General features: G+C 62.8%; 53 protein-coding genes, 1 tRNA gene and 1 pseudogene (1 of these 55 only partly in view). 23 read left to right on the top strand and 32 right to left on the bottom strand.

Going from position 1 to position 56,778, the window contains the following annotated elements; all coding sequences use genetic code 11:
- Nucleotides 1-98: 98 nt before the first annotated feature.
- The 4 genes from groL to GC119_RS06950 all read right to left on the bottom strand — a co-directional run bounded on the left by groL (nt 99) and on the right by GC119_RS06950 (nt 3,216).
- Nucleotides 99-1,730, bottom strand: a complete 1,632-nt coding sequence (gene groL, locus GC119_RS06965) for a chaperonin GroEL (protein WP_070574769.1) — start codon at nt 1,728-1,730, stop codon at nt 99-101.
- Nucleotides 1,731-2,022: 292 nt separating this feature from the next.
- The gene (locus GC119_RS06960; RefSeq protein ID WP_070574771.1) at nt 2,023-2,229 is read right to left on the bottom strand and encodes a cold-shock protein; all 207 of its coding nucleotides are present in this window, start codon (nt 2,227-2,229) and stop codon (nt 2,023-2,025) included.
- Nucleotides 2,230-2,311: 82 nt separating this feature from the next.
- The gene (locus GC119_RS06955; protein WP_070574773.1) at nt 2,312-2,965 is read right to left on the bottom strand and encodes a LytR C-terminal domain-containing protein; all 654 of its coding nucleotides are present in this window, start codon (nt 2,963-2,965) and stop codon (nt 2,312-2,314) included.
- Entirely contained in the window at nt 2,965-3,216 is a 252-nt protein-coding gene (locus tag GC119_RS06950; protein WP_070574775.1) for a DUF3263 domain-containing protein, read from the bottom strand. Before GC119_RS06950 ends, GC119_RS06955 begins: the two co-directional genes overlap by 1 nt.
- A 216-nt stretch (nt 3,217-3,432) precedes the next feature.
- Between GC119_RS06950 and GC119_RS06945 the strand changes: the two genes are divergently transcribed.
- A complete protein-coding gene (locus GC119_RS06945; protein ID WP_070574777.1) occupies nt 3,433-3,714 on the top strand; it encodes a hypothetical protein in 282 nt (93 codons plus the stop codon).
- 156 nt (nt 3,715-3,870) lie between these two features.
- Here the strand turns inward: GC119_RS06945 and GC119_RS06940 are convergent, their stop codons facing one another.
- On the bottom strand, nt 3,871-5,346 hold the full coding sequence (locus GC119_RS06940; RefSeq protein WP_070574780.1) for an aldehyde dehydrogenase family protein: 1,476 nt from the start codon (nt 5,344-5,346) through the stop codon (nt 3,871-3,873).
- A gap of 164 nt (nt 5,347-5,510) precedes the next feature.
- On the opposite strand from GC119_RS06940, the gene GC119_RS06935 reads away from it, so the two are divergent.
- On the top strand, nt 5,511-6,182 hold the full coding sequence (locus GC119_RS06935) for a uracil-DNA glycosylase (protein WP_070574781.1): 672 nt from the start codon (nt 5,511-5,513) through the stop codon (nt 6,180-6,182).
- Between the two features lie 14 nt (nt 6,183-6,196).
- On the opposite strand, the gene GC119_RS06930 is transcribed toward GC119_RS06935, so the two are convergent.
- On the bottom strand, nt 6,197-8,266 hold the full coding sequence (locus tag GC119_RS06930) for a threonine/serine exporter family protein (protein ID WP_070574784.1): 2,070 nt from the start codon (nt 8,264-8,266) through the stop codon (nt 6,197-6,199).
- Between the two features lie 22 nt (nt 8,267-8,288).
- On the opposite strand from GC119_RS06930, the gene GC119_RS06925 reads away from it, so the two are divergent.
- Together GC119_RS06925 and GC119_RS06920 are read left to right on the top strand one after the other, a co-directional pair.
- Nucleotides 8,289-9,359 (top strand): ketopantoate reductase family protein, encoded by a 1,071-nt coding sequence (locus tag GC119_RS06925; protein ID WP_070574786.1) that lies wholly within the window; start codon nt 8,289-8,291, stop codon nt 9,357-9,359.
- Nucleotides 9,356-10,321, top strand: coding sequence for an SGNH/GDSL hydrolase family protein (locus GC119_RS06920; protein ID WP_070574788.1), 966 nt, complete (start codon nt 9,356-9,358; stop codon nt 10,319-10,321). The genes GC119_RS06925 and GC119_RS06920 overlap by 4 nt, the downstream gene beginning before the upstream one ends.
- 122 nt (nt 10,322-10,443) lie before the next feature.
- Here the strand turns inward: GC119_RS06920 and GC119_RS06915 are convergent, their stop codons facing one another.
- The 4 genes and pseudogenes from GC119_RS06915 to GC119_RS06900 all read right to left on the bottom strand — a co-directional run.
- Nucleotides 10,444-11,394 (bottom strand): SPFH domain-containing protein, encoded by a 951-nt coding sequence (locus GC119_RS06915; protein WP_151952769.1) that lies wholly within the window; start codon nt 11,392-11,394, stop codon nt 10,444-10,446.
- Nucleotides 11,395-11,563: 169 nt separating this feature from the next.
- Entirely contained in the window at nt 11,564-13,033 is a 1,470-nt protein-coding gene (locus GC119_RS06910) for an NCS2 family permease (protein WP_062020561.1), read from the bottom strand.
- 72 nt (nt 13,034-13,105) lie between these two features.
- Nucleotides 13,106-13,178: transfer RNA gene (locus GC119_RS06905), tRNA-Thr, on the bottom strand.
- 98 nt (nt 13,179-13,276) lie between these two features.
- Nucleotides 13,277-13,656, bottom strand: a pseudogene (locus GC119_RS06900) (helix-turn-helix domain-containing protein); the annotation flags it as partial.
- Nucleotides 13,657-14,518: 862 nt separating this feature from the next.
- Here GC119_RS06900 and GC119_RS06895 point away from each other — a divergent pair.
- From GC119_RS06895 to GC119_RS06880, 4 genes are all read left to right on the top strand, one after another.
- Nucleotides 14,519-15,475: an iron-siderophore ABC transporter substrate-binding protein gene (locus GC119_RS06895; RefSeq protein WP_016421885.1), complete on the top strand. Its 957-nt coding sequence runs from the start codon at nt 14,519-14,521 to the stop codon at nt 15,473-15,475.
- A gap of 78 nt (nt 15,476-15,553) precedes the next feature.
- Nucleotides 15,554-16,543 carry a FecCD family ABC transporter permease gene (locus GC119_RS06890; RefSeq protein ID WP_226829336.1) on the top strand — a complete coding sequence of 330 codons (990 nt, stop codon included), beginning with the start codon at nt 15,554-15,556 and terminating at the stop codon, nt 16,541-16,543.
- A complete protein-coding gene (locus tag GC119_RS06885; protein WP_319643752.1) occupies nt 16,540-17,592 on the top strand; it encodes an iron ABC transporter permease in 1,053 nt (350 codons plus the stop codon). The genes GC119_RS06890 and GC119_RS06885 overlap by 4 nt, the downstream gene beginning before the upstream one ends.
- Entirely contained in the window at nt 17,589-18,383 is a 795-nt protein-coding gene (locus GC119_RS06880) for an ABC transporter ATP-binding protein (protein WP_070574802.1), read from the top strand. The genes GC119_RS06885 and GC119_RS06880 overlap by 4 nt, the downstream gene beginning before the upstream one ends.
- Here the strand turns inward: GC119_RS06880 and GC119_RS06875 are convergent.
- Nucleotides 18,380-19,303 (bottom strand): siderophore-interacting protein, encoded by a 924-nt coding sequence (locus tag GC119_RS06875; protein WP_070574804.1) that lies wholly within the window; start codon nt 19,301-19,303, stop codon nt 18,380-18,382. The two genes, GC119_RS06880 and GC119_RS06875, sit on opposite strands and share 4 nt — an antisense overlap.
- Before the next feature lie 211 nt (nt 19,304-19,514).
- Between GC119_RS06875 and GC119_RS06870 the strand changes: the two genes are divergently transcribed.
- Nucleotides 19,515-20,731 (top strand): IS3 family transposase gene (locus GC119_RS06870; protein WP_141750220.1). Its coding sequence is split into 2 segments (ribosomal slippage): nt 19,515-19,776 and nt 19,776-20,731, totalling 1,218 coding nucleotides; the frame shifts between segments, so codons are not numbered across the junction.
- Nucleotides 20,732-20,956: 225 nt separating this feature from the next.
- Here GC119_RS06870 and GC119_RS06865 read toward each other — a convergent pair.
- Together GC119_RS06865 and GC119_RS06860 are read right to left on the bottom strand one after the other, a co-directional pair.
- Nucleotides 20,957-21,790 carry a DsbA family protein gene (locus GC119_RS06865; protein WP_070574806.1) on the bottom strand — a complete coding sequence of 278 codons (834 nt, stop codon included), beginning with the start codon at nt 21,788-21,790 and terminating at the stop codon, nt 20,957-20,959.
- A 99-nt stretch (nt 21,791-21,889) separates the two neighbouring features.
- The gene (locus GC119_RS06860; protein WP_070574808.1) at nt 21,890-23,596 is read right to left on the bottom strand and encodes a serine/threonine-protein kinase; all 1,707 of its coding nucleotides are present in this window, start codon (nt 23,594-23,596) and stop codon (nt 21,890-21,892) included.
- Nucleotides 23,597-23,724: 128 nt separating this feature from the next.
- On the opposite strand from GC119_RS06860, the gene GC119_RS06855 reads away from it, so the two are divergent.
- Nucleotides 23,725-25,290: an alpha,alpha-trehalose-phosphate synthase (UDP-forming) gene (locus GC119_RS06855; protein ID WP_151952768.1), complete on the top strand. Its 1,566-nt coding sequence runs from the start codon at nt 23,725-23,727 to the stop codon at nt 25,288-25,290.
- Nucleotides 25,287-26,111: a trehalose-phosphatase gene (gene otsB / locus GC119_RS06850; RefSeq protein ID WP_070574813.1), complete on the top strand. Its 825-nt coding sequence runs from the start codon at nt 25,287-25,289 to the stop codon at nt 26,109-26,111. The genes GC119_RS06855 and otsB overlap by 4 nt, the downstream gene beginning before the upstream one ends.
- 48 nt (nt 26,112-26,159) lie before the next feature.
- On the opposite strand, the gene GC119_RS06845 is transcribed toward otsB, so the two are convergent.
- Together GC119_RS06845 and GC119_RS06840 are read right to left on the bottom strand one after the other, a co-directional pair.
- Nucleotides 26,160-27,164, bottom strand: a complete 1,005-nt coding sequence (locus GC119_RS06845; protein ID WP_070574815.1) for a LacI family DNA-binding transcriptional regulator — start codon at nt 27,162-27,164, stop codon at nt 26,160-26,162.
- Nucleotides 27,165-27,166: 2 nt separating this feature from the next.
- Nucleotides 27,167-28,159, bottom strand: a complete 993-nt coding sequence (locus tag GC119_RS06840; RefSeq protein ID WP_070574816.1) for a LacI family DNA-binding transcriptional regulator — start codon at nt 28,157-28,159, stop codon at nt 27,167-27,169.
- A gap of 115 nt (nt 28,160-28,274) precedes the next feature.
- Here GC119_RS06840 and GC119_RS06835 point away from each other — a divergent pair, with 115 nt between their 5' ends.
- Nucleotides 28,275-28,958, top strand: a complete 684-nt coding sequence (locus GC119_RS06835; RefSeq protein ID WP_151952767.1) for an ABC transporter ATP-binding protein — start codon at nt 28,275-28,277, stop codon at nt 28,956-28,958.
- 23 nt (nt 28,959-28,981) lie between these two features.
- Nucleotides 28,982-29,680, top strand: coding sequence for a lipopolysaccharide kinase InaA family protein (locus GC119_RS06830; RefSeq protein ID WP_070574819.1), 699 nt, complete (start codon nt 28,982-28,984; stop codon nt 29,678-29,680).
- Between the two features lie 3 nt (nt 29,681-29,683).
- On the opposite strand, the gene rlmB is transcribed toward GC119_RS06830, so the two are convergent.
- Nucleotides 29,684-30,631 (bottom strand): 23S rRNA (guanosine(2251)-2'-O)-methyltransferase RlmB, encoded by a 948-nt coding sequence (gene rlmB / locus GC119_RS06825; protein WP_070574821.1) that lies wholly within the window; start codon nt 30,629-30,631, stop codon nt 29,684-29,686.
- A gap of 2 nt (nt 30,632-30,633) precedes the next feature.
- Entirely contained in the window at nt 30,634-32,064 is a 1,431-nt protein-coding gene (gene cysS, locus GC119_RS06820) for a cysteine--tRNA ligase (protein WP_070574822.1), read from the bottom strand.
- Between the two features lie 216 nt (nt 32,065-32,280).
- Here cysS and GC119_RS06815 point away from each other — a divergent pair, with 216 nt between their 5' ends.
- The 5 genes from GC119_RS06815 (at nt 32,281) to GC119_RS06795 (ending at nt 37,462) form a co-directional block, all read left to right on the top strand.
- Nucleotides 32,281-33,894 carry a sodium-dependent transporter gene (locus GC119_RS06815; RefSeq protein WP_070574824.1) on the top strand — a complete coding sequence of 538 codons (1,614 nt, stop codon included), beginning with the start codon at nt 32,281-32,283 and terminating at the stop codon, nt 33,892-33,894.
- The gene (locus tag GC119_RS06810; RefSeq protein ID WP_019175780.1) at nt 33,891-34,010 is read left to right on the top strand and encodes a methionine/alanine import family NSS transporter small subunit; all 120 of its coding nucleotides are present in this window, start codon (nt 33,891-33,893) and stop codon (nt 34,008-34,010) included. The genes GC119_RS06815 and GC119_RS06810 overlap by 4 nt, the downstream gene beginning before the upstream one ends.
- Nucleotides 34,011-34,134: 124 nt before the next feature.
- Entirely contained in the window at nt 34,135-35,229 is a 1,095-nt protein-coding gene (locus GC119_RS06805; RefSeq protein ID WP_151952766.1) for an S-(hydroxymethyl)mycothiol dehydrogenase, read from the top strand.
- Nucleotides 35,226-35,927: an MBL fold metallo-hydrolase gene (locus GC119_RS06800; RefSeq protein ID WP_151952765.1), complete on the top strand. Its 702-nt coding sequence runs from the start codon at nt 35,226-35,228 to the stop codon at nt 35,925-35,927. The genes GC119_RS06805 and GC119_RS06800 overlap by 4 nt, the downstream gene beginning before the upstream one ends.
- Nucleotides 35,928-36,064: 137 nt before the next feature.
- On the top strand, nt 36,065-37,462 hold the full coding sequence (locus GC119_RS06795) for an amino acid permease (RefSeq protein WP_070574830.1): 1,398 nt from the start codon (nt 36,065-36,067) through the stop codon (nt 37,460-37,462).
- Here GC119_RS06795 and ispF read toward each other — a convergent pair.
- The 3 genes from ispF to GC119_RS06780 form a co-directional block, all read right to left on the bottom strand.
- Complete coding sequence (ispF, locus tag GC119_RS06790) at nt 37,450-37,929, bottom strand: 2-C-methyl-D-erythritol 2,4-cyclodiphosphate synthase (RefSeq protein ID WP_070574833.1); 480 nt, start codon at nt 37,927-37,929, stop codon at nt 37,450-37,452. The genes GC119_RS06795 and ispF overlap by 13 nt on opposite strands.
- A complete protein-coding gene (gene ispD / locus GC119_RS06785) occupies nt 37,926-38,639 on the bottom strand; it encodes a 2-C-methyl-D-erythritol 4-phosphate cytidylyltransferase (protein WP_226829334.1) in 714 nt (237 codons plus the stop codon). The genes ispF and ispD overlap by 4 nt, the downstream gene beginning before the upstream one ends.
- 78 nt (nt 38,640-38,717) lie before the next feature.
- Entirely contained in the window at nt 38,718-39,200 is a 483-nt protein-coding gene (locus GC119_RS06780) for a CarD family transcriptional regulator (protein WP_019175786.1), read from the bottom strand.
- Between the two features lie 214 nt (nt 39,201-39,414).
- On the opposite strand from GC119_RS06780, the gene GC119_RS06775 reads away from it, so the two are divergent.
- Nucleotides 39,415-39,960 (top strand): hypothetical protein, encoded by a 546-nt coding sequence (locus tag GC119_RS06775; protein ID WP_070574839.1) that lies wholly within the window; start codon nt 39,415-39,417, stop codon nt 39,958-39,960.
- Between the two features lie 98 nt (nt 39,961-40,058).
- On the opposite strand, the gene GC119_RS06770 is transcribed toward GC119_RS06775, so the two are convergent.
- The gene (locus tag GC119_RS06770; protein ID WP_070776511.1) at nt 40,059-40,742 is read right to left on the bottom strand and encodes a response regulator transcription factor; all 684 of its coding nucleotides are present in this window, start codon (nt 40,740-40,742) and stop codon (nt 40,059-40,061) included.
- A gap of 1 nt (nt 40,743) precedes the next feature.
- Complete coding sequence (locus tag GC119_RS06765; protein ID WP_070574845.1) at nt 40,744-41,946, bottom strand: sensor histidine kinase; 1,203 nt, start codon at nt 41,944-41,946, stop codon at nt 40,744-40,746.
- 174 nt (nt 41,947-42,120) lie between these two features.
- Between GC119_RS06765 and phoU the strand changes: the two genes are divergently transcribed.
- Nucleotides 42,121-42,849 (top strand): phosphate signaling complex protein PhoU, encoded by a 729-nt coding sequence (gene phoU / locus GC119_RS06760; RefSeq protein ID WP_070574848.1) that lies wholly within the window; start codon nt 42,121-42,123, stop codon nt 42,847-42,849.
- A gap of 94 nt (nt 42,850-42,943) precedes the next feature.
- Here phoU and GC119_RS06755 read toward each other — a convergent pair whose 3' ends face one another.
- The 6 genes from GC119_RS06755 to GC119_RS06730 form a co-directional block, all read right to left on the bottom strand.
- Complete coding sequence (locus GC119_RS06755; RefSeq protein WP_070574851.1) at nt 42,944-43,690, bottom strand: phosphoglyceromutase; 747 nt, start codon at nt 43,688-43,690, stop codon at nt 42,944-42,946.
- A gap of 65 nt (nt 43,691-43,755) precedes the next feature.
- Complete coding sequence (locus tag GC119_RS06750; protein ID WP_070574852.1) at nt 43,756-44,292, bottom strand: YbjN domain-containing protein; 537 nt, start codon at nt 44,290-44,292, stop codon at nt 43,756-43,758.
- Entirely contained in the window at nt 44,289-45,530 is a 1,242-nt protein-coding gene (locus tag GC119_RS06745; protein WP_070574853.1) for a glycosyltransferase, read from the bottom strand. The genes GC119_RS06750 and GC119_RS06745 overlap by 4 nt, the downstream gene beginning before the upstream one ends.
- A gap of 7 nt (nt 45,531-45,537) precedes the next feature.
- A complete protein-coding gene (locus tag GC119_RS06740) occupies nt 45,538-46,335 on the bottom strand; it encodes an alpha/beta fold hydrolase (RefSeq protein WP_070574856.1) in 798 nt (265 codons plus the stop codon).
- The gene (locus GC119_RS06735) at nt 46,332-46,649 is read right to left on the bottom strand and encodes a DUF2516 family protein (protein WP_070574859.1); all 318 of its coding nucleotides are present in this window, start codon (nt 46,647-46,649) and stop codon (nt 46,332-46,334) included. Before GC119_RS06735 ends, GC119_RS06740 begins: the two co-directional genes overlap by 4 nt.
- Before the next feature lie 93 nt (nt 46,650-46,742).
- On the bottom strand, nt 46,743-47,870 hold the full coding sequence (locus GC119_RS06730) for an FUSC family protein (RefSeq protein ID WP_226829332.1): 1,128 nt from the start codon (nt 47,868-47,870) through the stop codon (nt 46,743-46,745).
- Between the two features lie 71 nt (nt 47,871-47,941).
- Between GC119_RS06730 and pepN the strand changes: the two genes are divergently transcribed.
- On the top strand, nt 47,942-50,704 hold the full coding sequence (gene pepN, locus GC119_RS06725; RefSeq protein ID WP_083318958.1) for an aminopeptidase N: 2,763 nt from the start codon (nt 47,942-47,944) through the stop codon (nt 50,702-50,704).
- Here the strand turns inward: pepN and GC119_RS06720 are convergent.
- Nucleotides 50,629-51,717 (bottom strand): LLM class flavin-dependent oxidoreductase, encoded by a 1,089-nt coding sequence (locus GC119_RS06720; protein ID WP_218079086.1) that lies wholly within the window; start codon nt 51,715-51,717, stop codon nt 50,629-50,631. The genes pepN and GC119_RS06720 overlap by 76 nt on opposite strands.
- Nucleotides 51,718-51,824: 107 nt before the next feature.
- Nucleotides 51,825-52,523, bottom strand: a complete 699-nt coding sequence (locus GC119_RS06715) for a helix-turn-helix transcriptional regulator (protein ID WP_083304177.1) — start codon at nt 52,521-52,523, stop codon at nt 51,825-51,827.
- Between the two features lie 73 nt (nt 52,524-52,596).
- Between GC119_RS06715 and GC119_RS06710 the strand changes: the two genes are divergently transcribed.
- Entirely contained in the window at nt 52,597-53,325 is a 729-nt protein-coding gene (locus GC119_RS06710; protein ID WP_070574869.1) for an alpha/beta fold hydrolase, read from the top strand.
- 151 nt (nt 53,326-53,476) lie between these two features.
- Nucleotides 53,477-54,493 (top strand): bile acid:sodium symporter family protein, encoded by a 1,017-nt coding sequence (locus GC119_RS06705; RefSeq protein WP_070574871.1) that lies wholly within the window; start codon nt 53,477-53,479, stop codon nt 54,491-54,493.
- Between the two features lie 104 nt (nt 54,494-54,597).
- On the opposite strand, the gene gabT is transcribed toward GC119_RS06705, so the two are convergent.
- Both gabT and GC119_RS06695 read right to left on the bottom strand, forming a co-directional pair.
- Nucleotides 54,598-55,965 (bottom strand): 4-aminobutyrate--2-oxoglutarate transaminase, encoded by a 1,368-nt coding sequence (gene gabT, locus GC119_RS06700; protein ID WP_070777559.1) that lies wholly within the window; start codon nt 55,963-55,965, stop codon nt 54,598-54,600.
- Nucleotides 55,966-56,007: 42 nt separating this feature from the next.
- Nucleotides 56,008-56,778: the 3' portion of a YgfZ/GcvT domain-containing protein gene (locus GC119_RS06695; RefSeq protein ID WP_070574877.1), read on the bottom strand. 348 nt of this gene lie beyond the right edge of the window; the window shows 771 of its 1,119 coding nt (coding positions 349-1,119); its start codon lies off the right edge, out of view; its stop codon occupies nt 56,008-56,010.

The raw sequence follows: 56,778 nt of genomic DNA, 5'->3' as shown, positions 1-56,778 counted from the left end.
AAAGCCAGCCACCCCAGACACAGAAAAACCGCGGGCGCAGACAGTTCGTCTGCGCCCGCGGCCTGTGCCCTAGGAGGGCGTGTTCACGGTTGGCCGGATCAGAAGCCCATGCCGCCCATGTCGCCCATTCCGCCGGTGGGATCACCCGCGGGAGCGGGTTCCGGCTTGTCGGCCACGACGGCTTCCGTCGTGAGGAACAGGCCGGCGATCGAGGCGGCGTTCTGCAGAGCAGAGCGGGTCACCTTGACCGGGTCGTTGACACCGGCTGCCAGGAGGTCTTCGTATTCGCCGGTTGCGGCGTTGAGACCGTGGCCGGTTTCGAGTCCGCGCACCTTTTCGGCCACAACTCCGGGTTCGAGGCCGGCGTTGATGGCGATCTGCTTGAGCGGAGCTTCGATGGCCACCTTGACGATGGCAGCACCGGTGGCTTCGTCACCTTCGAGGTTGAGGTTTTCGAAGGCCTTGTCGCTTGCCTGGATGAGGGCCACACCACCGCCGGCGACGATGCCTTCGTCCACAGCCGCCTTGGCATTGCGGACGGCATCTTCGATGCGGTGTTTGGTTTCCTTGAGTTCGACTTCGGTTGCGGCTCCGGCCTTGATGACTGCAACACCGCCGGCCAGCTTGGCCAGGCGCTCCTGCAGCTTCTCGCGGTCGTAGTCCGAGTCCGAGTTTTCGATCTCGGTGCGGATCTGCTGCACGCGGCCGGCGATTTCGTCGGCGTCGCCTGCACCTTCGACGATGGTGGTTTCGTCCTTGGTGACAACGACCTTGCGGGCGGTGCCCAGCAGGTCCAGCGATGCGTTCTCCAGCTTCAGCCCGACCTCTTCGGCGATGACCTGGCCGCCGGTGAGGATCGCGATGTCTGCAAGCTGGGCCTTGCGGCGGTCGCCGAAGCCGGGGGCCTTGACGGCAACCGACTTGAAGGTTCCGCGGATCTTGTTGACCACGAGGACGGCGAGGGCTTCGCCTTCGACGTCTTCGGCAATGATCAGCAACGGCTTGCCGGACTGCTGGATCTTCTCAAGAACCGGCAGGAGGTCCTTCACGTTCGAGATCTTCGAGTTGACGATGAGGATGTAGGGGTCCTCGAGCACTGTTTCCTGGCGCTCTGCGTCAGACACGAAGTAACCGGAGATGTAGCCCTTGTCGAAGCGCATGCCTTCGGTCAGTTCGAGTTCGAGTCCGAAGGTGTTGGACTCTTCGACGGTGACGACGCCTTCCTTGCCGACCTTGTCGATGGCCTGGGCAATGAGTTCGCCGATTGCCGGGTCGCCAGCGGAAATGCCGGCGGTGGCAGCGATCTGTTCCTTGGTTTCGATTTCCTTAGCGGAGTCGAGCAGAACTTCGGTCAGGGACTCAACGGCCTTTTCGATGCCGCGCTTGAGGCTGAGCGGGTCTGCACCGGCTGCGACGTTGCGCAGACCTTCGGACACGAGAGCCTGTGCCAGAACGGTAGCGGTGGTCGTACCGTCACCTGCGACGTCGTCGGTCTTCTTGGCGACTTCCTTGACGAGTTCGGCGCCGATCTTTTCGTAGGCGTCTTCGAGCTCGATTTCCTTGGCGATGGACACGCCGTCGTTCGTGATGGTGGGTGCGCCCCACTTCTTTTCGAGAACAACATTGCGTCCGCGGGGACCGAGCGTCACCTTGACTGCATCAGCCAGGGTGTTCAGGCCGGTCTCCAGGCCGCGACGAGCTTCTTCGTCGAATGCAATGAGCTTTGCCATAGTGGCTGGCTTCCTCCCTGTAAGGGGTGGCAGTTGACTAGCACTGCCAGGTGCCCGCGACGGCAGGAAGCAGAGCCTGAATCCCTTCTTCAGGCCCGGCGTCCTCTGCCTGGGCAGTGCGTTTCACCACCACTAGATTTAGCACTCTCGACCTGAGAGTGCAAATACCAATCCCCTGCCGCTGGCACCTCGCAGGGCCCACTGGGCTCCCGTCTAAGGAACACGACGAGGGGGAGGGACAGAAGACCTGTTCCTCCCCCTCGTGAGCAGTTCAGTTCGGCTGCGGCGGCTGTCAGTCGAGCGGTTCGACGTTCTCAGCCTGCGCGCCCTTATCCCCCTGCACAATGTCGAACTGCACGCGACCGCCTTCGGCCAACGACCGGTAGCCCTGCATCTGAATTGCCGAATGGTGGACGAAGATTTCGTCGGAAGAGTCGTCTACGGCGATGAAGCCGTAGCCCTTTTCCGCGTTGAACCATTTGACGGTTCCCTGTGTCATGTCATCTCCCAAGTGTGGAACGAAACTTCAGTCTACCGCCCGCAGGGAGCTTCACCGGCCCGGTTTCCAGGCCAGCTCTCGGTCAGCCCTCGGCGGGATCGCTGTCGGCGACATCCGGGCCCATGAGGATTGTCACGCCCACCTGGTAGCGACGGGACTGTTCGACGCTCACACCGCCAAGCCCCTCGGCCACGCGCTCAGCAGCATCGCTGTACTCCGAGGACGAATAGTAGACGGTCGTAGATGACACCCGGGTGCCCGCGTTGCTCACGCGCCCCATCTTCCAGCCCTGTGCTTCATACTGGTCGGCGAACTTCCTGGCCGCACCGTTGACGCCGGATGCGTTGAGGATCGACAGATTGGGATCGCCGCTTTCAGCTTCGACGGTCGTCACTCCCCCGCCGGTTGATTCGCCGTCACTCGGGGTGCTTTCACTCTGCGTGCTCTCACCGGGCTCGCCTGACTGTGACGATTTGTCCTTGGCATCGTCGCCTGCTCCAGGTTCCTTCTGCTGCTGTTCTTCGACTTTGGCTTCCGGGTCTGAGCCTGCGGAGCGGATGATGTTGACCGCACCGACGATCAGGAGAACAGCCACCAGCGCAAGAACGATGACAACAGCGGTCGCCGCTTTATGGCTGCCTGCCGATGAGACGGCCCGGTGGGCTCCGCCTCGGCGGTTTGCAGCGTCTGCTGCACGGCGTTCTGCACGGGTTTCGTACTGGTGTTTGTCTGCCATCAGCGCGGGATCCTCGCCTGTGCTCCGGTTTCCTGTCGTGAGTCGCGGATTCTGCGAAGCCGTTTGATGAGAACGGGATCTTCAGCATGGGCCGCGGGGCTGTCGAGGAGTCTGCCGAGCACCTGGAAGTACTGGGCGGCGGACATGTCGAACTGTTCGCGGATCGCGTGGTCCTTGGCACCCCCGTAGGTGTGCCACTGTCCTTCGAAGCGCAGAATCTGCGCTTCGAGTTCCGAAAGCTCCTGTGACATTCGTCCTCCTCTGCACCCGCAATAATACCGGCGGCAGACCTTCCCGCCAGGCCTCGTCCGAGACTATGGGACCGGGCAGTTCACTTTCCCCGCCGTTTAGGGGCAACCACAAGGGCAAGAAAAAAACTGGAGGCGAACGACAATGTCCCGTTCCCGCAATGTAGTGTCACGGCAATGCTGGCAGCGAGGCCAGCAGCCGACTGAATGGAGGCTCAAATGCTGGCCAAGACCATGATGCCGAAGACACAGGGTGCACGCACCGTCTTCATTATTCTGCTCTGCGCGGCAGGCGCATTTCTGCTCATCAGCATCGGCGCAACCGTGTGGTCGCAGGCCGGGGACGAGGGCTGGGTTGCGAAGGCCGTCATCGCGTTTGTTTCGTGGGCGATGACAATTCCGCTGATCCTGGCCTCCGCGGTGTGGGCCCTCGTCAACTTCTTTTCTTCACCGGCCGGAGGCTCACAAGGTCGGAACACTGCCACACCGCGGGCACACTGACGAACCCCGATCAGGCATGCACAGCAACCAGAGCGGTCCGAAAGACAAAAGCACATAAGCGGCAGCCGAACTGAACAGCAGCCGAATGGCGGCACAGAATAGTGCCCCGGCACTTCGTGTGAGGCGCCGGGGCACTTACTGTCTCAGCGAGTCAGATCAGTTGATCTTGACGTTGATCTGCTTGATCTGGGTGAAGCCCTCGAGCATGCCCTCAAGCGATGCTTCGCGGCCGAAGCCGGAAGTCTTCATACCGCCGTAGGACTGGCCTGCAACCTGGCCGCCACCCTGGTTGACCTGCACCCAGCCGGATTCGATCTTGTCAGCCACCCGCAGCGCGCGGTCGACGTCCTTGGTGAAGACATAGGCGGCCAGACCGTAGTCGGAGTCGTTGGCCATTTCGACGACCTCTTCTTCCGTCTTGAACTTGATGACGGTGAGAACGGGGCCGAAGATCTCTTCGCGCGAGGTCTGCCATTCGTTCTTGGCGTTGGCGAAGATGATCGGCGCGTGGTAGAAGCCGGATTCGCCGACCTCGAGCCTGTCAGCGCCGTCATAGGCGATTTCGACGCCCTCGTTGGACTTGCCCATCTCAATGTAGTTCGCGATCTGGTCGTACTGTTTTTTGTTGATGACGCAGCCGATGTCGCTGTCTTCATCGCGCGGATCGCCGACCTTCATCTGGGCCACGCCGTCAACGAGCTTGGCCAGGAAGTCGTCGTAGATGTCTTCGTGCAGGAACAGGCGCGAACCCATGGTGCACGACTGCCCCTGGCGGGCAAAGCGAGTCGACAGCAGCACCTGCTGGAGCGTGTAGTCGTCATTGGCATCCGGGAACACGATGTTGGGGCTCTTGCCGCCCAGCTCCATCGAGGAATGAGCCAGACGAGAACCCGCAACCTCGGCCACGTGGCGGCCCACACCGGTCGAACCGGTGAACGAAACCTTGTCGACATCGTTGTGCTGAGTAAGAGCCTCACCGATGACCGAGCCCTTGCCGGTCACCACGTTGAGAACACCGGCGGGCAGGAACTCCTGGATGATTTCGGCCATTTTGAGAATGGTCAGCGGAGCGTCCTCGGCAGTCTTGAGCACAATCGTGTTGCCTGCTGCCAACGCTGCCGGGGTCTTGAACGCAGCAATCATCAGCGGCGAGTTCCACGGCAGAATGCCGGCCACAACGCCCAGCGGAACACGGCGGGTGAACTGCAGCTGCGCATCGCCTGCCGGGAGCGTGTTGCCCTTCACTTCACCGGCCACACCGGCCATGTAGCGGAACAGGTCGACCAGGGTCTGCGCTTCGGGGCGAGCCTGCGTGCGCAGGGCATTGCCGGTGTCGATTGCCGTCAGCTGGGCAAGCTCTTCCGCCTGAGCTTCCAGCGCATCCGCGCACTGTCCAAGCGCCTTCTGGCGCTCCTTGAAGTGCAGAGCAGACCACGCGGGGAAAGCAGCCCGGGCGGCCTTGACCGCACGGTCGGCGTCTTCTTCTTTGCCGTCGGGAACGCGGGCGATCACGCGGTCGCGGTCAATCGGGGTGATGACGTCAGCCCGCGAACCGTCAGCGGCATCAACCCATTCGCCGCCGATGAGCATCTTCCAGTCTTTGACCCCGGGGAAGTCCCGTACCTGTGCCATAGTCGTCGTTGTCCTTTCGGCATCCGTGCATTAGCGCTGTGTCCCGCCGAAAATGTGGGAGGGAACACTCTCGGACTCAGCATAGCCGTGCGCACGCGGTCCACGCAGGCCGCGGTCTGCCCGATTGCGCACAGCCCGTGTGCGTCCGCGCTAGGGTCGTGTGCATGACGATCAACCTGTTGGAAAACGTCAGCCCCGACTGGCTGGAAGCGCTGGGTCCCGCCGTTGCCAAAGTGCGCGAACTCCAGCAGACGGTCCAGCGCGATGCCCAGCACCACCTCGTGCTCCCCCGGCCCGAACAGGTCATGCGCGCATTCTTCGAACCGCTTGCGAACGTGCGAGTGCTCATCGTGGGCCAAGACCCCTACCCCACACCCGGGCACCCCATCGGGCTGTCTTTTGCTGCCGAGCGCCACGTCAGGCCGCTGCCGCGCTCGCTGGCCAATATCTACCGCGAACTCGCAGACGACCTCGGCATACCCCCGGCCGAGCACGGCGACCTTTCGGCCTGGCAGCGCCAGGGAGTCATGCTGCTCAACCGAGTGCTCACAGTCCGCGCTGGTAACGCCGGGTCGCACCGCGGCATGGGCTGGGAGGCCGTCACCGAACAGGCTGTGCGCGCACTCGCCGGCCGGGGCGGGCCGCTGGTGGCGATCCTGTGGGGCCGTCCCGCGCAGACGCTGACTCCCCTGCTGGGCAGCGTGCCGATCATCGCCTCACCCCACCCGTCACCGCTGTCCGCCCACCGCGGCTTCTTCGGTTCGAAGCCGTTCAGCCGCTGCAATTCGCTGCTGGAACAACAGGGTGCAGCACCCATCAACTGGCAACTGGACTGAAGCAGCTGGACTGATCAGGCGGAACTCGGCTGAATTCCAGCATCCTCTCGCAGGGCTTCGAGTTTCTCTTCGGCTTTTGCGCGAGCCCGCGCGGCACGGCGGGACTTCGCGTAGCGCGACATGGGCCGCGACAGGAAATCACCGAGCACAGCACCGGCGGCAATGGCCGAGTTCGCAGTGATCGCCGCAAACAGAGCGCCCAGTCCAACGGCCAGGGGAACTTCTTCGCCCGGCACCGGGATCATCCGGTAGACGGACGCGAAGATCGACAGGCCCTGCAGCAGCGGGAAGATGGCAGGGACAATGAGCACAATCGCCGGTGATCCCAGCCGCGAGGCCACCGGTCGGCAGAACAGACCGACAACCGTCGAAGCGATGAGCAGAGCGAGGATGTTCTCAATGCCCAACAGCGTGGCGCCCACGTAGACGAGGAATCCCACCAGGCCGATGAGCGCAGCCGGTATCACCAGCCTGCGGGCACAGTAGAACCCAATGGCGCCGCAGGCCCCGACGAGGAAAGCGGCGATGACGGCGATGATGGTGGTCAGAACGCTCACACCGCTGCTCTGCACTGTGATTTCAATGGGTTTGAGTTCGAGTGTGTTGCCGATGACAACGGCGCAGGCAATACCGGAGACGATCCCGGCGAAGCCCATGCCCGTTTCAACCATGCGGCCGGCCGCGGTCAGCGGGAAGTTCGACAGCGCGTCCTGCACAGCTGAGACCAGCCCGAGGGTCGGCAGCAGCAGAACGATGCCTGCGGCGACGGAGTACTGCGGCGAGGAAATGAGCTCGAAGTGATGGGCGAGCATCGCTGCCAGCGTGGCGACCGCCGATTGGGCCATGACGAGGAAGAACGTCGGCAGGCCCGTCTTGCCGATCACCCGGCCCACCCAGTCGATGAAGATAGCCAGGCCGAAGCCCAGAACAGCTGACGGCAGGCGACCGCCGATGAGCGTGACAAAGCACCCTACAAGAACACCCCACGCGAGTGTCACAAGCCACTGTGGGAAGGGCCTGCGCTGGGCGCGAATGGCGTCCAGTCTGCTGCGCGCCTGTGCGTAGTCGACTTTGCCTGCAACCATGTCCGATACCAGTCGGTGCAGGGAAGAGACTTTGGCGAAGTGCGGGGAGAGTTCGCGCACAACCCGCACCACCGTCATCTGCTTGCCGTCCGGGTCCGCGTAGTGGATGGTCAGCGCCGTGGCGGTGAGGTCGACTTCTGCGTTCGGCAGACCCATCGAGGTGCACGCGGCAATGACGCTGACCTCGACATCCGAACTTCCCCCACCGGCGCGCAGCACCATGGCCCCGATGTCGACGGCCAGGTCCAAGATCATCCGGGCCTCGGCATCGTTCTTCGCCTTCGCCTGCACCGGCGCCTGGTACGGGGTGCCCTCGAGAACTTTGACGATCGGCACCGGCTGGGTGGTCGGGGCCGGGTCAGAAGCGAAGCGCGCCACCGTGCGCTGTGCAATGCGCTGCGCGGCCCGACGCTTTGAACGTGAGCTGCGGTGTGTCTGCTGCCCGGCACTCTTCTTGGTGCCCTTGGACTTCGCGGTGGCAGCACTGCCGGTGGGCCGTGGGGCAGCCCCATGAGGGCGCCGAGGTGCCTGCCCGGCTGCCGTCGGCTGTTCCGGCACTGCGGGCTGTGCGGAAGGCACGCTGGCGGCACGGTCTGCAGCACGGTCGGCGGCCTGCTGTCGGGCCACGCCTTCGCGCACCTGGTCGACGCTGAGCGAAGCGGTCTGAGCGGCACCGGCACCGGTGCTTTTCGCATCGGGTTCGCCGCTGTCAGCGGCAGGTTCCTCGTCGAAGTGCTCGACTTCCTGCGCTGGCTTGTCGAAAGCGCCGGCCTTCTTCAGGTCAGACAGGAGGTCTCGGGCCCGGGCCGACCGCGCGGGAGGTTCAGAGGCGTGTTCGTTCGACTTCCACGCGGTCGCAGTTTCATGCTGCGGGTCTCGCCCTGTAGTCGATGCCTCCGAGTGCGGTGTGGCGGTTCCGCCGTTTCCGTTGCCGTCGCCGCTTTCTGCGCCGCGGTCGGAAGCGGAGCCGCTGAGGTCCTGAGAATCCAGTGTCGACACGCCTTCCTAGTACTGTTGAGCTATGAGCAGATACATCATTGTGGGAGCCGGAGCCATTGGCGGAATGCTCAGCGCGGGATTCTGCCGCGCTGGGGTTGACCACGTGCTGGTTGCGCGGGGGAGCCAAGCCGATGCTATCGAAACGGCGGGGCTGACAGTCCGCACTCCGCACGAAACTCTGACTGCACATCCAACAGTAGTGCGCTCATCAGCACAGGTGAATCTCCGTGCCGGCGATGTGATCATCCTGGCAGTGAAAACTCAGCAGCTGCCCACCGCATTGGCCGAATGGGCTGACCTTGCCGTCACTGACGAGCACGGCAGCCAGCTGGGCACCGCCGGCGAGCGCCTGCCGCTGATGCTGTTCCTCAACGGCACGGATGCGCAGGAACAGGCACCGCGCTGGTTTGCGACAGTATCGACGACCGTCATCTACACACCGGCGGTCTACACCGAGCCGGGACAGCTGGCGGTGTTCATGGAAGACCGGTGGGCCGGACTCATCACCGGTCCCGTGTGCGGACCGGACGCGCCCCGACCGCAGGCTGGCGAGACTGACGGCACAGCCCTGCCGCAGTACCTTCAGCAGGCGGACGGCGACTTCACGGCCGGGAACTTCGCGTCGGTCATCGTGCCTGAGCCTTCGCCCTACACCTACGGGAAGCTGTTGGCGAACCTCGACAACGGCATCGACGCCCTCGTGGGATCCCTCGACCACAGCGACCTGCTGGAGCAGCTGCAGGACGAAGCCCGCGCCGTCTACCAGGCTGCGGGCATTGTGCACTGCCCGAACCCTCCCGAGGAGCTCGGCTTTGCCGACCGCATTCCCCAAGCCCCCATCGACGGGGTGCAGAACCTGTCGTCCACCTGGCAGTCCATGGCTCGCGGGACCGGCAATATAGAAGCTGACTACCTCGGCGGTGAGATCGTCCGCCTGGCCCACCTGAACGGCATCCGAGCACCCAAGAACAGCCTCGTCATGCAGTGGTGCCGCCGTGTCATGGCCGGAGATCCGACCATTCCCGCCGACCCCAAGGCGCGGGCTGAAAGCCTGCGCGAAGCCTTCACCCACCTCGACCGGGAGAGCCTATGACTGAACGCGACGACCATCGGATCCGCACCTACCTGGCCCTCGGAGATTCGTTTTCCGAAGGGCTCATGGACGAGTCCGCACTGGAAGACGGCCGTTTCATCGGCTGGGCTGACCGGTTTGCGCACGCCCTGACCCAGTCCCCCGTCGGCAGCCCGGACCTGCTGTATGCCAATCACGCCATCCGGGGTCGGCAGCTCGGCGCCATCATCGACGAACAGGTGCCGGTCGCTCTCGATCTCAAGCCCGACCTCGTGTCCTTTGTGGCCGGAGGCAATGATGTGCTGCGCCCAGCCGCCGATGTTGACGGCCTGGCCGAACAGCTGGAGCGGGCGATCTCGGCAATGCGGGCCGAGGGCATCGAGGTGCTGCTGGGCAACGGCTTCGACACAGCCGCCTTCAGCCCCGTGCTGCGCGCACTGCGCCCCCGCGTGGCCGTGTACAACGCGCACATGTGGACCCTGGCCGGACGCCACGGCTGCTACATGCTCGATCTGTGGGGCATGCGCCCCATCTACGCGCAGGAGTACTGGGCACCCGACCGCATTCACCTGAGCACGCAGGGGCACACCATGGTCGCCCAGTCTGCGCTGGGGGTCCTCGAAGAGGACCGGGTGGGCATCCGAGGATTCCGTCTGTCAAAAACCTCCAAGCCGCTTCGCGACCGGATGGAAGACGAAGCCGAATGGCTCAAAGAGCACCTGGCCCCGTGGGTGGGACGGCGACTGCGCGGAACATCGTCGGGGGCCTATCTTGACCCGAAATACCCCGAATGGGTTCGTGCTGCCGAGCTTCCTCTCGAAGCGCGCAGTCAAAGCGGTCACCACGTGTCACCGGCGGCCCACCGCGCTGCCGCTGACGATGCGGCGTCTGCCGACACCGCGGAGACGCCCGGCACCTCGGGAGATCAGGGAGCACCCGATTCTCCTGGCACTTCGGAAGCACCGGGCAGTTCGGGGCCCTGAGCGACTGAAACAGCGAAACGGCTGCTGAGCATGTGCTCAGCAGCCGTTTCGCTGGAGTTACGGCCAGCCGCAGCCGAGGCGGTGCGCGGCTTTACGCGCCGCTCGGGCTCAGTGCGGTGCGGTCAGCGGTCGTGCTCGACGCCGAGGCCGTCCTCTTTGACCTGGTTTGTCGCCAGCATCGTGTTGCGGATTTCCTCCGCGAGACCGCCCACTGCCCCGGGGTTGTTCGGCATGAACATGACGTTGGACTTTCCGTTGCGCGCAACGTCCTGCATGGTGTCGAAGTACTGGGTCATGAGCAGCAGCTGTTCGGCGGTCTGCTCAATGCCCACACGGCGCAGGGCTTCGTACTGTTCGGCAATGCCGTTCGCGATTGCCTTGCGCTGAGCAGCTACACCCTCACCCTGCAGGCGACGCGATTCAGCTTCTGCTTCAGCCTGCGTGACGCGCTTGACCTTGTCCGCTTCGGCCAGAGCCTGGGCGGCCACACGGTCGCGCTGGGCGGCGTTGATCGAGTTCATCGAATCGCGCACGCGCGAGTCTGGGCTGATGTCGGTCACCAGCGTGTTGACGATCCGGAAGCCGTAGCCGGCCATTGACGCTGACAGGCGCTGTTCGACCGAGGTCGCAATGTCGTCCTTGGATTCGAAGGCCGAGTCCAGGGTCAGGGTCGACAGAGCCGAACGGACGGTGTCGAAGACGTAGGAGCGGATCTGCTCTTCCGGGTTCGACAGACGGTAGTAGGCGTCAACAACCTGGTTTTCGCCGATCACGTACTGCACCGCAACCGGCACCATGACGAACACGTTGTCCTGGGTTTTGGTTTCGATGTTGACTTCGAGCTGGTGCACGCGCAGCGAAATCGGCTTGGTGGTCGTGTCGACGAACGGCGCCTTCATGTTCAGGCCCGGTTCGCAGACTTTGCGGTACTTGCCGAAGCGCTCGACGATGACGCGCTCCTGCGTTTTGACGGTGAAGAAGATCGATGTGCGCAGCCCGCCGAACAGCAGGAACAGCAGCACCACGATGATGATGACGGGGATGAGCGGAATCAGAATGTACAGGGGTTCCATATCTGCGTCCTCATGGTGTTTTCCGATGACGGCAACACTCTATAGGAGCCGCCTCACACCGAAAAGAACTGCGAGTTCGACCAGGTGTCACTCGCCGAGGTGCCGAACCGGCGCTGTGGGCAACGCCAGCTGGGGGCCGGTGGCAACGGCGGCTGGGGCCGGTGACCTGTCAGCCGGCCACGAGCGCTTGGATCGGCCCGGATGCGAAGTACACGATGAACAGTGCGGCAGTGAGGTACATGAGCGGGTGCACTTCGCGGAACTTGCCGCGTGCGGCCTTGAGCACGACGTAGGACACGAAGCCCGCACCGATGCCGTTGGTGATCGAGTACGAAAACGGCATGAGAACGATCGTGAGGAACGCGGGGACTGCAATCTCAATGTCCGTCCAGTTGATGCGCACAACCTGCTGCATCATGAGGAAGCCGACGAAGACCAGTGTCGGCGCTGCCGCCTCGGAGGGGATGAGTGCGGCCAGAGGAGCGAGGAACACCGTCAGCAGGAACAGCGCACCGGTCACAACATTCGCCAGACCGGTGCGAGCACCAGAGCCAACACCCACGGTCGATTCGACGAAGCCGGAATTCGACGAGGTTCCGCCCAGACCGCCGACGATGGCACCGAGAGCATCGGCCACCATGATCCGCTTGGCGCCTTCTACCTGACCGGACTCGTCAACGAGTTTCGCCTGCGTGCCGACGGCCATCATGGTGCCCAGCAGGTCGAAGAAGTTCGTCAGCAGCAGGGTGAACACCACGAGAACAGCGGTGATGATGCCAACCGACTGGAATGAGCCCAGCAGGTTGAACGAACCGAGGATCGACAGGTCTGGCGAATGGAACCAGCCGCCTTCGATCTTCGGCACCGTCAGACCCCATCCGCCCGGGTTGGCGACCTCGCCGTCAGCTCCGGTCTTCGGTCCCAGGTTGAACACCGCTTCGAGTGCGAACGCGATGACGGTGGCAATGAGGATCGTGTAGAGGATCGCGGCGCGCACGCCCCATGCGTAGAGGACGAACAGCAGCAGAAGCGCGACCGTGAACAGCAGCACCGGCCAGCTGGCAATCGACCCGCCCTGGCCCAGTTCAAGCGCTGTGCCGCCGGAGTTGCTGATGAAGCCGGCGTTGATCATGCCGATGAGCGCAATGAAGAAGCCGATGCCCACACCGATTGCGGATTTCAGCTGGCCTGGCACCGCGTTGAAGATCGCGGTGCGGAAACCGGTGACCACCAGCAGAAGAAGAATAATGCCTTCAATGACCACCAGGCCCATCGCATCGGCCCACGTCATACCTGGAATGACAACAACCCCGAACGCCATGAACGCGCTCATGCCCAAAGCTGAGGACACCGCCATGGGGAAATTGCCCACCAGGCCCATAAGCAGGGTGAGAAGACCCGAAATGAGCGATGTCGCAGCAGCCACCGCGGCCAGGTTGGGAGTGTCTCCCCCGCCGAGGAACGCACCCGTCGAATCAGCGGCCGCACCGATGAGGATCGGGTTGAGCACGATGATGTAGGCCATTGCCAGGAAGGTCGTCAGACCACCCCTGATTTCGGTGCCCACAGTGGAGCCGCGCTGAGTGATTTTGAAGAAGCGGTCAAGGCCGCTGAGTCTGCTGTCTGCTGCGTTCGTCACACGGGAAGTCTAGGTGAGACTCAAAACAGAAACGGGAAGCACCTCGTGCTGAGGTGCTTCCCGAAGAAGCTGAGCCCCCTGTCAGACTCGAACTGACGACCTTCGCTTTACAAGAGCGGTGCTCTACCAACTGAGCTAAGGAGGCGGACGGAGGGACTCCCTCCGATCGTGAGCAGTTTAGTCCAACAGCCCACACAGCCCAAATCAGTGTGCGTGCGGTCTGCGGCTGGGGTTACCCGCAAAAAGGTATTGCAGACGATGGTGCGACTTGAGGATGACAATCGCCTGGACTTTCAGGCGCGTCCCTGATTCCTCAAGTCCCGCAATTTTTTTAGATACGCGTTTTCCGCTTCCAACCGCGCAATCTGACGGCACAGCTTGTCTTCTTCTGTAAGCCGCTTCGGTGCAGCCGAGCCTTTGGGCCTGCCCTTCGGCTTCGGTTTCAACGCGTCATCGCCGCCTGTACGCCATGTCCTGGTCCAATCTTTGACGAGCTGGTCTGATGACAGGCCAAACTCGCGGGCAAGATCCATTCTTGTCTCGCCGGCAAGGTAGCGTTGGACAACTTCCTTCTTGATTTCAAACGAGTACTGCTGCTTTGTCGGTTTCTCCACAAGACATAGCCTGCCATGCAGCTTAAACCGACGATAGAGCATACGGGCGGCATACTTGGAGACACCAAGGGCATTGGCAGCGGCTGTATAACCCATGCCTTGCTCAAATAGTTCGACCAATTGCTCGCGCTGATGCTGACTTAGCGAACTTCGTGCTCTCAATGACAACTACTCCCCACTAGTCGGTAACTGATTTCTCAGTCCAACTAATGGGGAGCAGTTCACATTTGTTGCGGTAGGGGGCCTATTTTTTCTTATTGGCGCCCACGCTTTCCGCTTGGCTGCAGCGCCAGCGAAATGTGAGATTGTGCGAGCGCAGTGCTGGGGGGATTGCGTCACGGGAGGCGCCGGCGCCCTATTTGGCGGCGTGAGGATGTGCAGATGTCGCTAGACCGGGAATGCGTGGCCGACGGCGCCGTATTTGGGGCGCTAGCAGGGGTGAATGTCGCTAGAACGGGAATGCGTTAAAGACACTGATTTGCAGCTCCGCAAAACTGCAGGTCAGGGAATTGTCGCAAAATTCGGAGGCGCGCCTGTGTTGACAGATTCCCGTTCTAGCGACATTTCGACCTTCGAAGTGCAACTTTTCCGACAGTTGGTGCCACGAGTTGCAATAGCGCGAGCATCTCGGCACTGAGAGCCAGGGTGGCTAGGGTGGCCAGCGTGGCGACGGTGGCCAAGGTGGCGATGGAGTCGGTAGCGGCCGAGCAGGAAGCGGACTAACTTAGGGTAGCCTATTGTGTGGTTAGCCTTACCTGTGTAGTATAGGCCCGACTGCTGTGTTGGCCGTAGCCGAAAGAGGCCATCAGTCTCTTGGGGCTACGGGTACTTTACAGCGTTTCAAAGAGTTCCTTACGCGTTAGGATTTCACATGTTTCGAAACAATTCGCTGACCCGTCGAGCGGCGCTGAAGACCGCCGCTGTCTTGGCAGCATCCACTCTTGTTCTGTCTGGTTGCTCCCGAGGCGACGACGCGGCGGCGTCAAAAAATGAGGGCACCGGGGACGAGCGCATCGCCGCAGTTGGCCTGGGAGACAGCGATACCTTGCTCGCTCTAGGCATCCAACCAGTCCTCGTAGCGCCCTGGGGTGCTGAGGGAGATGTTGATGCGTCTGGCGTCGGCCCATGGGCTACCGAAAAGCTCGGCGACAACAAGCCTGAAGTGGTTTACGGTACTGCCAACGGATTCACTGCTGAAATCCTGGAGAAGATCTCCGCCGCTGATCCGGACAAGATCATTGCGGTGAACTCTGCCGTAGACGCGCAGGCGAAGAAGGCGCTTAATGACATCGCCCCAACCACCGTTAAGCCAGACGGTGCCACGGACTGGCAGATCCCCTGGCGGGATCAGGTCAACCAGATCGCCGGCGCTGTAGACAAGCAAGAAGAAGGCGACAAACTCGTCGAAGAAACGCAGAAGGCCTTCGATGATTTCCAACAGCAGCACCCTGAGCTCAAAGGCAAGCGTGCGGCTATCGTCATGCCTTATCAGGGAAAGATCGGCCTGTACACCTCCGGTGACGGTCGCGGGCAGTTTATCAAGAGTCTGGGCTTCGAGATCCCGAAGGAGCTCGAAGGTAACGGGGGCGAGTTCTACCGCGACATCGCACCTGAGAACTACAGCGACCTCAACAACGTCGATTACCTCTTCATCCTTGATTACCAGGGTGCCGCCGATACCTTGAAGAAGGATCCAACATTCAGCAAGCTGGACGTTGTTCGCGAAGGCAAGGTCCGCTGGATGGACGAAAACGTGGGCAATGCAATGAGTATGCCAAACCCATTGACCATCCCCTGGGCAGTCGACAAGTTCTCTGACGCAATTTAATTGAAAGTGTCCGTTTCAAGGACTCGACATTCTTTGGTGTTTTCCCGGCGTTTGCTTACTTCGGCCGCACTCGTTGGCTTGGCTTTGCTGCTGCTTGCCTCCCTGTACTTGGGTTCCAAAGATCTTTCCATTGGCGAAGTGACCAGCATCCTCATGCATGGTCCGCACCCATCTACGCAATCCGGCATCAATGCTGAACAGTCCGGCATCATTTGGGACTTGCGCGTTCCGCGCACCCTCTTGGCTGTGATCACAGGCGCAGCCCTGGCTATGGCGGGTGCCATTGCTCAGAGCTGGACCCGCAACCCCCTGGCAGATCCCGGCATTATCGGCGTGAACGCTGGAGCAAGTTTCGCAGTCGCTGCGGCACTGACCTTGGGCTGGGCAACGACGGTCGGGGAGCGGACACTTGTAGGGCTCGTCGGGGCGGCCGTCGCTGCCTTAATCGTGCTGTTGATTTCCCGCGTATCGCGTAACCCGCTAACTCTGGTACTCGTGGGCGTGGGAGTTACCTTCGCCCTGCAAGCAGCCACGAATATGCTGAGCCTCTATTCTTCCGACACCCTGGAAGGGCTCCGCCGCTGGACCGTTGGCTCTACGGCTGGGCGGGGTATGGAAGACGTGGCCTTAGCTGCTTTAGGTCTAGCACTAGGTGCTCTATGTGGTGCGCTTGCAGCACGCCCGCTGGATCTACTTGCGATGGGAGAGGACTCCGCCCGTTCCCTTGGCAGCTCGCCCACGAGAACCCGCTTGTTGGCTGCCGCAGCGGTGATCATCCTCGCCGGCTCGGCGACAGCCACTGTGGGGCTTGTGACATTCGTGGGCTTCGCCGTGCCACACCTACTACGCCCGTTTACCGGCCCGTCCCTGACTCGCCTCTTGCTGCCGACCGGCATTGTTGGTGGCGCGGCTGTGTTGCTAGCCGATATTGTGGGCCGCTTCGTCCTGCAGCCTAACGAGCTGGAAATGTCCATTGTCTTAGCTATTGTCGGTGCCCCAGTGATGATTCTGGCGGTGCGACGTAAGAAGAGTTCACCGACCTCGAATGACTCGGAGCTGACGATATGAGCGATATGACGTCTATCCGTAGTCTTAAGCGTTCACGAAGCAGACGCGTCCTGGCGGCTTCGGCAGGGTTCGCCCTCATAGCGGCTCTTTGTTACTGCTTAATCCTGGGGCAAGGAGCGGTGAAGCTCAGCCCGATGGAAGTCATCGAGGTTCTCACCGGTGGGGGCACACAGCAAGCAATCAACGTGGTGTGGGATCTCCGCCTGCCTGTAGCAATCGCTACCGTTCTGGTCGGCGCGGCTCTAGGGCTGGCAGGTGCGTGGACTCAGACCATGGCCCGCAATCCGCTGGCCAGCCCGGACATTCTCGGTGTATCCGGCGGCGCGGCGGTTTTGGTTGTGGCGGGCACCGTAGTTACCCGCCCTGCATGGAGTGAGGGGGTGCCGACGTTCTGGTGGCGTGCTGCACTCGCTTTGCTTGGCGCACTAGTGATCGTTGGTTTGCTCGTTCTACTCGGTGGCTTCGGGACGTCGCAGCGCGTAGTGGTCATCGGCCTGGCACTGTCTTTCCTCACGCAGTCTTTAGTGCAGTATCTCCTGCTCCGGGCTGACTTAACTCGTGCCACGGATGCCCAAACTTGGCTCGCTGGGTCTACCGGCTTTGTGCGTATGGAAGCTTTGTTGCCTATGGTGTTGGGCCTGTTGCCCTTCGTAGTTTTAGGCCTCTGTGTTACGCGCGATGTCCCTCTTCTTTCTCATGATGACGCCACCGCGTCCACACTTGGGGTAAATGTCACGAGGGTGCGCGCTATTTTGCTCATTGCCGCAACGGGCATTGTCGCGGTGGTGGTTTCCTTTGTCGGCCCAATTGGATTCGTGGCACTATTGGCTCCTCAGCTGGCCAAGCTGGTGGCCGGAACGCCCACGCCCCATCCGTTGTGCTCTACTTTTGCAGGCGCTGCTCTATTAGCTGCGTGCGCCGTCGTGGCGGGCGCACTGCCATTTACATCCCCTGTGGGTTTGGTTACCGCCATCATCGGTGGCCCCGCGTTGGTGTTGCTTGTGTGGTTGGCGGCCCGTCGCGGAACTCTGAAAGGAATGGTTCAATGAACGTTCAAGCTGATCACGTCACCGTGGGCTACAACGACGGCCCAAGCATTGTTAAGGACGTGTCTTTCACTGCAGAGCCCGGGAAGGTCACCACGCTCTTAGGCCCCAATGGTTGTGGCAAGTCGACGTTGCTCAAGACGCTTTCTCGGCTGCTTGCTCCCGCCGAAGGACGGGTTCTTGTAGAGAAAAAGGACGTGCATAGTTTGCGGTCGCGCGAAGCCGCCCAACTAATTGCGCTTTTGCCACAACACCCGCTGTGTCCGGCGGGATTGACCGTTGGAGAACTTGTGGAGCGCGGACGGCACCCTTATCGTCGATCGCTCTGGGGTGCGGGAGCGACGGCGTCAGAAGATAAAGAAAAAGTGCGCGAGGCGCTGAAGAAGACGAAGGTTGACCATCTTGTTGCCCGCGACGTGGCGGAGCTTTCTGGCGGCCAGCGGCAGCGGGTCTGGATGGCGATGGTGTTGGCGCAGGATACGCCAATTGTGCTGTTGGACGAACCGACTACCTACCTAGATCCGGCACATGCGATAGAGATTCTAAGTATCGTGCGGGAGCTCGCTCAAGAGGGCAAGACGGTGATTACCGTACTTCATGATCTTGGCCTGGCGGGAACTTTTAGCGACGAGATGATCGTCATGAAGGAAGGGGAAAAGATCGCCGAGGGTTCTCCAAAGGAGGCTCTGACGGTGGATGTGTTGCGCGAGGCATATGGCCTGAATGCCGAGGTGTGGGAAGATCCCCGCGGTATGGCTCCGATTATTGTGCCGCGAGGGATTGTGGCTAATTAAGGCCGTGCCCTGCCTAGGAACCAATAGGGGCACCACTGCACGGATTCGCTATTGAGGCCCCAGGTGTGAATTGCGTGGCGCCGTACTTCCTTGCAGAGCTGTCCTTCACCCGCGACCCAGACGTACTTCGACTGTGTTGCGGGGTGTTCGGCACGGTCCAGTTGCTGTAGGTGGGACATCACTGCCGTGCTGAAGTCCGTTGTAGCGCTAAACAGCACTTCTAGGCTGCCCAGCTTGCTCTCCCAGTCGGCGACGAGGGATGGCTCGAGGTCACCATGGTTCTCGGCGACCACTACGAGGTGTATGTCGCGCAACTGTTCCGGGGTAAACGCATCCGCGTAATCCAAAATGGCGCGAACGGAAGGTACGGCAGATGGGTCTGCGATAAGTGTTTGTGAACTTTGCGCGCGGTGCCAGAGGCCCTGGCATGTCCAGATGCCTACCTGGTCGCCAACACGAGTTGCAAGAGCCCAGGCGAGCCCTGGTCCGACGTGCTCATCCTTTGGATTTTTGACGCCATGTGTCGCCACGTCGAAAGTTATCTGTCCGCACTCGGGATCGAGTGAGCGTACGGTGTACCAACGTAAATTTGGGCGTTGGGTCTCCGGCATGGCTGTAACGCTTGCGCGGATATTGGCGCCACCTCCGTGGAGTGGTAAATGGAGATTCTCGCCGGGCTTAGCCGGCATAAAGAGGCCAAAGAATTCGTCCGGGCCGGAAAGCTGAAAGCCGACTAGCTCGGGGGAGCGGATGACAATCCTCTGCAGGTTTTCTGCCGGGGCGCTGACGTCATAAACAGTGGCGCGGATGATTCGATGGTGCGGTTCAGAAGGGGCGGCCAAGAGTAGGTGGTCAGAAAAGGCCGCGCGGTAGGCGGAAGTGCTCGTCGGAGTGTTCAGGGTAACTGGGTTCGAGGTCATAGTGGGAGTTAACTTACCCTTACCTAAAGCAAAAGTGAAAGGGTGAGGGGCAGAAAAAGCCCCGCGGGGATCCGAGGTGAACTGGCCCCCGAAAGTTGGACTGGTTTAATTCTAGGCGGTGAGGGCTTCAAGGGTCTGATTTCGATATTGCTGAGGTTACCCACGTTTAGTGGACACCCTATTAGTGCGGATCTTGTGTCCGTAGGAGAGGATGTTCATTGTGAGTCAACAGCGCAAGAAGTACACGCCGGAGTATCGGCGTGAAGCCGCGAACCTGGTAATAGAGTCGCGGCGTCCGATTGCTCATGTGGCTAAGGAGATTGGTGTGTCCGCCGGGCTTTTAGGCCGGTGGGTCAAACTCGAGCGTGAGCGCCGAGGAGCATCAGATGGGATGAGCGAGGCTGATCTTCGTGCTGAGAATGCTCGTCTTCGTCGGGAGCTGGCTGAAGCCAAGATGGATAACGAGTTTTTGTCAAAAGCGACAGCCTTCTTCGCTGCGAAGCAACGCGAGCAGAAAAGTTCGAATTGATGCAGCAGGAGAAGGCGAACTACAGCATCAAGCGCATGGCACGGCTTTTTAAAGTGTCTCGGTCTGGATACTACAAATGGGCCCATACGCAGCAGAAGCGACTATCGGGCGAAGATGATCGTGCAGCATTTTACGATGATGTTGACCGCAAGATTCACCGGATTTGGAAAGACTCCGATGAGGTTTATGGTGCGCCGCGGATCACCGCAGAACTTGCCGAGCGCTACCACATTGCGCTTAACCGTAAGACTGTGGCTAAACGGATGTGCATGATGGGGATTGAGGGGATTTCACCGCGGGCCTTTGTCCCGGTGACAACGATTCAAGCTAAGCGTAAGTCCACGCTTCCTGACCTGGTCAAGCGCATGTTTGATACTGGTGAGCTCAACCGGGTGTGGATGTCAGATATTACCTACTTGCGCACCGGTGAAGGCTGGTTGTACTTGTGCGCGGTCCGCGATGGCCATTCCCGCCGGGTGCTGGGCTGGGCTATGGATAGCGTTCAAGATACTTCCCTGGTCGAGCGGGCCCTGCGGATGGCGCACACGTTGCGTGGTGACGTTCCTGATGGGCTGGTGTTTCACGCTGACCGCGGAGCTCAATTCACTAGCGAGCAGCTCTGGGAGGTTTGCCGCAGCCTGGGCATTGCTCAGTCCGTGGGGCGTACTGGTGTGTGCTTTGATAACGCGATGGCTGAGTCGTTCTGGTCGACGCTTAAAACCGAGTTCTACGACCGTAAGCGCTGGACGACCCGTGATGCTGCACGCAAGGCCGTTGCCTACTGGATTGAAGTCGTCTACAACCGTCGACGCCGACATTCCGCACTCGGTATGGTCAGCCCCGTCGACTTTGAGAACCAAATTGGTCTAATCACTAGCAGAAAAGAAATAGCTGCCTAACCACTAGGTAGCTCCACTACGTGTCCACGATTTGCGGGTAACCCCAACCCCCTGTTTGCCTCACACGGTGCTTACTGCTGGTGTCCGCCTACTTCCTACAATCGTATGTACGGTGTTGCAGCGCACAGCGATAGTTCCTGTCTTCTCGTAATTGCGTAGGAGGTATAGCACCCACAACCCAGGTTCATGTAAACCTCATCGGGAACAACCGCAGACCGCCCTCACTCACTTCTTCTGAGCTTGGAGGATTTCAGCGAAGAACGACTGCTGGTCGCTCCAGTCACCGACGTTTTCGCCGTTGACCTGCACCGTCGGAGTGCCCTTGAGCCCGTTGTTGAGGGCTTCCTTCGTCGACTGGGTGACATAGTCCTCAAACTGGATGTTGTTCACGCAGTCCGTGACGGTCACATCATCCTCAGCGGTGTTGATCTTCTTGTCGACGTCGACTCCGGCTTCCTTGGCCAGGTCGAGCATCTTCTGATCATCAAGACCCGTTGCGCCCTCTTCGGGCTGCTGGGAGAACAGGCCGAGCGACAGTTCCTGGAACTTATCGGCCTGGCCGGAGTCGACAACACACATCATGAGGTTGGCCGACCGGGTCGAGTACTTTGTGCCGCCGGACCGGTTGTCCAGCAGCGCCACCGGCTGGAAGGTCAGCGAAATATCGCCGTCATCGGCGAGCTTTCCAAGCCCCTTGCCGTTGAGGGCTTCGAACTGCCCGCACGCAGGGCACTGGTAGTCGAGGAACACCTTGACATTTGGCGCGCTGTCCTTTGCGTCCTTGCTGTCTTTGCTCGGGTCCCCCGTCAGCGCCACACCGTCGCCGTCTTTGACGAACGTCACCGAGCCGTCGCTGTAGCCCTGCGGCTGGTCAGCCGGCCGTGTGGACTGGTAGATGAGAACACTCACCACGACTATCACCAGGACCACCACGAGTGCGATTCCGATGAAGAGCACACGCTTGGCTGTCTTCTGCTTGCGGGCCTGCGCTTCGGCAATCTGCCGCGCCTTTTCACGCGCGGCCGAACGGCGGTCAATGTTCGACGGTTTCTTCGCCATGTTTCTCTGCTGTTCCTCCGGTTGAAGATCTCACCGACAATCCTACTTGCGCCTAAGACCGCAGGCGCACATCCTCCCTGGGAAAAGCACCGGGATCAGCTATGTCAGCTGCGGAATGGAGTCCACGGCCTCCGGCGCCAGCGGCCACGGGTCGAAGCTGTCGCCGGCCAGCACTCCAGACAGGAGAAATGCGGCGGCGATCAGCAGAACCACGCCGATGATCAGCCCGGCCAACCTCGATGACCCCGTACACCGGTCGAAGGCAAGCCGTGTTCCCAAACGCAGCATCTGCGAACCCGGTCCCCTCCACAGGACGAACGTGTACACAACCGAGGCGAGGAACAGTTCGAATGTAACCGACATGGGGCCGTCACCCAGCTCAACGAGGTTCAGGTGAGCCAAAATGAACGTCGCCAGGCCAGCCATAAGGGGCAGAATCGTCGCGAAGACACTGAGGAAGACGGAACTGAAGAACGCACCCGGCGCGTGAGACACGAAATCCCACTTCCCGCTGCCGGGCCCTTCGTAGAGGCGGCGCCTGCGCGCAATGATGTGCGCCTTGCCGAACGTGCGCGCCAACACCTGCCACAGGTAGGAGACCACCACCAGAATCAGGGGCGCGAACACCGCCGCCGCCATGCCCAGCATGACAGCGCCGAAAGTCGGGAAACGACCGCGGACCGGCTTGTCCGGCACCGGCTGCCCGAAGCCCGCATTCGGATAGGGCTGCTGCTGCGCGATTGGGCTAACGCCCTGGTGCGGCACGACGGGTGCCGGCGAATGCGGCTGATAGGGAGCAACGGCAGTCTGATGTGCAGCGCCCGGCTGGGGCGAATAGGGCCGGTGGGCAGGCTCCAGCGAACCGTGCACCGGAGGCTTCCACTGAGGTGCCGCCGGCTGCTGGCGCGGGAAAACCTCCGTGCGGGCCACCGCCTCCGGCTGCACCCTTGTCTGGTCTTCTGAACCCGGACCGGGGTCTGGCTTCTCTTCTGAGCCCCGACCGAAGTCTGGCATCCGCCCCTCTTCGACGTCGATGAGGGCGCCGAGCAGCTCGTCCCCCGTGGGACGGTCTTCCGGTTTGGGCTGCAGCGCAGCTCGGATGATGGGATCAAAGCGCTCCGGGCAGTCTTCGAGATCAGCCCGTCCAGTCGCCACCCGGGCAATGACCGCATCAATGCCGCCTCCGCCGAAGGGATTGCGGCCCGTGGCGGCAAAGGCCATCGTCGCTCCCCAACCCCACCAGTCAGTCGACGGTGACGAGTCTCCCCCTTCGACCACCTCGGGAGACAGGTATCCGGGAGTTCCCATGACCAGACCGGTCACCGTGACGGTGACCTCGTCAACAGCCTGTGCAATCCCGAAGTCGATGACCACGGGCTCACCATCGGAGATCATGACGTTGGCCGGTTTGAGATCACGGTGGACAACACCGGCGGCGTGCACGGCTTCGAGCGCATCCAGCAGCGCGTGTCCGAAGTGCACCAGCTCGGGCTCGGTGAACGGACCGCCTGAGCGGACGTCTTCAAGCAAAGTTGCGCCGGACACGAACTCCGTGACGATATACGGGCGCTGAGCATCAAGATCAGCATCGAGGACGGCAGCAATCCGCGGATGCGATATCCGCTGCAGTGTGCGAACCTCACGGGCTAGCCGCAAGCGCGAAGGTTCGTCGTCCGCGATGCTGGGATGGAGGACTTTTACGGCAACGGGCCGGTCGTGCTCGTCATAGCCCTTGTACACAACGCCCATACCGCCTGAGCCGAGCTTTTCGCCCAGGCGGTAGCCGCCAACTGTCTGCAGATTCATCAACAACAGGGTAGACGAATTCAGTAGGATGGTCTGCAAGTCCCGGATCTCCGCACAGGATTCGCACCGCGCACGCAGGGTCTGCCCGTCGCCGCACCGCCGAACTCTGCGGTCGAGTAAGGAGCACAGTGAAACGCCTGCACGCCGCCGACCAGCTGCCCACCATCGACCCACCCGCGCAGGGCCCGGAATTCCTCGTAGTGGCCAACCGGCTGCCCATCGACCGGGACGATTCCGGTGACGAACCCGGCTGGAAGACCGCTCCCGGCGGTCTCGTAACGGGACTTGCACCCGTTGTGCGCCGAGCCAGCGGAGCGTGGATCGGCTGGCCGGGAATCACCGACACCGACGTTGACCCCTTCGAACACGACGGAATGCACCTGGTGCCGGTGCGCCTGAGCTCTGACGTCTTTCGGATGTACTACGAGGGCTTCTCCAACGGCACCCTGTGGCCGCTGTTCCACGACGTCATCGCACCGCCTGCATTCCACCGCACGTGGTGGGACAAATACCTCGACGTCAACACCCGCTTTGCCATCCGCACGGCCGAAACCGCCGGCAGAAACGCAACCGTGTGGGTGCACGACTACCAGCTGTTCCTGGTCCCCCAGCTGCTGCGCTCCATGCGCCCGGACGTCAGCATCGGCTTCTTCCTCCACATTCCATTCCCGCCGGTGGAGCTGTACAGCCAGCTGCCGTGGCGCTCTGAGATCCTGCGCGGAGTCCAGGGTGCGGACCTCATCGGCTTCCAACGGCCCACGGATGCAGCGAACTTCCGCCGCTGCGTGCGCAAACACTCCGGCTTCATCACCAAGGGCGACGACATCACCGTCACCGCCGACCCGGACCTCGGAACCGAGGAACACACCGCACGCGCTGCCCACTACCCCATTTCGGTCGACACGGAAGCCCTCATAGAACTGGCCGGCGACCCTGCAATTCAGGCTCGTGCACAGGACATCCGCCGCGAACTGGGAAATCCGGACATCGTCATCCTCGGCACCGACCGCATGGACTACACCAAGGGTCTGCGCCACCGCCTCAAAGCCGTTCACGAACTCCTCCGCGAGGGCCGCCTGAACAAGGACAAGGTCACGTTCGTGCAGATCGCCACCCCCAGCCGCGAAAGGCTCGACCACTACAAGCAGATCCGCACGGAGGTCGAACTGGCCGTCGGCCACACCAACGGTGAATTCTCCGGCCTGCACAACCAGGTCATCCACTACTTCCACCACTCTTTTCCCCGCGACGAAATGACGGCCTTCTACCTGGCGGCAGACGTCATGCTCGTCACCCCGCTGCGCGACGGCATGAACCTCGTGGCCAAGGAGTACGCGGCCTGCCGCACTGATGATTCCGGTGCGCTCGTGCTCTCGGAGTTCGCTGGGGCTGCCGATCAGCTGACCCAGGCCGTGCTCATCAACCCCCACGACATTACGGAACTCAAAGACGGCATCATGCGCGCCGTGGGCATGGAAGTGCGCGAACAGCGCCGCCGGATGCGGCCCATGCGCAGGCGCCTGAAAGACGAAACCGTACACACGTGGGCAGGCAGCTTCCTGTCGGACCTGGCCAGCATTGCCGGCACGGAGCCCGTTCCGCTGGAAACTGCGGCCATCAGCTTGGATGCGGTGCGCGAGGGACTGGGCTCAGATGAGGTTTCGGGTGAGCACAGCGACGGAAGCGCACGATGAGCCGGCTGAAAGACGCGCTTTCGCAGGCGGCCCAAGCGAATCTGCTGCTGGTCGCACTGGACTTCGACGGTGTGATGGCTCCGCTGGTGGACAACCCGTACGAATCCCGCGCCCTGCCGGAATCACTCAACGCGGTAGACCTGCTGGATCGGCTGCCGCGCACGTGGACGGCATTCGTCACCGGCCGCAACCTCGACAATCTGCGCTCGGTTGTCACTCCCCCAGACAACACTCTGCTGTTCGGGGCCCACGGGGCCGAGGTGTCGGTCCCCGATGCGGCCGCGGTTGAAAAAGCTGCCGTACCCGGCAGCGGAGAGGATCTCTCCACGCGCGAAATGCGGGTCCTCGACGTCATCGACACCGCCCACGAAGAACTCGATTCGCGCCTGAACCACACCGGGATCTCCGGCATGTGGCTTGAGCGCAAACCGCTGGGCCGGGCGTTCCACACGCGCGAAGTCGAACCCAAGGGCGCCGAAATCGTTCGCAGAACCCTCGACGAACTGTCAGCCGAACTTGACGATGTGCGGATTGTCCACGGTCACGACATCGTCGAATTCAGTGTGCGCAGCACAACAAAGGGTGACGCGATCGACCAGCTGATGCGGGCCACACGGGCCGACGCGGCCATCTACATGGGCGATGACACAACTGACGAAGACGCCTTCCGCCACCTCAACCGCTACCCCGGCGGGCTGACCGTCAAAGTGGGCCAGGGTGCGACGGAAGCCCGGCTGCGGGCAGAAGACCCGCGCGAGGTGTCCCGCGCGCTCGCCCATTTAGCCAGCGCCCGAGAACGGGAAGTGTCACGGGAGGCCTGACGGCACCTCGGCAGTGGGCAGGTTCCGGTCAGCGGCGGGCCAGCTGAGTCAGCGACGGGCCAGCGGCGCATCCGAACTGCGCAGAACGAGCTCGGGTTCGACCCAGTAGGCCGGCAGCGGATCGACCGGCCCGGCCATGAGCCGCTCGATTTCGCGCACGCCCGTGCTGGCCAGCTGCTCCCAGTCGAACGTGACCTGAGAGACCGGCGGATTGAACACATCGGCATCCGGGACATCGCCGACGGCCAGAAACGACAGATCGTCAGGCACCCGCAGGCGCTGCCGCTGGGCCGCTTGGAGGAAGCCGACCGTCAGATCCGGCGACGCGCTGATGACGGCAGTGCACTTGGTGTCCAGTAGCTGCTGCGCAGCCTGCGCACCGGCGAGCACACCGGGGTCGGAGACAACAACCGGAGCCTGTTCCCGGGTACCGGTGATGAACAGCAGGTCAGCCATCGTGGTTCGAAAAGCACTCACGCGGGAATTCTTCGCGGAGTCCTCCGGCACAGCCAAGCCGATCCTCGTGTGCCCCAGCTGCACAAGGTGGCGCACAGCGGTCTCAATGCCGACCGATGAGTCCATGATGATCTGCGCGAAACCGGTGTGCCGGGCGTGGGAAATGCGCAGCATGGGAAGTTCGGTGCTCGCCAGCTTCTCCGCTTCACCCGAAGCGGGCCCGCCGCCGACGACGATCACCCCGTGGACCCCAACGGCTGAGAGCAGTTCGTAGGTGGGAGGAAGACCGGGGTCGGTGACCGCTTGAACGGCAACGTGGCCGACGGCGAAAATGCGCTTGGTCAGCTCTTCTATGAGGGTGGTGAACGGCTCGATGTCCGGCCCGATGGGCGCTGCCGTGACCACGGCGATCCGCTTGACATCGGGGTCAGCCGGCACCTTCACGCCCAGGGTGCGCAGGGCGATGTCGACAGCCCTGCGGGTTTTCGGCGCAACTGACGCCGAACCGCGCAGCGCCCGTGAAGCAGTGGCCTGAGATATTCCCGCCGCCGTGGCGATCTGCTGCAGGGACACACCGGAAAGTTCGTACTGGGTCACGCTCACCTCCTGACTGCCGCGGTCGAGGCGCGGGCCAGCAGCCGAGGCCGGAAATTCGGGGGAACCGCCATCGGCGGCGAACCGTCCAGAATGTGCAGGGCCGCCCTGGCAAGTGCCTCCGCCAGACTGTCGGTGTCATAGGACAGGACGGTTGCCGGCGGGTTCGTAAACCGCATTGTCGACGAATCGCCGATGCCGATGACCGACAGGTCGCGCGGCACGCTGAGACGACGACGGCGCATGGATTCAAAGACTCCGTACATCTGCAGGGCACTCTGCGTAATGACTGCCGTGCAGGCGGCATCGCGCAGAACCAATGCGGCCTCGACACCGCCGGCGAAGGTCTTTGGGACTGCCGCAATCCAATCGTCGAGGTTGGGGGCGATCGCCGCAGCCGGGTGGAGAGCTTCGAAGTTCTCCTTGAGGATCTCCGCGAGCTCTCCGACGTCCTTGCACACCAGCCCAATACGGCGGTGCCCCAGATCGTACAGGTGGTCGAAAGCCAGCTGCATGCCCGCGCGCACATCGATATCAGCCGCAATATCGTCGCGGCCGACCATTCTTCCGTCGGTGCGCACAGCACTGCTGCGCCGCCCGGGCTGGGAGAACCGCACCACAGGCACATCGACATCGAGTTCGGTGAAGGTGGGTGTGACGATGACAGCCGCTCCGGCGTTCAGGCACGCACTCAGCTCGCGGCCTTCAGCATCGAGATACGGCGTCATGACGGCATGGCCGGCACGCTGCAGGTGGGCGATCGCAGCCCGCGCGACGTCCGTCTGCCAGTGTTCGGGATTCTCCGGCAGGCTCACCGCAGCAAACTGACCCGCGGCAGCGCCGAGCAGAGTGGAGCGCTGATAGCCGACGTCGTGAACCGCACGCATCACCTTGGCGCGCGTTGCCTCTGCAACAGTGTCCCGACCGCCGAGCACGCGCGAGACAGTCGAAACCGACACTCCCGCCCGCTCAGCAACGTCTTTCAGCCGAACACCCATACGGCGAGTCTACGGCAGGGCGCAGGGAGATCAGCTCCCCTTGCGGTAGTGTTGTCCCTGGTGGCAGCCGCCCACCGCGGCTTTGCGCCACGCTGCTCAATGACGAAAGGCACCAATGGCACGGGTCGTCCTCACAGGTCTCACGCACCGCTATCCGTCGACTGTGACAACGACAATCGACGACCTCAACCTCGATGTTCCCAACGGTGAACTGCTCGTGATCCTCGGCGGGACCGGTTCGGGCAAAACCACCCTGCTGCGGCTGATCAGCGGGATGGAAACGCCGACTGCCGGGACCATCGCATTTGACGGAGAAGACGTCACCAAGCTCAGTGCCCCTCAGCGTCACGTTGTCATGGCCTTTGAGAACTACGCCCTGTACCCCCACATGACGGTCGCCGAAAACATGGCCTTCGCGCTGCTGCTGTACGGCGAAACCCACGAGGGCGCTATGGGGCGCGTCCGCGCGGTGGCCAGCCGCATGGGACTGCAAGACCTGCTCGACGCCACCCCGGACGAACTGACCGGAACACAGCGCCACACCGTCGCAATGGCACGCGCGGCGGTACGCCGACCGGCGGTGTTCCTCCTGGACGAACCGATGGGCCGACTGCCCCACGACACCCGCGAAGAGACGACCGCAGCCCTTGCAGACCTGCAGCGCACAATCGGCATCACGGCAATCGTCGCCACTCGCGACACACAGCTTGCACTCGACATCGCCGACCGAATCGCCGTGCTCGAAAACGGCAGGATCACGCGGCTCGGAACGCCAGACGAGCTGCGCGACTTCCTGTGACAGGCGTGCGGGGTGCGCGGGGCGTGCACATCGCTGCTGTTGACGATGACATCCGCGAGCGCCTTGCGACCCTGCCGTGGGACAGACCCCTGGCCCAATGGGACGGTGTGCAGTTCGGTTCGCTTGGCCTGTCGCGCCACACCGTCCGTGCAGTGGAGTGCGGGCAGGCTGAGGCGCTGGCTGAAACGCTGATCATAAAGGAAACAGACGAGGGCAGAGCCGGTGACGAATACCGACTGCTGTGCTCCCTGCGGGACGCGGGCCAGCCGGCGGTCCGCCCACTGGGGGTCGTCACCGGCCGCACCACCCCGACTGCGGGAGCACTCATCACCCAGCGGCTGACACCGGCCGCCCGCTATGACGAAATCCTGCGCGACGGGCCCCGTTCAACCGCCGCGCACAGCGTGGTCGACGCCTTTGCCGGGCTCCTGGCCCGCCTTCACCAGGCCGGGTTCTTCTGGGGCGATGCCGCTCTGTCAAACACGCTGTTCTCACCTGGGCAGGCCGGGTACACCGCGTGGCTTGTCGATGCAGAAACCGGTGAGCTTCACCCTCGCCTGTCCGATGGCCAAACAGCGCACGATCTTCAGCTGGCGCGCCTCAATATGGCGGGTGAGCTCTACGCCAGCACAAGCACCGCTGCCGAGGCGGATGCCGCCGCGGTGCGCGCACTCGACTCCCGCTTGGCGGAGACGTACCGGTCCCTGGTTGGGCAGGGCTGACTCTCAGGCGCCGGGTTCGGCAGGAGCGCTGCGCAGACCGCGGGTGCGTGCGATTTCGTACAGCGACACCGCCGCTGCGACACCGGCGTTGAGCGACTCTGTTGCCCCGGCCATGGGGATGGACACGATCTGGTCGCAGGTTTCGCGGATGAGCCGCGACAGGCCCTTACCCTCTGAGCCGACCACCAGGCAGACGGGTTCGGTGCCCAGCTGCAGTTCCGGCAGGTCGACTTCACCGTCCATGTCGAGGCCGAGCACGAACACGCCCTGCTTTTTGAGTTCGGCGAGCTCGCGAGCCAGGTTGACCACCTGGGCCACTCGGATGCGGGCGGCGGCCCCGGCCGATGTCTTCCAGGCGCCGGCGTTCATTGCGGCAGAGCGGCGTTCGGGGATGATCACCCCGTGTCCGCCGAAAGCGGCGGCTGACCGGATGATCGCTCCGAGGTTGCGGGCGTCGGTGATGCCGTCGAGCGCCACGAGAAGCGGTTTCTGGACTTCTGCGGCTGCTGCGTCCAGCAGGTCCTTCGGCGTCGCGTACTCATACGGCGGCAGGACCAGGGCGAGCCCCTGGTGGACTGCCCTGTCGGTCATCCGGTCGAGTTCATCGCGGCTTGCCTCCAACAGCGGCACTCCGCGGTCAGCGGCAATTGCGATCGCATCGCGCACACGGTCGTCGGAATCTGCTCCGCGCACAATGTAGAGCGCTTTGGCCGGCACGCCCTCTCGGAGTGCTTCGAGCACCGAGTTGCGCCCGGCAACCGTGTCAGCACCCTGTTCGCCTTTGAAGCGGCGGGAGTTCTGTTTTCCCTGCTGACGGCGCTGCCGTTCGAGCTTGGCTTTGTGCGCTTTGTGGTACACGCGGTCTTCGGCCTTTGGGGTGGGGCCTTTGCCCTCCAGCCGACGCCGCCCGTGACCGCCCGTTCCCTTGCGCGGACCCTTTGCCTTTGCCATATTCAGTCCTTTATCTGGTAGCGGTAGCCGTCAGCGGTGTCTTCGACGACTATGCCGGCTGCCGCCAGCTGATCGCGGATCGCATCAGCCACTGCCCAGTTTTTGTTCGCGCGCGCCTCAGCGCGGGTGCGCACGAGCTCATCGACCAGCTGGTCAAGAGCCTGCGCGGTTGACGAGGATTCTCCACCCTCAGCCCAGGTGGACGAACTCGGGTTGATGCCGAGGATGTCGAGCATGAGCTCCACCGAGGTGAGCACCCGGGCGAGTTCGCTTCGGTCTCCGCCGTCGAGCAGGCGGAAGCCTGCACCCACCTGGTCGAACACAACGGCCAGGGCCTTCGGAATGCCGAGGTCGGCGTCCATTGCCTGCGCGAAGGCTTCCGGCACAGCCGTCGAGGTGTCGCGGAAGGTCGGCACTGCCGGAGCCTGGTCACCGAGCTCCTGACGAGCGCGGGCAATGAAGTTGCGGATCCGCTCCAGGGCCGGGGCCTGCCCCTCGACCAGTTCTTCTGAGAACTCCAGCACGGACCGGTAGTGCGCGGTCGACAGGAAGTAGCGCACCAGCAGCGCCGAATGACCGTCGAAGAGGTCGTGGGCGAAGATCGAATTGCCCAGCGATTTCGACATCTTGTCCCCGCCGACGTTGAGCAGACCGGAGTGCATCCAAATGCGGGCAAAGCCATCGCCTGCCGCAGTTGACTGGGCGAGCTCGTTTTCGTGGTGAGGAAAGCGCAGGTCCAGCCCACCGCCGTGGATGTCGAATTCGGCGCCCAGGTATTTGGTCGACATTGCCGAGCACTCGATGTGCCAGCCCGGCCTGCCGCGACCCCACGGGGTCGGCCAGCTGGCTGTGATGGGATCGCCGTCCTTGTGGCCTTTCCACAGTGCGAAGTCGCGCGGGTCGCGCTTGCCGCGGACCTCGGCATCGGTTTCGGCCATGTCGTCCAGGCTCTGGTGCGTCAGCGCACCGTACTGGGGCCAGGAGCGAGCATCGAAGTACACGTCCCCGCTGCCGTCTTCGGCCGCATAGGCGTGGCCTGCGTCAATCAGCCTGCCGATCAGTTCGATCATTTCGGTGATGTGGCCGGTGGCCCGAGGTTCATAGGACGGGTGCAGAACGCCGATCCTGTCGTATGCGGCAGTGAACACCTGCTCGTACTTGTAGGCGTGGGCAAACCAGGGGCGGCCCTCTTCTGCAGACTTCTGCAGGATTTTGTCGTCGATGTCGGTGACATTGCGAACCAGCAGAACATCGAGTCCGCGGTAGGTCAGCCAGCGCCGAAGCTGGTCGAACACGACAGCCGAGCGCATGTGGCCAATATGGGGCGCACCCTGAACGGTCGCACCGCACACGTAGATCCCCACCCGTCCGTCGCAGACCGGTACGAGGGGTTCAAGGGAGCGGGACTTGGTGTTGTACAGCTGAATTGTCACGGCTGACAGTCTAGCCGCCATGCGCCGCCAGCGCGGGGATGGCGTCACCGCAAGCGGTGAACACAACAGGCCTTCGCACCCATCCCGCAGTCGTTGTCAGCGACAGTCTGAGAATCACAAACTGGCAACAGTCTGAAAGCAGCCTGGACGAACTATGATATTCGTCACTCATTCGTTTAAAGTTTTCCCATCATCGCAACAAACAAAGGTGTTTCTATGTCAACTCAAGCACCCCCTCAGGGTGAAAAGCGGCAGGTTTTCGTCAGCCGCAGCGCTTTCATCTTCGCTGCAGTCGGCTCCGCGGTCGGTCTGGGCAACATCTGGCGCTTTCCCTATGTCACCTACGAAAACGGCGGCGGAGCGTTCATCCTCCCCTACCTCGTCGCACTCATCACGGCAGGTATTCCGCTGCTCTTCCTGGACTACGCAATAGGCCACCGATTCCGGTCGTCCGCACCCCTGGCCTTCCGGTCCATGAATCGCGCAGCCGAACCCATCGGCTGGATTCAGGTGGGCATTGCCACCGTCATCGCCATCTACTATTCAGCGATCATCGCCTGGGCGGCCAGCTACGCATGGTTCTCCCTGTCAAAGGCGTGGGGCGATGACCCCGAAGGCTTCCTCTTCGGTTCGTACCTGCAGCTGGACGAAGGCGGCCTGCCGACAGCAGACATCGTGCCGGGCGTGCTCGGACCGCTCATCGGCGTGTGGGCAATCACGCTCATCATCCTTCTGCTTGGAGTGCAGGACGGCATTGCCCGCTTCTCCAAGGTCTTCATTCCGCTGCTCATCGTCCTGTTCGTGGCACTCGTCATCCGCGCGCTCACCCTAGAGGGCGCTATCACCGGCCTTGACGCCCTGTTCAAACCGGACTTCTCCCAGATTGCGCAGCCGAGCGTGTGGATCGCCGCATACGGTCAGATCTTCTTCTCGCTGTCCGTGGCCTTCGGCATTATGCTGACCTACGCTTCGTACTTGAAGAAGCGCACCAACCTCACCGGCTCCGGCCTTGTTGTCGGCCTGTCGAACTCCGCGTTCGAAATCCTCGCGGGCATCGGCGTGTTCGCCGCGCTCGGCTTCATGGCCCACGCCGCTGGAAGCGATGTGAGCGAAGTCGCCGCCGGCGGTGTCGGCCTGGCATTCGTCGTGTTCCCGCAGATCATCTCCGAAATGCCCTTCGGTGAGATCTTCGGCGTGCTGTTCTTCGTCAGCCTGATCTTTGCGGGTCTGTCCTCGCTGATCTCGCTGGTGCAGGTGCCGATCGCGGCAGTTTCGGACAAGCTCGGCATTTCACAGCGCAAATCCACCGGCTTCATAGGCGGCGGCATGGCGCTGGCAGCAGTCGTCGGCTTCGCCACCACCTCGGGCCTCATCACGCTGGACACGATCGACTACTTCGTCAACAACATCGGAATCGTCGGCATCGCCATCATCGCGATCATCACGGTCGCCTGGATTCTGCGCCGCCTGCCGTTCCTGCGCGACCACCTCAACGCCGTGTCGTCGTTCAAGCTCGGCAAAGTGTGGATGGTCTTCGTGGGCATCATCACCCCGGTTGTCCTGGTCGTCATGCTCATCCAGGTCATCCAGACGACGATCAAAGAAGGCTACGAAGGCTATCCGCAGCTGACCCTCAACCTGCTCGGCTGGGGCGTCCTCGGACTCATCGTCGTGGTGTCGCTCGTCCTGTCGATCACCCCGTGGCCGCGCAAGAGCCTCGAAAAAGTCGAACGAGCACAGGCCGAGTTCGAACAGCAGCTGAACGAGCCAGCCGCAGCTGCAGAAACCCAGGCTGCCGCACCGAACAACGAGAACGGAGTTACCCCATGAGCGCATCCGCAGTCATCATGATGCTCATCGCCATCATCACCGTCTGGGGCGGTCTCGGAGCCGCAATCCTGCATCTGAAGGCCCACCCTGACGAAGCGGCCGGCGACATCGACTGACCTGTCGCCGCACGCTGACTGAAACAGGGCCGGGCTTGGCACACAGCGAAGCCCGGCCTTTATCTGTGCGCAGTTTTCGGTAGCGTGGGACTTGACACATCAACGACTGCTTATAGGAGTCAGCATGTCCCAGACCGTGAAGGGCATTGTCGCTTTCGCAAAAGAAGAACCCGCACAGCTTGTCGACATCGTCATCCCCGACCCCGGTCCGGGCGAAGTCGTCGTCGACGTTAAATCGTGCGGCGTGTGCCACACCGACTACCTCTATCGCCAGGGTGGAGTCAGTGACGACTTCCCCTTCCTGCTGGGCCACGAGTCCGCCGGTGTTGTCAGCGCCGTCGGCGAAGGCGTCGTCCACGTTGAGGTCGGCGATTTCGTCATCCTCAACTGGCGTGCCACCTGTGGTGAATGCCGCGCCTGCAAGCGCAATGAGCAGCAGTACTGCTTTGCCACCCACAACACCAAGCAGAAGATGACGCTGACCGACGGCACGGAACTCGAAGCCGCTCTGGGCATTGGGTCCTTTGCCGAGAAGACCCTCGTTGCCGAACGCCAGTGCACCAAGGTCGACGAAGGCGATCCGGCGGTGCTCGGCCTTCTGGGCTGCGGCGTCATGGCGGGAATCGGCGCTGCTATGAACACCGGTGAGGTCACACACGGCGATTCCGTGGCGGTCATCGGCTGCGGCGGTGTGGGCTGTGCCGCCATTGCCGGTGCGAAACTGGCGGGTGCCTCCACCATCATCGCAATCGACTTCGACGACAAGAAGCTCGCCGCGGCCGAAGACCTCGGAGCCACGCACAGCTTCTCGTCGAAGGGCATGAGCGAAGACGAAGTCGTTGAAAAGGTCCAGAGTCTCACCGGCGGGTTCGGTGCAGATGTCGTCATCGACGCCGTGGGCCGACCTGAAACCTGGCGCCAGGCGTTCTACGCGCGCGACCTCGCCGGAACGGTTGTGCTGGTGGGCGTACCCACCCCGGACATGGAGCTGACCGTTCCCTTCATCGACATGTTCGCCCGAGGCGGCAAACTCAAATCCTCCTGGTACGGCGACTGCCTGCCAGAGCGCGACTTCCCCATGCTCACCGAGCTTTACCGGCAGGGTCGCCTGCCGCTGGAGAAGTTCGTCACCGAGCGGATCGGCATCGAGCAGGTCGAAGACGCCTTTGAGAAGATGGCACAAGGAGAAGTCCTTCGATCGGTTGTGGAGTTCACATGACAGACAGCACCGTCCGCATTGAGCGGCTCATCACCTCGGGAACCTTTTCGCTCGACGGCGAAACCTTCGACGTCGACAACAACGTGTGGATTGTCGGCGACGATTCGACCGTCGTCGTCATCGACCCGGCGCACAGCCCGGATGCCATTGCCGAAGCCGTCGGCGAGCGCGAAGTCAGCGCTATCCTCCTGACCCACGGCCACGACGACCACATTCGGTACGTCTTCGACGCTCAGGCCAAGCTCGGCGACCCGCCGATCCTGCTCACCCCCGCCGATTCCGTGCTGTGGGACCAAGTGTTCGAGGACCGTCAGCCCACCGGACGGATCGATGACGGCGACACCTTCACGGTGGCCGGTCTGCGCCTGAGCGCGATGCACACACCGGGCCACTCCCCCGGCTCCACGTGCTTCTACATTGCCGAAGGCCTCACGGGTGCCGGACTGCCCGAAGACGTTCGGGGAACCACTCCCGCAAACGCCGAGGTGCCGGTCCTCCTTTCCGGTGACACTCTGTTCAACGGGGGCCCGGGAGCGACAGGACGGTCGTATTCGAGTTTCGACACGATCATCGACTCGATCCGGCAGCGGCTTTTCGCCCTGCCTGAAGACACGATTGTGCTGACCGGACACGGTGATTCCACCAGCATCGGCGCGGAAAAGCCGCATCTGCAGGAATGGATTGAACGCGGTCACTGAGCCGCTGCGACACATCACCGCGGGGCCGGGCGCTTTAAGCGCCCGGCCCCGGTATTATTCAGCGGACATGATCTGCGCCACAGCGGCGTATCATGTCATCCGAAGTTCACCAGCTGTTTTTGTTCATAAGGATTTTCATGGCCACCACCCAACTGCAGAAGCGCCTGAAGACCCGGCACCTCGTCATGATGAGCCTCGGTTCGGCAATCGGCGCGGGCCTTTTCCTCGGTGTGGGCGAAGGCATTGCCGTCGCCGGCCCGGCAATTCTCCTGGCCTATGTGGCTGCCGGACTCATCATCATCTCGGTTATGCGGATGCTCGGCGAAATGGTTGCCGCCGACCCCAACCCGGGAGCGTTTTCGTACTACGCGGGCAAGGCGCTGGGCCCATCGGCCGCTTTTGCCGTCGGCTGGCTGTGGTGGGTGCAGCTGTGCCTCGTCGTTGCCGTTGAAGCGACAGCCGCCGCACAGATCATGCGGTCTGCTTTCCTGCCCGATGTCCCACAGTGGATCTGGGTGCTCGCCTTCATGATGGTCTTCACCGTCATCAACCTCATGGGCGTCGGCTCGTTCGGCGAATTCGAATACTGGTTCAGCTTCATCAAAGTCGCCTTCGTCATCCTGTTCCTCATTGTCGTCACAGCATTCCTGTTCGGACTTACCCCCGGCGAGTCACCCGGGCTGAGCAATGTGCAGGGCGTAGACCTCGCGCCTTCCGGCATCGGCGGAATCGGCACCGGCCTGCTCATCGTGATCTTCGCATTCGGCGGCATTGAGATCCTCGCCGTCGCGGCTGCCGAAACCGCCGACCCCGAAACTTCGATCCGCAAGGCGATCGCCGGCATCGTGCTGCGCATCCTCGTGTTCTACATGGGCTCGGTCGCGCTCATGATCCTCGCCGTCCGCTGGGACAACCCCGACCTCGCCGAGAACCCGTTCGTCACGACGTTGACGGCCACGGGACTGCCGGCCGTCGGCACCGTGATGGCCATCATCATCGTGGTGGCGCTGCTGAGCTCGCTCAACGCCAATGTCTACGGGGCGTCCCGCATGGTGTTCTCACTGGCCCACCGCGGCATGGCGCCAGCGGTCACAGGGCGAGCAAACAACAGGGGCGTGCCGATCCCGGCGATCGTGGTGTCGGTCCTGATCGGCTTCGCCTCCGTGCTTGTGAATGCCTTCAATCAGGACAAGGTGCTGTTCATCGGCCTCAATGTGGTCGGCTCGACGCTCATCGTCACCTGGGTGGCGACCGTGGCCAGCCACATCATTCTTCGCCGACGGGCCGAACGGGAAGGCACACACCTGCCCATGAAGATGTGGGGCTATCCGGTTCTGTCATGGCTGACCGCCGCGGCCCTGCTTGCCGTGGTCGTGCTGGGCATGTTCGCGCCGGACACCCGAACACAGATGCTGTGGACCTTCGGCATCTTCGCCATTGTGTGGCTGATCGGCGTTGTCGTGACGCGCGGGAAGTCAGTTGAGCAGGTCACCGGCGGAGACGAACTCGCCTCAGATGATCCTCACGCCTGGTAGACCAGGGCGGTCGCCACGGCGGCAACCCCTTCACCTCGTCCGGTGAAGCCCAGACCGTCGGATGTCGTGCCGGACACCGTGACCGGCGCTCCGGCGGCCTCACTCAGCACCCGCTGGGCTTCGGCCCGGCGGGTGCCGATTTTGGGACGGGTACACACGGCCTGCACCGCAATGTTGCCGATGGCAAAACCGGCTTCGCGCACCAGACGGGCGGCCTCCTGCAGCAGCTGCGCCCCCGAGGCCCCGGCCAGTTCCGGCCTGTCAACGCCGAAGTGGGCGCCAAGATCGCCGATGCCGGCGGCTGAGAACAGAGCATCACAGCAGGCGTGAGCCACCGCATCGGAATCGGAGTGGCCCTCAAGGCCCGGACCGGCGTCCTCCCACAGCAGACCGGCCAACCACAGGGGGCGCTGCGGGTCGTCTGAAAAAGCGTGGCTGTCTATGCCGATTCCCACCTGCATTGTCATTCTCCTCGCAGTCGAGCGCGCGCTTGGCGCAGATCATCGGGGTAGGTGATTTTGTGTGCGGCTTCTGCTCCGGGCACTCCCCTGGCGGGAATACCGATGGCTTCCAGAAGACCGGCGTCGTCTGTTGCTGAAATGCCGGCTTCACGCGCGTGCTGATGTGCCGCCCGCAGGTCTTCTGTACGGAACCCCTGCGGGGTCTGGACTCGTCTCAGCTGGGATCTGTCAACGGGCACGGCGAGGTCCTCCACTGCCGAGGTGTCGCCGGACACAGTTCTTATTGTGTCGGCAACCGGGAGGGTCGGCACGACATTGCGCTCACCGGCGCGCAGAGCTTTGATCACGCGGGTGAACACTGCCTCGGGCGTGAGCGCGCGGGCAGCGTCGTGCACCAGCACAAAGCGCGGACCGGCGGATTCGAGCACGGTGAGTGCGGCGGCAACCGAGTCGGTCCGCTCAGTGCCGCCTTCAACGACAGCAACCAGGCTGCGCGGAAGACCCAGCGCGTCACATTCGGCGTGTGCGACAGTGCGTGCGTGATCCAACAGGTGTGCTGGTGCGGCAATGACAGTGAGCCCGCAGCCGGCGCGCAGCCCACAGCGCAGCGACCACGCCAGAAGCGTGCGGCCTTCAAGTTCGACAAAGGCCTTCGGACGGTCAGCGCCTAAGCGCGTACCGGACCCGGCGGCAGGAATGATGAGGGCTGTCTCCACGACAGCCATGGTAGCCGTCAACAGTCAAACACAAAGCCCGCGCTCAGAGCACTCTGAGCGCGGGCCGTGCTGCGAAGATCAGGAAGCCAGAACTTCGTCAAGCATTGCTTCGGCTTCGTCTTCTTCCTTTTCCTTGGCCAGAGCCAGTTCGGAAACAAGAACCTGGCGAGCCTTGGCGAGCATCCGCTTTTCGCCCGTGGAAAGTCCACGGTCCTGTTCGCGGCGCCACAGGTCGCGAACAACTTCTGCGACCTTGATGACATCGCCGGATTGGAACTTCTCGAGATTGGCCTTGTAGCGGCGCGACCAGTTTGTGGGCTCTTCGGCAACTTCGGCGCGCAGAACTTCGAAGACCTTTTCCAGACCCTCTGCGTTGACGACGTCGCGAACACCGACGAGGTCGCAGTTCTCAGCAGGGACTTCAATAGTCAGATCGCCGTGCGAAACCTCAAGCTTGAGGAAGACGGTCTCTTCACCCTTGATCTTGCGGGTGTTCACTTCTTGAACAGTGGCTGCACCGTGGTGCGGGTAGACGACGGTGTCTCCAACCTGAAAACTCATACTCTTTAGTCCCCTTTCGGTGACCCATCTTACCACGACACTTTCCGCAAATTGGGCGGCCATCGTCCACAGTGTGATATAGCGTCTCAGCCGCATATTCAGAGGAACATGGGAGATTCCACACTGAATCCTGTGACCCGAGTTTCGGACCGTTGGCAGAAACAGGTACGATTCCGTCAGAGGCCAAGCATTACTTCTTCTAGGAGCTTTTATCGTGAAAAGGCTGACCCGCTTCGGCGCTGTCGCGCTCGCAGCAGCCCTCGTTGCACCCCTCAGCGGCTGCGCCGCGCTGATCTCGTCCCAGCAGACCGCCAAGTACCACTACAACGGCGGCGACGGCGCTGCCACCTCGATTGACGGCGTGGACGTTCGCGGCATCCTGCTCATCTCAGACGAAGACCAGGAAAAGGCCCAGCTGTTCTACACGCTGGTCAACAACACCGACAAGACAGCCGATGTTTCGATCAAGGCCGGCGACAAGTCCGTCAGCCAGACCGTCAAGGCGGGAGAAAAGTTCTCGCAGGACCCGCAGAACCCCAACGCTGAGGGCGCTGACGAAGTCATCGTCTCCGGGCTGAACCAGCCCACCGGCACCCTCGTCGACGTCACGGTCACGGTCAACGGCAATTCAGAAGACGTCCAGACCCAGATTCTCGACGGCAGCCACTGGTACTACAAGACTCTGGAACCCAGCAGCGCACCGTCTGCCACAGACGGCGCAACGGACGACGCCACCGAGGACAGCACCACCGGCCAGTGAGCTCTGTGAGCCAGCACCCCCAGCGGACAGGCTCACACACAGCAGAGGTCCCCGAGCGATTATCGCTTGGGGACCTCTGCTTGTGGCGGCTGCGGGTATCAGTCTTCGAATTTGTAGCCCAGGCCGCGCAGGGTTGTCAGCAGCTTAGGCTCGGAGGGGTTGACCTCGATCTTGGCGCGCAGACGCTTGATGTGCACGTCGAGGGTTTTGGTGTCCCCCACGTAGTCAGAGCCCCACACCCGGTCGATCAGCTGACCGCGCGTCATAACGCGCCCTGCATTGCGCACCAGCATCTCCAGCAGCTCAAACTCCTTCAGCGGCAGCTGCATTTCCTCACCGCGGACCGTGACCACGTGGCGGTCGACGTCGACGCGCACGCCGCCGGCTTCGAGCACATCGTCGAACTCGTCGTCGACAGAAGCTGATCCGCGGCGCAGAACAGCGCGGATGCGAGCCAGGAGCTCACGCGAGGAATACGGCTTCGTCACGTAATCATCAGCGCCGAGTTCAAGGCCGACGACCTTGTCGATTTCGGCGTCTTTTGCGGTGAGCATAATGATCGGCACGTTCGACCGGCCGCGAATGATGCGGCAGACTTCCGTGCCGGGCAGCCCGGGCAGCATGAGGTCCAAAAGCACGAGGTCCGCTCCGGCGGTCTCGAATTCTTCGACCGCCTTCTTGCCGTCGGCCGCCACAACAACGTCGTAGCCTTCGCGACCCAGCAGGTAGGACAGCGGGTCCGACAGCGACTCTTCGTCTTCGACCAGCAGAATTTTGGTCAACTCATGCCTTTCTCTCGCGACCCTCGGCGGCGATTCCGTCAGAGGGTGTGTTTTCCGGCGGCTTCAGGTGCCGAACGTTATCAGCCGGCGCTGCCGGCAGGGCGATGGTGAAAGTCGACCCTTCACCGGGACGGCTCCACACGTCGATGCGCCCGCCGTGGGTGGCCACGATGTGCTTGACGATCGACAGGCCCAGGCCGGTGCCTCCGGTGTTGCGCGAACGTGCAGGATCGACACGGTAGAAGCGTTCGAAGATCCGCTCAGTGTCTTCTGCCGAAATGCCGATTCCGTGGTCAGTCACGACAATGGAGGCATCGCCGTCAGTGGACTCAACACTTATGCCCACGGACGTGCCCGAGTTCGAATAGTTGACCGCGTTGTCGATCAGGTTGCGCACAGCATTGACCAGCAGATCAAACGAACCCTGCACAGCGGCGCCGGGGCTGCCGGAAACTGACAGTTCGATGCCCTTTGCATCGGCATTTGTGCGGGCGCGGTCAACCGCTTCCTGCACGACGTCGTCAAGCTCGACCCGCGTTGTCGATTCCAGCTGTTCGTTGTCCTGGACCCGCGACAGATTGATGATCTCCTGAACAAGCTGCGCCAGACGCGCGGATTCCTTCTGAAGCTTCCCGCCGAAGCGCTGCACGGCGTCGGGGTCGTCAGAAAAGTCGGTGACGGCTTCGGCCATCAGGGAAATAGCGCCGATGGGGGTTTTGAGCTCGTGGGAAACATTTGCCACGAAGTCACGCCGGACGGCGTTGATTCGGTGAGACTCCGTGTGGTCATCACACAGCACAAGAACATAGGCCTCAGCCAGCGGGGCAACGCGCGCGTGCAGATAGCGGCGACTCTTTTCGTCTGATCCGCGCTGGGTTTCGAAGTCGATCTCTTCGATCAGGCCGCGCACGCGCACCCGCCCAACGGCTTCGCGCAGCTGCGGGGCGGCCAGGACGTGACCGCGCACAAGGCCGAAGGTGTAGGCGGCAGGCGATGCCTTCGTGACATCATCCCCGGCGTCGATGACGATTGCCGCACTGGGCAGAACGGCGAGAACTTCGGCGATGCCTTCGGGAAGTTCGTCATCCGAATGCAGCGACGCGGATGACCACGAGCTTTCGGACATGCGAAACGCCAGGATCCCGGCGATGCCCAGAATGAGCCCAACTCCGCCGGTAATGAGCGAAATAATCAACACGTCCACACTGACAGCCTAAACGCACGGTGACGCGGGTTCTATCTGACAGCGACGGAGCGTGCGACATTTCCCCCGGTATTCACATTGGGGACAGGCTCCTTTAACTCCCGCTTGAAAGCGTTAACTTGGTTCGTGTTGGTGTACAGTGCCTCACGTAGAACTTCAAGGAAAGGACCTCGAGTGCGCGAAGCCTTCCGCAATGAACTCGAATCCATCGCCGACGGACTTGTCGAAATGGCCGAAAAGGCCACCGTGGCTATGGAGAGCTCAGTTCAGGCTCTCTTGGAAAACAACCTCGAACTCGCTCAGCAGGTCATCGCCGCTGACGATTCGATCGACGGCATGCAGGCTTCCCTGGACCGCCGTTCAGCAGAAGTGCTGGCCCTCCAAGCTCCCGTCGCCGCCGATCTGCGCGCTGTCATCGCGGCGCTGAAGATGTCGGTTGCAATCGAGCGCATGGGCGACCTCGCCCGCCACATCGGTTCGCTCGTGCGCATCCGCCACCCCGAACCGGCACTGCCGGAGCAGTTCCGCGACGTCTTCACCCACATGGGCACGACCGCGGTGCGCATCGGCAACGCTCTCGTTCAGCTGCTGAGCGAACCCGGCACGGCGGCCGTGCCGATGATCGCGGCCATCGACGAAGAACTCGACACGCTTCACCTGCGGGTGTTCACCATCATCGGCGAACTGTCCAACGGTGAAATCTCGCCCAGCCAGATTGCCGATGTCACGCTGATCTCCCGCTATTTCGAGCGTTTCGGCGACCAGGCCGTCAACGTGGCACACCGCGTTGAGTACCTGCTCACCGGTTCGTTCGAACCGACGCTGACAGCGCTTCACGACTCCGAACCGGCACGCCGTGAAGCTGAAATCGCCGACATCCGCGCAGAGCAGGACGAAAGCTGACCACCAGCAGACTGCTTGAACGCTTAAGGCCCGGTGTCCACATGGACACCGGGCCTTAAGCGTTGGTTCTGGGCTCAGAGCATCAGCGCACCAGTCACTTCTTGCCCTGGGCGGCAACCGCGGCTGCGGCTTCGGCTGCCGCTTCGGGATCGAGGTAGCGGCCACCGGGGTTCACTGGCTTCAAATCTTCGTCGAGCTCGTAGTGCAGCGGAATGCCGGTGGGGATGTTCAGCCCCACGATGTCGTCGTCACTGATGCCGTCGAGGTGCTTGACGAGCGCGCGCAGCGAGTTTCCGTGCGCTGTGATCAGAACAGTGCGGCCCAGCTGGAGGTCTGGGACAATCGAGTCGTACCAGTACGGCAGCAGACGCTTGATGACGTCCTCCAGGCATTCGGTGCGCGGGATGGCAGAACCCAGGTTTGCGTAGCGCGCCTGCCCTGCCTGTGACCATTCCGAGCTGTCGTCGAGTTCCGGCGGCGGTGTGTCGAAGGACCGGCGCCAGATCATGAACTGCTCTTCGCCGAATTCTTCGCGGACTTCGGCCTTGTTCTTGCCCTGCAGCGCACCGTAGTGGCGTTCGTTCAGCCGCCATGAGCGTTTGACGTCGATCCAGGAACGGTCAGCGGTTTCCAGGGCAAGGTTCGAGGTGATGATGGCGCGCTTCAGGCGCGAGGTGTGCAGAACATCGGGCGCCAGCCCGGCTTCTGTCAGCAGCTCCCCCGCCCGGGCGGCTTCGGCGCGGCCCTTGTCAGTCAGGGGCACGTCAACCCAGCCGGTGAAGAGGTTCTTCTTGTTCCATTCGCTTTCGCCGTGGCGCAGCAGCACGAGGTTGTAAGTCATAGCCCTATTCTTCCATGTGAGGTCAGTCCTCGGCGGTTCTATCCGCCGAGGACTGACTGCCTGTCTCAGTCGGTGTCGGTCTCGGTGAACGTGCCGATGAACTCGTTGTCGTCGTTATCCAGCAGGTGTTTGAACGCTTCGAGGTTGCGAGTGGATTCGCCGCGGGCGATCCTCCACGCCCATTCGCGCTTCATGGATGTGAGAAAGCCGTGGACCAGCAGATCATTGAAGCTGCCGTCAGACACTGTGAGGACTTCGCCCATCACCTGATCGATGATCTCGGCCGTCCACGCGGATGCGGGGATCGATGCGCGCAGGTAGACGTCCCCGTGCGGGTCGAGGAAGAACGACACCAGGTGAAGTATCTGATTGCGGCGCAGCATCCACCGGTAGAACGCGGCGTGGTTTTCATCGGGCCTGCGCATGAGGAACGCCTGCAGGTCGACCCGGCTGGGTGTGAAGCGCACCGACACTGTGGTTTTGAGCTTCTTTTCGCCTGGCAGCGTGACCACCAGGTGGCCGACGTCGACCACGTCGAACTCGACCTGCGCGTCTTTGGCCCACGCAACCAGCGCAGATGCTGTTTCTTCGATCGGCGTCATTCGTTCCTCCCCGCGGACTGTTGGCCCGCTCCGGCGGCAGTGAGTGCTGCCATTACCTTCTCAGCACAGGCCTGCCACGTAAACCTCTGCACACGTTCGCGGGCTGCCTGGCCCAGACGTTCCCGCAGCTGCGCATCGTCAAGCAGCCGGGCGAGCGCCTCCGCCCAGCTTCTGTGGTCGCGGCCTTCCAGAAGCACTCCCGTCGTCCCGCTGTCGACAATGACTTCCAACCCGCCCACGCGGGAGGCCAGTACGGTACGACCGGCGGCTGACGCCTCGGCGGCGACAAAGCCGAACGACTCCGAACGCGACGGCACAATCACAACGTCAGCCGCCCGGTACCAGTCGGCGAGCTCTTCGGCGGGCACGGGTTCGCGGACCTTCAAACTGTCTGCCACTCCCAGGCGTCCGGCGAGTTCGGCGTACACGCTTGCATGCGCGTCCCCGGAAACCGCGCCCAGCTGGACCATGCGCGTTCGGGCCGCCAGATCCGGGCGCACCGACCGCAGTGATGCGAGTGCTTCAATTGCCAGATCGGTTCCCTTGACCCGCTGCATCCGGCCGACCCCCAGCACCAGCAGGTCGGCGTCCGCCCCGACACGGCGGCGTGCCTGAGCTTGATCGCCGGGGGTGAATACGTCTGTTCGCACGCCCGGCGGCACGGTGAGAACTCTGTCGGAGGCAGCCCCCAGCAGTTCGCGTGCGTCTTCGGCTTCTGCCGGGGTGTTGGCCACGATGATGTCGGCCGTCTGGGCGATCCGCCGTTCAGCTTCCAGCCGTTGGGACGGTTCGCGGTGGCCAGGGAAGTCGCGCTCTTTGACCGCGGCGATCGTGTGAAATGACACGGCAGTCTTCTTGCGCGGCTGAGCCCGCAGGGCGGCATCGGCCGAGATCCAGTAGTGCGCCCACACAAAGTCGGCTGCCCGGTAGTCAGAATGTTCGCTCAGCTGTCCGGCAAGGCGGTCGATGTCATCAGCCAGTTCGTCTTTTGTTTCTGCTCTCGTGCTCAGCAGGTGAACTCGGATGCGGGGACCCAACTGACGAGGTGCCGTTTGGCTGCCGCTTTGCAGCTGCGGGTCGGCTGTGAAGATGTCGACTGTGTGCCCGGCTGCGGCAAGTTCTTCCGCGACGTTGAGGGCGTAGACGTTGAGGCCTCCGGCATCACCGGCACCGGGCTGGGCGGCCGGGGAGGTGTGCAGGGAGATGAGCGCCAAACGGCGAGCGGGCGGGTTCGGCATCGGCGGCTCAGCTGTCAAAGAACTCGCCCAGTATGCGGCGCACGTCCTGGCGTCCGCGCCACAGAATGGAGCCTCGCGGCAGCACTTCGAGGCGAGCGTGTGGGAAGGCGTCAGCGTATTTCTGTGCGACTTCGACCGGGTGGCTGGTGTCTTCTTCGTGTGTCAGCACGAGAACATCGCCTGCGAAATCTGAGGCTCCCGCCGGATTGTCCACGGCAGTCCTGCACGCTAAGCCGATGCCGTCTTCGAGGTCGGTTGTCATGATTGCCCGGGCCCGTCCGCGCGCAAACTGCTGGGCTTCGGGCATCTGCCGGACTTCGGGGGCTTCGCGTTCCGCAAGGGCCCTGGCGAGGCCGTCTTCGTCGCCTTGTGCGACATAGCTGCGCAGCATGTCGGTGTAGGCGGCGAAGTTCTCCATCAGGTGTTCCGGCGGCGCTGTCCACGACGCGGGCAGGACGAACGCGGCCTTTTTCAGCCCGCGCGCTGCGTGGTGGCCGTCGGTGATGAGTCTGGCGAGAGCACCAGCGCTCATGGACACCCCGAGTGCGCGATCGGCGTTCGTGCGTTCGAGAACACCGGCAAGCGCCTGGGCAAGCATCGGATATTCCCAGCCTGGACCGGGCGATGGATTGCCCCCGTGGCCGGGCATGTGGGGAAAGACTCTTGTGCCGCGGATGCCCGCCGCAAAAGGCCGGGTGTCGCGGATGCTGCCGCCGAAGCCGTGGGCGAAGACGGTCGTGGGCTCGCCCGAGCCGATGATGGCCGTGTAGTGCTCATCCGCGCCCGGCAGGTTGGTGCGCGTCACCTTCTGTGGCGGCGGGATTCAATGGCACGCAGCTTCTTGGCCATATCGCCCAAGTAGATGCCTGCCGCCACAACGCTGGCAATGCCCAGCAGACCGAGACCGCTCCTGACTCCGGTGAGTGGGAGGTTGGCGAAGGCCAAAGCGGCGGCCACACCCAGGATGCTGCACCACAGCGCCTTGGAGTGGCGGTCAATTGCCTTGTACGCCTCGTCGGAGAATCGCAGCGAATCGATGAACGCGATCGTCGTCAGAGCAAAGACGCCCACCTGGATGAGCATCATGATTCCCATTTGAATGTTCCCAAGCACCAGCATGGTGCCATTCTAGACTGCGCGGACCGGCACCTCGTGAGCCTTCAGGTTCTGTGCTGTCCTCGGCGGCTTTCCGACCTGGCTGCCCAGCGGAGATCACTCTCCGTCAAGTTCCGGCAGGCCCGGCAGGACGTCGTCGGCGGCGGCTTCGGTCAGACCGGCAGCGCACATGAGGTCGTGCGCCAACGGACGCAGCATAAGGATGACAGTTTCGTCCAGTCGGCCCTGAGCAAACGGCGCTTTGACATCCAAGCGCGCCGCCACCGACGCCAAATACTCCTCCGCCGGAACGCGAGACGTTCCCCGGCGCAGCGCAATGCCGAGCATGGAACTGCCCTCGGCGAGCGCATCGATGAGGTTCGCGATCTCCGGCCGCGCATCACCCGTCTGAGTCAGCGTGACGGACCGACGCGCCACGATCCTCACCATGCGCATAGAACGGTCGGCGTACTCAGCGGCACGGGCAAGCCGGTTGACCTCGGCCGCGTAACGGCGGGACCGCGCGTTGATGCGGGTGGCCTCCTTCGACACGCTGACCGAACTGTGCCACTGATCGACAAAGCTCTGCGTGTCGCGCGCACGCCCCAGCGCACGCTGGGCCGCCCCCTTATCCGCCGTGCGGATGCTGCGTGAAATGTCCTGCAGAATCTCGGAAATCTCATCGAGCAGAGAAGCTGCCCTGTCCCGCGGAGCCTTGCGCGCATCGTGGGGCACGATAAGGCTCATGAGAATCGCAACAGAGGCGCCGACGGCAGCGTCGACAGTCCGATCAAACGGATAGGCGTTCAGCGCAGGCGGGACCGTGACCACATAGATGGACTGCACGCCGATCTGCGTGATGAACAGCGGACCGGAATTGATCAGTGCGCCCACGAGAATGCCGCAGAACATGACCAGCGCCATCTGCCAGATGCCCGTGCCGAACAGCGACAGCACCAGCTCGCCGGCCAGCACACCGAAAATCGCACCGATGCCGAATTCCGTGGCCCGCCGCAGGCGACGGTCCGTGACAACGCCCGTTCCCACGGTTGCGGCGACCGCGGCCAAGAACGGGTACTGGTGCCCCAGGACCAGCAGACAGAACGAATACGCAACAACGGCGCCGATGACCACCTGCAGGTACTGGCCGAAATTCGCCCTGATCCGACGCAGACCCAGCCGAGCGCGCAGCCCCAGGTACGAACCCAGGCGCCGGGCCCGCGACGGCTGCTTGACTGTACTCACTGAAGCACCTCCTCCTGAAGTCTATATATCGACATTCCACGAAATATGAAAAGCTGGTCGTCGGAGGACCAATGACATCAAATCTCACCCGCACAGAGGCCCAAGAGCGAGCGCGCCTGCTCACCCTTGAGGCCTATCGCATCAGCCTGGACGTTTCTGGTGCGCCCAACCGCGATATGTCCACGTACGATTCGGTGACGACCGTGACGTTCACCGCGGCCGAAGATTCCACGACGTTCATCGACATCATCGCCGACTCTGTGTATGCCGTCAGCATCAACGGAAAAGACCTTGACCCCACGACAGCTTTCGACGGCTTCCGCGTCACCTTCCCCGTCACGGCCGGACAGAACGAACTGACGGTCGGGGCAAAAGCGCTGTACTCCCGTTCCGGTGAGGGCATGCACCGCTTCTTCGACCCCGCAGACGGCAAGGTCTACCTGTACACGCAGTTCGAGCCGACCGACGCCCGCCGCGTCTTCGCCAACTTCGACCAGCCGGACCTCAAAGCCGTCTTCGAGTTCGAAGTGACCGCACCGAGCGACTTCACCGTGCTGTCCGGTGGAACCAGCCGACAGTCCGAAGAGGTCGCCAAGGACATCACCCGGCACAGCTTCGCCCCCACTCTGCGTCAGTCGAGCTACATCACCTGCGTGTGCGCCGGGCACTACGTTGAGCTCACCGACTCCTACACGCGGACCGGTGCGGGTGCAGACGGCGCAGACCTCACCATTCCGCTGGGACTGTACGCCCGGGCCAGCCTCGCCGACCACATGGACCCCAAAGCGATCTTCACGGTCACCAAGCAGGGCCTCGACTTCTTCATGGACTTCTTCGACTACCCCTACCCGTGGGGTAAGTACGACCAGATCTTCGTCCCCGAATACAACCTCGGCGCCATGGAGAACCCCGGCCTGGTCACCTTCACCGACGACTACCTTTTCCGGGACGCCGTCACCCGACGCCAACTGGAGGCGCGCGCCAACGTCATCCTGCACGAAATGGCACACATGTGGTTCGGGGACCTTGCGACCATGACCTGGTGGGATGACCTGTGGCTCAAAGAGTCCTTCGCCGACTACATGGGCGGACTCGCCCTGGCAGAAGCCACCGAGTTCGACGACGGCTGGGTGTCCTTCGCGCTGTCGCGCAAAGACTGGGCCTACCGCCAAGATCAGTACCCCACAACGCACCCCATCGTCGCCGACATCCCCGATGTCGAAGCTGCCAAACTCAACTTCGACGGCATCACGTACGCAAAAGGCGCGTCCGTGCTCAAACAGCTGGTCGCCTACGTGGGCATTGACGCTTTCCGCGAAGGCTCCCGCCAGTACTTCCGCGACCACGCCTACGGCAGCACCACGCTGGAAGACTTCCTGTCCGCACTCGATGCGGCAGCACCTGACCGGGACGTCCGCGGCTGGGCCAAAGCCTGGCTGCAGACCACCGGCATGAGCGAAATCGGCATCGACCTCGACGTCGACACGGACGGAACGATCACCTCCGCAACGGCCTACCAGCGCAACTGCGACGGCTCTGATGTGCTGCGCCCGCACACCATGCGGGTGGGCACATTCACCAAAAACGGTGCCGCCATTGAGCTCACGGACTCCTTCACCCTCGACTTCGACACCGCAAAGGCCGAAGTCAGCCATCTGGTCGGCGCACCCGCACCGGACCTCCTGCTGGTCAACCACGGCGACGACGACTTCGTCAAAATCCGCCTGGACGAAAGATCCACCGCCACCGCGCTGCGTCACGTCAGCCGGCTGGAGGACCCCATGGACCGCGCTCTCGTCTGGTCGGCGCTGACCAATGCCGCACGGGACGGGCTTCTGCCCGTGACGGACCTCATTGAAGCCCACGCTCGTTCCCTCGGCCGTGAAGACCACGCAGGCATCGCCGGAGGAGTGTGTGCGACAGTGCTCGGCGCACTCGACCGCTGGACGGCCGACGCCGACCACCCGGAGGCGCTGCGCTCACTGCTGGGCTCAGCACTCGACGCTCTCGCTGCGGCCCCCTCCGGCTCCGACGTGCAGCTCGACCTGGCCGAACTGGCACTTGTGCTGGTGCAGCGCGCCGCCGCCCTGACCCAACCGCACCCCGTGGACACCGCTGGACGCCAGTGGGCTTCGAAGGTTCTCAATGCAGAGCTCGGCAGCGCTCTGAACGACGGGGCCAACGACCTCACCATCGAGCACTCACTGCGCTGGCTGGCACTGACCGCGCTGGTCACACAGGGCTGGGCCGACCAGCAGGACATCGATATCGAGGCCAGACTCGACAACACCGGTGCGGGCCTTCTGCGGGCACGCACAGCGCAGGCTGCCATGCCGCTGGTGTTGGCCAAACAGCGCGCGTTCACCTCAGCCGTTGACGACCACACCCTGTCCAACGATGCACTGAGCGCAACCATTCAGGGCTTCATCGCACCGTGTGCCCTGCCGTTGCGCGAACCGTTCGTCAAACAGTACTTCGAGCGACTGGAATCGTTCTGGACTGACCATTCGATCGAAATCGCTCGTCGCCTTGTGCTGGGCCTCTACCCCACGTGGAGCAATGACGCACAGCGGGTACTCGACCTGACGAATGCATGGTTGGACGACCACCCGCAGGCGCCCGCCGCTCAGAGGCGGCTGCTGATAGAACTCGCCGACAACCAGGCCCGGTCCATCCGCCTGCGCAGGGCAGGCGAACGGACAGAGAAGCCGGTCGGCACCTCGGGCCACCCTGGGCGGCACCTCAGAGCGGTCAAGGATCAGAACAGCTCTTCGGCCAGAAGCTCCAGCGTTCGCTCCCGGGCGACCGAAGTGCGCAGGTCCTCGTCTGGATAACCGCCGGCAACAGCCTGCATCATGACCTCGTCGACGCCGCCCTCGGCTGCCAGTTCGCGCAGCTGACGGGCGGCGTCGGTCGGTGTGCCGATGATGTACGTCTGTGCGAGCTTGTCCGCCACCGCGCGGTGCCCGGCCGACATGACCTCGTCCGTTTCCCGTCCCACCGTCGGCATGGAGCGCATGGGAGCGCCCACCCGCAGGTTCGCCATCTGGTACAGGAACGGCTGTGCCAGATTCCAGGCCTCTTCCTCGGTTTCAGCGACAACCACGTTCGCTGTCATAAAGCTGCGCGGCTGTCTTCCGAACTGGGTTGCTTCGAACTGGTCGCGGTACAGCTGCATAGCCTGCTGTGCGCCGCGACCGGCAAAATGATTGGCGAACACATAGGGCAGGCCGAGGACTGCTGCCAGCTGGCTCGAATAATTACTGGACCCCAGAAGCCACACCTGGGCTGCAGGACTGACATCAAGCTTCGGGGTGGCTCTCAGCGTGTGTTTGCGGTCGCCGAACAGCTCCACGTCCAGCCCTTCGGGGCCCAGCAGGCGAAGAATGTCCATGACGTGCTGCGGGAAGTTCTCCACGGGATCAATCGGCTGGCCCTCCCGATTGACCACCTGGCCCTCCCCCAGGTGGCCCCACATGGCCATGCGCGTAAACGGGTCGGTGCCGGGAGCACGCCCAATGCCCAGATCAATCCGGTCGCCGTAGACCGCGGCCAGCAGGGAGAACTGCTCAGCCACCGAATACGGCGCGTGGTTGGGCAGCATGACACCGCCAGAGCCCAAGCGAATCCGCGAGGTGTTCTGCCCTAAGTGCATAAGCTCAACTGCGGGATGGCTTGACGCAATGGCCGGCATGTTGTGGTGTTCGGCCACCCAGTAGCGGGTGTAGCCCAGGGCATCCGCCTTTTCTACAAATGACTTCGACGCCCGCAGAGCGTCACTGGTTGTCTGTTCGCCGCGAACGGGCACAAGGTCGAGGATCGAAAGCTTCAACGGTGTTTCAGTCATAATGCCGGAACACCCCTAGTCGAGGAGGAATTCCCCAAGGCCGTCGAGGTGGAGCTGAGTGGCCGAGGTGGGCTCGGATGGACTGCCGGGAGACGTTGATGAGGAACTCACCCGTCGCGGCCATGGACGGGCCTGGCGTTCGCAGGAGGGTCCCCGACTTCCTGAATGGCGTGGCCGCTGCAGGCAGTCATGGTGACGGTAGCGCATTCGATGCGCGACACGGAGAACCACCGCATCGCACCGCGCAGGAGGCACCATCCGACCAGATACCACCGACCGCCTGCAGAAGCGAAAAGCACGGGTTCAACCTCACGAACAGTCGTAGTGCCCTCCCGCGATGTATAGCGAATGCGGAGCACTCTTTGTTCGGCCATCGCTTCCTCTATCGCTGACTGAATAGTGCGTGAGGAAGAAGGAAGCGAATCCACCCAGACCCGGTGGGCAAGCTCGTCGGCCTGCGCCCGAGTCTTGGGATCGAGGACGTCCATGATCTTCTTGACCCCGGCGCGCGCCAGATCGGCATAGGGCGCATCTGACGCGGCGGACACCGCCACCATGAGCGCCACGGCCTGCTCCGGGGACAGGGTAACGGGCGGAAGGGAAGCGCTCTTGGCCAGTCCGTACCCACCGCCCGGACCGGGGCGGGACCAGATCGGCGCACCGCTGTTCTCCAACGCGTATAGGTCGCGCTTGACGGTGCGGACCGACACTTCGAACTCTCGCGCCAAGCGCTCGGCCGATACACCTCGCGTCCCGCTGCGACGCAGCATCTCGGACAGAGCGTGTAGTCGTTCGGCTCTCTTCACTGCGCGAACCTCACCAAATTCATGACATAAATGGTGACATACGGTTGTCCGCCAAGGCTGGGAGCCTTGTCCTATGACAGCAACACACAACATCAGACCTGCCGTCCTCGTTCCTGGCCACTGGCTGGGAGCATGGGCCTGGGACGAGGTCGTTGAGCACCTCACGACCGATGGCACGCGCACAGTGGCGATGACGCTGCCGGGCCGCGACGAGGACGACCCAGAGCGTGCGGCAAAGACGGTCGACGACCAAGCAGCAGCGATCAGGGACACGATTGCCGAGCAGGGCGATCAGCCTGTGCTCCTCGTCGCGCACAGCGGCGCCAATTTCCCCGTCAGTCTCGTTCTCGACCGGCACCCCGAGCTGATTGCACGGGTGGTGTGGGTCGATTCCGGCCCCGTGGCCGATAGCACTGCCTTCGCCGCCGACTTCCCAACCGAGAGTGAAGACCTGCCGCTGCCGTCGTTCGATGACCTCGGTCAGCAAGCCAGCCTCGAAGGGCTGAGCGCCGAAGCACTCGAGCGCTTCCGAACAAAGGCTGTCCCAGAGCCCGCTCCCGTGCTGCGCCAGTCCGTCGAACTCACGAACGGGGCCCGCCACAGCGTCCCAACAACCATGGTGTGCTGTTCAATTTCCGGCGAACAGGTGATGGCGTTGGCCAAGGCAGGTCACCCCATGTTCGCTGAGGTCGCAAACCTCGAAAGCCTCGATGTCGTAGACCTCCCTACAGGACACTGGCCCATGTGGAGTCGACCGCGCGACCTCGCCGAGATCATTCGCGCAACGTCGCAAACAAGCTAAACTCCACTCGCAGCTGTGAGTGGTCCAGCTGAAACGACTGGCCCCTTTTCCTTATTGAGTACTATGTCCGGCCAGCGCAGTTAGATCGCTGCGCTCTTGCCATGTGAGATTTCGCTGGGCTGAACGCGTTCTGGCGCGTAGATTACCCGCTATGGCACCCGGGAACACGAACTCACCCAACGACAGCAGCGACAGCGGGGCAGGCACCTCGTCAGCGATACGCACAAGCAGAGCGGCAGGCGACCAGCAGACCCGCAGCGCGCGGCTTGCCGTGACGGCATTCCCGGTGCTGGTGGTGCTCGGCGGCCTGCTGGGCATCGCGGCATCTGACACGCTCGTGGCCATGAGCCCCGCAATCCCGTGGGCACTGGGCGTGGTCATGTTCCTCATGGGCCTGACACTTACGATGCCGGACTTCGCCCGCATCGCCAAGCGCCCCTGGGCTGTGCTCATCGGCGTTGCGCTGCAGTTCACCATCATGCCGCTGGCCGGTGTCGCGATCGTTCGTCTGCTGGGCCTGGACCCCATGCTGGCCGTCGGCGTCATCCTCGTGGGCTGTGCGCCCGGCGGCACAGCCTCAAACGTCGTCACCTACCTGTCACGCGGCGATGTCGCGCTGTCAGTGACGGTGACGACAGTGTCGACGCTGCTGGCTCCCCTGCTCACACCGATCCTGACACTGTGGCTGGCCGGCTCCTACCTCGAAGTGTCGGCCGCGGCGATGATGCTCTCGATCGTCAAAACCGTGTTCGTGCCGGTCATTCTGGGGGTCATCGTGCGGCTGTTTGCTGCACGCGCCGTGGAGGCTGTCGCACCCGCACTGCCGTGGCTTTCGACCATCACGATCACACTGATCGTCGCTGTGGTCGTCGCAGGGTCGAAGGACAGCTTGGCCTCGGCCGGGCTCATTGTTCTGCTGGCCGTCATCCTGCACAACGCCATCGGCCTGGGATTGGGCTACTGCGCCGCGCGGCTCACAGGTCTTTCGCCGGCACAGCGCCGCGCACTGTCCATTGAGGTCGGCATGCAGAACTCCGGCCTAGCAGCGTCCCTTGCCGCCGCCTACTTTTCGCCGCTCGCCGCACTTCCCGCCGCTGTTTTCAGTGTGTGGCACAACGTGTCCGGGGCTATCATCGCAGCGTTCTTCGCCCGGTCCAAGACCGACTAGGACAGCACAAAGCGCTTCCGGCCGCTGCGTGATTACAGCGGCCGGAAGCGCTTTCAAGGCTCAGACCCGCGCGGTGAGGGCAAGCCCGCACCACGCAGCTCAGATCACTTGTCGAGGGCCTTGGCGAAAGCCTCTTCCATGACGTCGAAAGCGTCGTCAAGCAGTTCGTCGGAAATGGTCAGCGGCGGCAGGAAGCGCAGCACATTGCCGAACGTACCGGTGGACAGAACAAGAACACCCTGTTCAGCACAGTACTTCACGACATCACCGGCGAGTGTGGGATGCGGTTCGGTGGTGCCTTCGACAACGAGTTCGATGGCCTGCATGGCACCGCGGCCGCGGATGTCGCCGATTTCAGCGAAGCGCGACTGCAGCTTGGTGCAGCGGTCAACCATCTTTTCGCCGATCTCAACAGCACGCTCAACGAGACCGTCCTGTTCGTAGGCTTCGATGGCGCCGAGAGCACCGGCAACGGCAGCCGGGTTGCCGGAGTAGGTGCCGCCCAGGCCGCCGCCGTGAACGGAGTCCATGATGTCGGCGCGCCCGGTCACTGCAGACAGCGGCAGGCCGCCCGCAATGCCCTTTGCGGTGGTGACGAGGTCAGGTGTGATGCCCTCCCATTCGGAGGCGAACATCTTGCCGGTGCGGGCAAAGCCGGCCTGGACTTCGTCGACTACAAAGACGATCCCGTTCTTCTGGGCGTACTCCTGCAGTGCCGGCAGGAAGCCTTCGGCGGGGACGATGAAGCCGCCCTCACCCTGAATGGGCTCGATGACGATGGCGGCGACGTCTTCAGCGCCGATCTGCTTATCGATCATGGTGGTGACGCGCTGTGCAGCCTCTTCACCGGACAGCTTGGTGCCATATGCGGCGTTGTCGCGGAAGGGGTAGGACATGGGTGCGCGGTAGACCTCGCCGGCAAACGGGCCGAAGCCCTTCTTGTACGGCATGGCCTTTGCGGTCATGGCCATGGTGAGGTTGGTGCGGCCGTGGTAGGCGTGGTCGAAGACGACAACCGCGTTGCGCTTGGTGTAGCTGCGGGCGATCTTGACGGCGTTTTCCACTGCTTCAGCACCCGAGTTCAGCAGCAGTGTGCGCTTTTCGTGGTCGCCGGGAGTCAGTCGGTTGAGTGCTTCGGCAACTTCGACGTACGCCTCGTAGGGGTTGACCATGAAGCACGTGTGGGTGAACGCCTCAAGTGCTTCCTTCGCACGGCTCACCACGCGCGGATTCGAGTTTCCGACGTTCGTGACCGCGATGCCCGCGCCCATGTCGATGATCTGGTTGCCGTCGATGTCTTTGAGGATTCCCCCACCGCCGGCGACGATGTATGCCGGCAGCGAACTGCCCACACCGGCGCACACGGCCGCTTTGCGGCGCTCTTCGAGCTCACGGGACTTCGGCCCGGGGATTTCGGTTACAAGTTTGCGTTCCTGCGGCAGGCTCTGCCCGCCCTGCTCCAACGTAGTCATGAGGTCAGTGTAGAACTCTCAGAACAGTCTGTGCTGACCGGCTCACCTGCCAAGCCGCCGCAGATCAGCTTCGCGGTTGATGTGCGGCACACCGGCACGGTTTTCACGTTTGTGGGCAACGATTTCTTCGACGATGGTAGGCAGCTTTTCGTCTTCGTCACCGGCAGCCAACAGCTGGGCGTCGACGCTGGTGCCGCGACGGATCAGCGCGAGTGCCACGGGCCCGTACTCGTAGTGGATCGCAGTTGAGGTCAGGTGCCCGATCACCCTCTCGGCGCCTCGAACTTCGGCATACACTTCCGCTCCGGGCCGCGGAATGGTGTGAGTCGAACCGTCGATGTGCAGGAACACCAGGCGGCGCGGCACCTGGCCCAGGTTGTGCACGCGGGCCACGGCCTCCTGGCCGCGATAGCAGCCTTTGGCCAGGTGCACGGCGGTGCGCAGCACGTCGAGTTCGCCCACGAGCGTTTTGCCGTCGACGTCCTGTGGTGAGGGACGCCAGTTCTCAATCCGCAGTGCTTCCCACGCGTCGCGGCCGGCAACGCCGTTCGGCTGCCATTGCTGCAGCTGATCGCGCGGGCAGAGCTGAATGCGCAGGTCGTGCGTGTGGCCCGGGTGGTCCGGCGAGGCCTGGTCCGAACCGAGGTCGACAGCGGCATACGAGGCGGAGCCGGCTCCCACTGCCGGCCAGGGATCGTCCCACTCGGCTTGGGAGGGCAGTCCTTCCGGGGCGGGCCCGACGGTGCCGACGCATTGGAACTCTGCGGACCGGTCGGTGATTTCTGCGCGCATCATGAAGCGCATCGAGTCCAG

This window comes from Brevibacterium sp. Marseille-P9724, from assembly GCF_902500275.1.
GTDB lineage: Bacteria > Actinomycetota > Actinomycetes > Actinomycetales > Brevibacteriaceae > Brevibacterium.
The sequence above is the reverse complement of the archived record's forward strand: the minus strand, read 5'-3'. Positions and strand labels throughout refer to the sequence as shown.

Excerpts from the sequence above, each read along its gene's own strand:
- groL (WP_070574769.1), bottom strand. The coding sequence starts at position 1,730 with ATGGCAAAGCTCATTGCATTCGACGAAGAAGCTCGTCGCGGCCTGGAG.
- GC119_RS06960 (WP_070574771.1), bottom strand. The coding sequence starts at position 2,229 with ATGACACAGGGAACCGTCAAATGGTTCAACGCGGAAAAGGGCTACGGC.
- GC119_RS06955 (WP_070574773.1), bottom strand. The coding sequence starts at position 2,965 with ATGGCAGACAAACACCAGTACGAAACCCGTGCAGAACGCCGTGCAGCA.
- GC119_RS06950 (WP_070574775.1), bottom strand. The coding sequence starts at position 3,216 with ATGTCACAGGAGCTTTCGGAACTCGAAGCGCAGATTCTGCGCTTCGAA.
- GC119_RS06945 (WP_070574777.1), top strand. The coding sequence starts at position 3,433 with ATGCTGGCCAAGACCATGATGCCGAAGACACAGGGTGCACGCACCGTC.
- GC119_RS06940 (WP_070574780.1), bottom strand. The coding sequence starts at position 5,346 with ATGGCACAGGTACGGGACTTCCCCGGGGTCAAAGACTGGAAGATGCTC.
- GC119_RS06935 (WP_070574781.1), top strand. The coding sequence starts at position 5,511 with ATGACGATCAACCTGTTGGAAAACGTCAGCCCCGACTGGCTGGAAGCG.
- GC119_RS06925 (WP_070574786.1), top strand. The coding sequence starts at position 8,289 with ATGAGCAGATACATCATTGTGGGAGCCGGAGCCATTGGCGGAATGCTC.
- GC119_RS06920 (WP_070574788.1), top strand. The coding sequence starts at position 9,356 with ATGACTGAACGCGACGACCATCGGATCCGCACCTACCTGGCCCTCGGA.
- GC119_RS06915 (WP_151952769.1), bottom strand. The coding sequence starts at position 11,394 with ATGGAACCCCTGTACATTCTGATTCCGCTCATCCCCGTCATCATCATC.
- GC119_RS06895 (WP_016421885.1), top strand. The coding sequence starts at position 14,519 with ATGTTTCGAAACAATTCGCTGACCCGTCGAGCGGCGCTGAAGACCGCC.
- GC119_RS06885 (WP_319643752.1), top strand. The coding sequence starts at position 16,540 with ATGAGCGATATGACGTCTATCCGTAGTCTTAAGCGTTCACGAAGCAGA.
- GC119_RS06880 (WP_070574802.1), top strand. The coding sequence starts at position 17,589 with ATGAACGTTCAAGCTGATCACGTCACCGTGGGCTACAACGACGGCCCA.
- GC119_RS06875 (WP_070574804.1), bottom strand. The coding sequence starts at position 19,303 with ATGACCTCGAACCCAGTTACCCTGAACACTCCGACGAGCACTTCCGCC.
- GC119_RS06865 (WP_070574806.1), bottom strand. The coding sequence starts at position 21,790 with ATGGCGAAGAAACCGTCGAACATTGACCGCCGTTCGGCCGCGCGTGAA.
- GC119_RS06860 (WP_070574808.1), bottom strand. The coding sequence starts at position 23,596 with ATGAATCTGCAGACAGTTGGCGGCTACCGCCTGGGCGAAAAGCTCGGC.
- otsB (WP_070574813.1), top strand. The coding sequence starts at position 25,287 with ATGAGCCGGCTGAAAGACGCGCTTTCGCAGGCGGCCCAAGCGAATCTG.
- GC119_RS06840 (WP_070574816.1), bottom strand. The coding sequence starts at position 28,159 with ATGGGTGTTCGGCTGAAAGACGTTGCTGAGCGGGCGGGAGTGTCGGTT.
- GC119_RS06835 (WP_151952767.1), top strand. The coding sequence starts at position 28,275 with ATGGCACGGGTCGTCCTCACAGGTCTCACGCACCGCTATCCGTCGACT.
- rlmB (WP_070574821.1), bottom strand. The coding sequence starts at position 30,631 with ATGGCAAAGGCAAAGGGTCCGCGCAAGGGAACGGGCGGTCACGGGCGG.
- GC119_RS06815 (WP_070574824.1), top strand. The coding sequence starts at position 32,281 with ATGTCAACTCAAGCACCCCCTCAGGGTGAAAAGCGGCAGGTTTTCGTC.
- GC119_RS06810 (WP_019175780.1), top strand. The coding sequence starts at position 33,891 with ATGAGCGCATCCGCAGTCATCATGATGCTCATCGCCATCATCACCGTC.
- GC119_RS06805 (WP_151952766.1), top strand. The coding sequence starts at position 34,135 with ATGTCCCAGACCGTGAAGGGCATTGTCGCTTTCGCAAAAGAAGAACCC.
- GC119_RS06800 (WP_151952765.1), top strand. The coding sequence starts at position 35,226 with ATGACAGACAGCACCGTCCGCATTGAGCGGCTCATCACCTCGGGAACC.
- GC119_RS06795 (WP_070574830.1), top strand. The coding sequence starts at position 36,065 with ATGGCCACCACCCAACTGCAGAAGCGCCTGAAGACCCGGCACCTCGTC.
- ispF (WP_070574833.1), bottom strand. The coding sequence starts at position 37,929 with ATGACAATGCAGGTGGGAATCGGCATAGACAGCCACGCTTTTTCAGAC.
- GC119_RS06780 (WP_019175786.1), bottom strand. The coding sequence starts at position 39,200 with ATGAGTTTTCAGGTTGGAGACACCGTCGTCTACCCGCACCACGGTGCA.
- GC119_RS06755 (WP_070574851.1), bottom strand. The coding sequence starts at position 43,690 with ATGACTTACAACCTCGTGCTGCTGCGCCACGGCGAAAGCGAATGGAAC.
- GC119_RS06750 (WP_070574852.1), bottom strand. The coding sequence starts at position 44,292 with ATGACGCCGATCGAAGAAACAGCATCTGCGCTGGTTGCGTGGGCCAAA.
- GC119_RS06745 (WP_070574853.1), bottom strand. The coding sequence starts at position 45,530 with ATGCCGAACCCGCCCGCTCGCCGTTTGGCGCTCATCTCCCTGCACACC.
- GC119_RS06735 (WP_070574859.1), bottom strand. The coding sequence starts at position 46,649 with ATGCTGGTGCTTGGGAACATTCAAATGGGAATCATGATGCTCATCCAG.
- pepN (WP_083318958.1), top strand. The coding sequence starts at position 47,942 with ATGACATCAAATCTCACCCGCACAGAGGCCCAAGAGCGAGCGCGCCTG.
- GC119_RS06720 (WP_218079086.1), bottom strand. The coding sequence starts at position 51,717 with ATGACTGAAACACCGTTGAAGCTTTCGATCCTCGACCTTGTGCCCGTT.
- GC119_RS06710 (WP_070574869.1), top strand. The coding sequence starts at position 52,597 with ATGACAGCAACACACAACATCAGACCTGCCGTCCTCGTTCCTGGCCAC.
- GC119_RS06705 (WP_070574871.1), top strand. The coding sequence starts at position 53,477 with ATGGCACCCGGGAACACGAACTCACCCAACGACAGCAGCGACAGCGGG.
- gabT (WP_070777559.1), bottom strand. The coding sequence starts at position 55,965 with ATGACTACGTTGGAGCAGGGCGGGCAGAGCCTGCCGCAGGAACGCAAA.